Here is a 41,330-nt window from a genome sequence, read left to right as displayed (position 1 = left end):
GGCCGGCACCCCGAGGGGTGCCGGCCACCGGCCCGTCCGTCGTCCGCCGTCGTCCGCCGCGGGTCAGCCCTCGGCCGGGCGCGGGGCCGCCGGCTCGGGCCAGGTCTCGTCCTCCTCCACCGACGAGACGGTCAGCCAGTCGTCACCACCGGTGGGCGCGTAGGCCGCGTAGGTGGCCTCCTCGCCGAGCCGGCGGGCGGTACCGAGCGTGAACCGGTCCGGGGCGCCGTCGAGCACGCCGCCCGAGGGGTCGTCGCTGCCGTCCCAGCGGACGGGGTCGCGGTCCGGCAGCAGGATGTCGCGGATGATCACACCGCACAGGTAGAGCGTGCCGAGCAGGTGCAGCACGACCGCGAAGTGGTACCAGGAGTCGCCCAGGCCGTGCTGCTTGGGACTGGTGACGAACCCGAGGTGGGACCAGATGCCCAGGGTGTACAGCACCTCGCAGGCCTGCCAGATCAGGAAGTCCCGCCAGCGCGGCCGGGCCAGCACCGCGAGCGGGATCAGCCAGAGCACGTACTGCGGCGAGTACACCTTGTTCGTCAGGATGAACGCGGCCACGATCAGGAACGCCAGCTGGGCGAAGCGCGGGCGGCGCGGCGCGGAGAGCGCCAGCCAGCCGATGCCCAGGCAGCACAGGACGAGCAGCCCGGCGATGTAGGTGTCGAGGTTCTCCAGGCCGCTGCCGCGGTTCTGCATCAGGATCACCCAAAAGGAGCCGAAGTCCTCCTTGCGGTGCTTGCTGAAGGTGTAGAAGGTCGCCCAGCCGTCCCAGTTCGCCACCATCACGGGGACGTTCACCAGGAGCCAGGCCCCCACCGCGCCGCCGAGGGCCTGTCCGAAGGCCCGCCAGCGCCCGGCCCGCCAGCAGAGGAAGAAGACCGGGCCGAGCAGCAGCACCGGGTACAGCTTGGCGGCGGTGGCGAGGCCGATGAAGACGCCCGCCCAGACCGTCCGCGAGCTGGACCACAGGGCCATCGCCACGGCGGCCAGGGCGACCGCCAGCAAGTCCCAGTTGACGGTGGAGTTGAGGGCGAGCGTGGGCGCGAGGGCGAACAGCAGGGCGTCCCAGGGGCGGCGGCGGTGGGTCCGCGAGACGGCCACCACGGCGACCACGGCGCAGGCCATCAGCAGGCCGGCGTTGATCGCCCAGAACCACTGCTCCTGCTGCTGGCCGCTGCCGCCGCCGGGGGTGAGCCAGGCGGCGACCTGCATGAACAGGCCGGTCAGGACGGGGTATTCGAGGTACTGCATGTCCGGGGAGCCCTGCGGGATCTTGTCCAGGTACGGGTGCAGTCCGTCGGCGAACCCGCGGCCGGTGAACAGGTGCGGGATGTCGCTGTAGCAGGCGTGGATGTACTGCGGGGAGCCCGCCTGGAACCAGCCGCTGTCGTAACAGGACGCCTTCTGCATCATGCCCAGCACGGAGGTCAGGATGACCGCGAGGGCGAGGAAGCGGGCCGGGATCCACCAGGAGACGCCGAGCAGGGCGCGCCGTCCGGGCGGGCCGCCGAACACCTCGCTGCCGGCCGCGGCGACCGGGTCCTCGTCGGCCGGGACGACGACGGTGTCCGGCTGCGGGCCGGAGCCGGCGGAGGGGGCCGTGGCCACCGCCACCGGGCCGTGGCCGGCCGTACCGGCGGCCTCTTCGGGCCGGTCCGGCCCGGCGGATTCGTCACGCGCGCTCGACGTCATGCCGGACATCCTGCCGCACCTCGCCCGGGTGGACGAGGAGGCCCCCACCGCCGGCTCCCCCGGGTCGGGCGCGAGCCGCCGCCCGGGGGCGGACGCGACGGTGGCGGCCCTCCGTGGAGGACCGCCACCGTGGTGCTGCGGCTACCGCTCGCCGGGCCGGCCGGTCAGGGCGACGGACTGCCCGAACCACTCGGCGTGGCAGTGGGTTTGGTCGTCGCCGTGCTGCTCGCCGAGGCACTCGGAGAGGGGCAGAGCGCGGGGATCAGGCAGGCCGACGCCGAGGGGCTCGGCTTGCCCTTGGTCGGGCTGGCCGTCGGTGCCGGCGCGCTGGGCGTGGTGTCCGGGCAGTCCACGCCGGGCGTGCAGCCGGCCGGCGGCGCCACCTCGGTGGGCTGGACCGGCACGACCGGCACGTCGGGAGCCGGAACCGCGGGCGCGGTGTCGGTGGGCGACAGGGTGGGCGAGGGGGACGCCGAGACCGGGGCCCCGGAGGAGTCCACCTGGCTGCCGACCGGCTGCGGAACGGGGAAGTTCAGCTTCTTCTCGTTCGCCAGGGCGACCTTCATGTAGCGGGTGAAGATGTCCGTCGGGGTGTCACCACCGTGGGTGGACTCCTTGCCGCCGGTGCCCTTCATCGGGATCAGACCCGGGTGCGCCGGGTCCTCGCGCCACAGGCCGACGGAGGTGACCAGCTGCGGCGTGTAGCCGACCCACCAGGCCGACATGTTGTCGTCGGTGGTACCGGTCTTGCCGGCCACCGGGCGGCCGAGCGCGTTGCTCTTGCTACCCGTACCGTTCTTCGCCACGTTGACCAGGACGTCGGTGATGTTGTCGGCGACGGCCGCCTCCATCACCTGCTTGGCGGCGGCGGGCTTGGCGAACGTCGGCCACTCCTTGCCGCTGCGCTCGACCTTGGTCACCGAGTACGGCTCGGCCTCCTTGCCGCTGGCGGCCAGGGTGCCGTAGCCGGTGGCCATCCGGATCGGGCTCTGGGTGGAGGTGCCGAGCGCGAAGGTCGTGGTCTTCGGGTCCGTGAAGGTCTCCCGCCGCAGGCCCATCTTCTCCGCCATGTCGGCCGCGTTGGGGCCGCCGACGTCCTGGTTGAGCTGGACGAACGGGACGTTGTACGACCACTGCATGGCCTGGCGCAGTGAGACGTAGCCGCGCTTGCCGGGATCCTCGTTCGCCTGCCGGTACGGCTTGCCGTCGTCGCCGATCACCAGGGAGCCGTCCGGCTTGCGGATCTCGCTCATGTCGTCGGCGAGGTAGCGGCTGTCCGCGTTGATCCGCGCGGGCTTGCCCTGGTCGTCGGTCGAGGTGAGGACGCCGTTCTGCATGGCGGTCGCCAGCACGAAGGGCTTGAAGGTCGAGCCGACCTGGATGCCCTGGGCGTCGGCGTTGTTGCCGTGGTGGCCGTTCTCCACGCCGGGGCCGCCGTAGATCGCCACGATCGCGCCGTCACCGGGCCTGATGGAGGCGGCGCCGACCTGGACGAAGGTGTCCTTGTCCGGGCGCTTGACCGGGTTCAGCGTCTCCGCCTGGACGTCGTCGACGGCCTTCTTCAGGGCCTCGACCTTGTCCTTCTCGAAGGTCGTGTAGATCTTGAAGCCGCCCTTGTCCAGGGACTGCTGGTCGAGCGTCTTGTCCCGGTTCAGGACGTTCTTGTCGGCCAGTTCGACGAGGTAGCTGATCTGGCCGTTCATGTTGGCCGCCGGCTTGCGCTCGATCGGCTCGGGGAAGACCGTGCACTTGGCCCGCTCCTCGGCCGTGACCAGCTTGTCCTTGACCATCAGGTCCAGGATGGCCTTCCAGTTGGACTCCGCGCGGGCGTGGTTGGCGGCGCTGAGCGAAGGGTCCTGGACGGCCGCGCCCTTGAGCAGGTTCGCGAGCATCGCGCTCTGGCAGATGTCGACGTCCTTGGCGTTGACCCCGTAGTAGGCCTGGGCTGCGGCCTGGATGCCGTTGGAACTGCGCCCGAACCAGCTGGTGTTGAGGTAGCCCTCCAGGATCTCGTTCTTCGAGACCTTCTGATTGACCTTCAAGGTGATGAAGAACTCCTTCACCTTGCGGTCGAGGGTCTGCTCCTGGGTCAGGTAGCCGTTCTTGACGTACTGCTGGGTGATGGTGGAGGCGCCCTGGGTCTGGCCACCGCGCGCCATGTTGTAGACCGCGCGGAGCATGCCCTTGGGGTCGATGCCGCTGTCGGTCCGGAAGGTCTCGTTCTCCGCCGCGATGACCGCGTTCTGGATGTTGACGCTGATCTCGCCGATGGGCACGATCTGCCGGTTGGTGTCGCCCTTGCGGGTCATCTCCGAACCGTCGGCCCAGTAGTAGATGTTGTTCTGGTTGTCGACCATGTCGTGGAGCTTCGGAATCGACGTGTTCGCGTAGGCGATGCCGACGGCGGCGACACCGCCGGCGAACACCACCAGGACGCCCGACAGCCACAGCCGCCAGGACGGCACCCAGCGGCGCACGCCCGACTTGCCGAAGCGCGGGTAGTCGATGAAACGCTTCTTGCCCGGCTTGCCGGGGGGCCCCTGCTTGCCGCCGCGACCGGACGCCGCTGCCGGGCCGGCGCCCTGGCCGCCCTTCTGGCCGGCCTTGCGCATTTCGGCGCGGGTCATCCGGGGCTGCTGCGCGGTGTCCCGGCCTGCGCCGGGGCGGCGCCGTCCGGGGCCGTCGGAGCCGACCGAGTCGCTCCCGGCTCTCCCGTCGCCGGCCCGTCCGGCCGCCCTCTCGTCGTAGGAGGGTGCGCCTTCGGGCGGCCTGCCGTAGGCGTAGGGGCGGTCGCCGCCGGGGCCCTGCTCACCGCCGCCCGGGTTGGCCGACCTTCGCCGTCGTTCGCTCATCTTCCAGCAGCTCCTCGTCAGGCCGTCGGGCCTGAAGGCAGGGTTCACGATCCGATGCCCGCAACCGCCTAACCCCGGAGGTGGTCCTCGTGCACACGCGACAGCGTACGCACCTACGAATGCCTGCTAATCGGGCATCAGGCACCAACCGCCCCATAACGGCGGCAGATCATTACATGCCCGTTGCCTTGCGGCCCCCGCCAGCCATCTTGTGATCACAACCACGCGTGGCCCCCTTGCCCGTTCGGGAACCCCGGTTTACTGTTCTCGATATATCGGGCCGATACATCGACCCGGCATACGACAGTCCATGGGGAAGGAGACGGCCGGCATGAGCAGGCGGTCGGGAGTGCTGGAGTTCGCCGTCCTCGGCCTTCTCCACGACGCCCCGATGCACGGCTACGAGCTGCGCAAGCGGCTCAACGTCCTGCTCGGTTCGTTCCGTGCCTTCTCCTACGGCACGCTCTACCCCTGCCTGAAGAGCCTGGTGGCCCAGGGTTTCCTCGTCGAGGACAACCCGGACGTCGAGTACGTCCCGGCCACCGCACTCAACGGCAAGCGGTCGAAGATCGTCTACCGGCTCTCCCCCGAGGGCAAGGAACGCTTCGAGGAGCTGCTCGCCGACTCCGGCCCCGACGCCTGGGAGGACGAGCACTTCGGCGTCCACTTCGCGTTCTTCGGCCAGACCGACCGGGCCGTGCGCATGCGGGTCCTGGAAGGGCGCCGCAGCCGGCTGGAGGAGCGGCTGGAGCGGATGCGCAGCTCCATCGCCCGCACCCGCGAACGGTTCGACGACTACACGCTCGAACTGCAGCGGCACGGGCTGGAATCGGTGGAACGCGAGGTCCGCTGGCTCAACGAGCTGATCGAGACCGAGCGGGCCAACCGCACCGGCCGGGGCGGGCCCTCACCCGCCCCGGAGAATTCCGACAAGACTTCGGACGGCCGTGGTCAGGAGGACGGGTCCCCGGACCCGCCCGGGCCACCGTACGACCGCCCGGGGCGCTCCGCGTAGGAGCGCTGGCACCGCGTTGCCCTGGGCCACGCGGTAGGAGTGGGCGCATCGCGCCCGTCAGACAGTCATTTCAGCAGTTCAGTCATTGAAGAAGCAGCAGGACGAGACCCAGCCGGCTTCGGCGGGCCTCATGAGATCAGAGGGAGCAACCGGAATGGGTTCGGTTCGCGTAGCCATCGTGGGCGTCGGCAACTGCGCCGCGTCGCTGGTGCAGGGTGTCGAGTACTACAAGGACGCCGACCCGGCCGGCAAGGTCCCCGGGCTGATGCACGTCAAGTTCGGCGAGTACCACGTCAGTGACGTGGAGTTCGTCGCCGCGTTCGACGTCGACGCCAAGAAGGTCGGCCAGGACCTCGCGCACGCCATCGGCGCCAGCGAGAACAACACCATCAAGATCTGCGACGTGCCGCCGACCGGCGTCACCGTGCAGCGGGGTCACACCCTCGACGGCCTGGGCAAGTACTACCTGGAGACCATCGAGCAGTCCGACGAGGAGCCGGTCGACGTCGTCAAGGTCCTCAAGGACCAGCAGGTCGACGTCCTGGTCTGCTACCTGCCGGTGGGCTCCGAGGCCGCCGCCAAGTTCTACGCCCAGTGCGCCATCGACGCCAAGGTCGCCTTCGTGAACGCCCTCCCGGTGTTCATCGCGGGCACCAAGGAGTGGGCGGACAAGTTCACCGAGGCGGGCGTGCCGATCGTCGGCGACGACATCAAGTCGCAGGTCGGCGCCACCATCACGCACCGCGTGATGGCGAAGCTCTTCGAGGACCGCGGTGTCCTGCTGGAGCGCACCATGCAGCTGAACGTCGGCGGCAACATGGACTTCAAGAACATGTTGGAGCGCGACCGCCTGGAGTCCAAGAAGATCTCCAAGACGCAGGCCGTCACCTCCCAGGTGCGCGACCGCGAGCTGGGCGCGAAGAACGTCCACATCGGCCCGTCCGACTACGTTGCGTGGCTCGACGACCGCAAGTGGGCGTACGTCCGCCTCGAGGGCCGCGCCTTCGGCGACGTTCCGCTGAACCTCGAGTACAAGCTCGAGGTCTGGGACTCCCCGAACTCGGCCGGTGTCATCATCGACGCCGTGCGCGCCGCGAAGATCGCCCTGGACCGCGGCATCGGCGGCCCGATCCTGTCGGCGTCCTCGTACTTCATGAAGTCGCCGCCGGTGCAGTACTTCGACGACGAGGCCCGCGACAACGTCGAGAAGTTCATCGCCGGCGAGGTCGAGCGCTGAGCGCAGCGAAGTTCGCGACTGTTCAACCTGAGCGCTGAGCGCAGCGAAGTTCGCGACTGTTCGACCTGAGCGCTGAGCGCTGAGCGCTGACCGCTGGGCGCTGAATCCCGGCCGTCGAACTGACGGCTCATGGGTTCCTGGTGGGGTTCCGGCATCGCCGGGGCCCCACCTGCTGTTTTTCCGGCGTTGTTTCACGTGAAACAACGCCGGTCACCGTGGCACTCTTGGCGGGTGGCCATCACAGTGAACGGCAGCACCAGGGCCCCCCACCGCACCTCCCTCACCGGGCTGCTGCGCCGACGGGACTTCCGCCGGCTGCTGACCGCACGGGTGCTGTCCCAGCTGTCCGACGGGGTCTTCCAGGTCTCGCTCGCGGCCTACGCGGTGTTCTCGCCGGAGAAGCAGTCCTCGCCGGCCGACATCGCCTCGGTGCTGGCCGTGATGCTGCTCCCCTTCTCCGTGATCGGTCCGTTCGCCGGCGTGCTGCTGGACCGCTGGCGCCGCCGGCAGGTGCTCTACCTGGGCAACCTGGCCCGGTTCGGCCTCGGGCTGGTCACCGCCGGGCTGCTGCTGGCCCGCGCGCCGGAGTCGCTGTTCTTCGCCGCCGCCCTGCTGGTCACCGCGTTCAACCGGTTCATCCTGGCGGGCCTGTCCGCCGCCCTCCCCCGGGTCGTCGGCCAGGACCAGCTGGTCACCGCCAACGCGATCTCGCCCACGCTCGGCACCGTCGCGGCGGCCTGCGGCGGCGGCCTCGGCTTCCTGCTGCACCAGGTCATGGCGCCCGGGCCACGGGCCGACGCCGCTCTGGTCACGGTCGCCGCGCTGCTCTACCTGTCGGCCGCGCTGGCCGCCCGGCGGATGGCCCCGGACCTGCTCGGCCCGGACCAGCAACCGGACCGCCCGGCCCTGCGGCAGGCGCTCGGCGAGACCGCCCGGGAGCTCAGCGCGGGCATCCGGCACCTGGTCCGCGACTGCCGTCCGGCCGTCCACGCGCTGGCCGCCGTCACCGCGGCCCGGTTCTGCTACGGCGTGCTGATCGTCATCGTGGTGATGCTCTCCCGGTACACCTTCAACGACCCGGCGGACAGCGCGGCCGGGCTGGCCACCCTCGGCCAGGCGGTCGCGCTCTCCGCCGTCGGGTTCTTCCTGGCGGCCGTGGTGAGCCCGTGGTGCACCCGCCGCCTCGGCCTCGCCGGGTGGATGACGGCCTGCCTGGCCGCCCCCGTGGTCTTCGTACCGGCCCTCGGGCTGACCTTCTCGCTCGTCCCCGGCCTGATCGCGGCACTGCTGCTCGGCGTGGTCACCCAGGGCACCAAGATCTGCGCCGACACCGTGGTCCAGGAGTCCGTCGAGGACGAGTTCCGAGGGCGGGTGTTCGCCATCTACGACGTGCTGTTCAACGTCGCCTTCGTCGTGGCGGCGGTGGTCACGGCACTGGTGCTGCCGCTCTCCGGCCGTTCCGCCGGGGTGGTCCTCGGCGTCGCGCTGGTGTACGCCGCCGCGGCCGGCCTCTACGCGCGGGCCGCCTGCCGCCGTCCGCACTGCGGACGGCCGCCGCTCCCCCGATGACCTCGGATCACCTGACGAGATGACAAGTCGCTAAGGTACGTCAGCAATGCCGCGCCTGCAGCACTCTGTCACGGGGGACTCATATGAGCACACCGCCCAATCCGTACGGCCAGCCCCAGTACGGCTACCCGCCACCGGCCCAGCCGTACGGCCAGCCGCCCGCCACTCCCGGCTACGGCCAACCCCCCGCACCGGGCTACGGCTACCCCGCCGCTCCCGTACCGCCCCAGCCGGGGCCGCCGGCGTACGGCCAGCAGCCGCAGGGCTTCGGCGCACCCGGTTACCCCCCGCCGGGCGGCCCGCCCCCCGGTGTCCCGCAGCCCGGCTGGGGGCAGCAGCCCCCGCCGCCGTCGACGGCCCGCCGGGTCGGCAAGCGGGTCGTGCTGAAGATCGTCGGCCTGGGGGTCGGCGTCATCGTGCTGATCATCGGCTACCTGGTGGCGGGCCCGAGCGTCTCCAGCGCCTCGGTCGGCGACTGCGTGCACACCAGTGGCGTGTCGAAGGTCGACATCGTCAAGTGCACCGACACCAAGGCGCAGTACAAGGTGGTCGCCAAGTACTCCGGCACCACGGACACCTCGCGCTGCGACACGCACCCGGAGTCCACCGCCTCGGTGTGGGGCAAGAGCGGCCGCCGCAGCAGCCAGACCAAGTACGTGCTGTGCCTCGGCCCGCTGGACGGCGCCGCACCCGCTCCCGCCGGCAGCGCCTCGGCCTCGCCCGCCGCCGGCGGCGCCAAGCCGTCGACCGCCGCCTCCCCCAAGGCCTCGCCCAAGGCGAGCCAGTACGTGCCCAGCGACGTCGACCGCGCCAAGGCCGGCGACTGCCTGCGCAACGACCACGAGACGAGCACCAACGCCACGCACGACTCGAACCCGGACATCACCATGCTGCCGTGCAGCGACTCCCGGGCCGTGTACAAGGTGGTCGCGAAGGTCTCCGGCACCACGGACGGCGACACCGCCTGCGCCAAGTACCCGGACGCGAACAGCTCGTACTACCAGGACAACGGCGTGAGCAGCTTCGTGCTCTGCCTCGCGGACGTCGTCCACTAGGACGCCCCGAAGCAGCCGTCCGACCGTGACACGGCGGAGGGGAGCCCGGCCACCGGGCTCCCCTCCGCCGTTCTCGTCCCGCCGTTCTCGTCCCGCCGTTCTCGTCACGCCGTTCTCGTCCCGCCCGCGCGGCGGCGCTCCGGCAGGTCAGCCCTGCCCGGCCCACCAGGCACGCAGGGCGGCCACCGCCTCCTCGTGCTCCATCGGCCCGTGCTCAAGGCGCAGCTCCAGCATGTGCTTGTACGCCTTGCCCACCTGCGGGCCGGGCTTCAGCTCCAGCAGCTCCATGATCTGGTTGCCGTCCAGCGCCGGGCGCACCGCGTCCAGCTCCTCCCGGGCCCGCAGCTCGGTGATCCGCTCCTCCAGGCCGTCGTAGGTGCGGGAGAGCGCGGCGGCCTTCTTGCGGTTGCGGGTGGTGCAGTCCGAACGGGTCAGCTTGTGCAGGCGCTCCAGCAGCGGACCGGCGTCGGCGACGTAGCGGCGCACCGCGGAGTCGGTCCACTCGCCACCGCCGTAGCCGTGGAAGCGCAGGTGCAGCTCGACCAGGCGCGAGACGTCCTCGGTCAGCTCCTTGGAGTACTTCAGGTCCCGCATCCGCTTGCGGGTCATCTTGGCGCCCACCATCTCGTGGTGGTGGAAGGACACCCGCCCGTCGGACTCGAACCGCCGGGTGCGGGGCTTGCCGATGTCGTGCAGCAGCGCGGCGAGCCGCAGGACCAGGTCGGGGCCCTCCTGCTCCAGGGCGATGGCCTGCTCCAGCACGGTGAGCGAGTGCTCGTAGACGTCCTTGTGGCGGTGGTGCTCGTCGCTCTCCAGCCGCAGGGCGGGCAGCTCCGGCAGCACGTGGTCGGCGAGGCCGGTGTCGACGAGCAGCCGCAGGCCCTCGACGGGGTGGTCGGAGAGCAGCAGCTTGTTCAACTCGGCCTGCACCCGCTCGGCGGAGACGATGGTGATCCGCTCGGCCATCGCGGTCATCGCCGCGACCACCTCGGGCGCGGGCGTGAAGTCGAGCTGGGCGGCGAACCGGGCCGCCCGCATCATCCGCAGCGGGTCGTCGGAGAAGGACTCCTCCGGGGTGGCGGGCGTGCGCAGCACCCTCGCCTCCAGGTCCTCCAGGCCGTGGTGCGGGTCGACGAAGCCGCGGCCGGGCAGGTCGACGGCCATCGCGTTGACGGTGAAGTCCCGGCGCACCAGGTCCTCGTCGATGGTGTCGCCGTAGGTCACCTCGGGCTTGCGCGAGGTGCGGTCGTACGCCTCGGAGCGGTAGGTGGTGATCTCGATCAGGAAGGACCCGTCCGGGGTGTCCTTGCGCGCACCGACCGTGCCGAAGGCGATCCCGACGTCCCAGACCGCGTCCGCCCAGCCCCGGACGAGCTTGAGGACCTGCTGCGGGCGGGCGTCGGTGGTGAAGTCCAGGTCGTTCCCGAGCCGGCCCAGCAGGGCGTCGCGCACCGATCCGCCGACCAGCGCCAGCCGGTGTCCGGCGTCCTGGAAGCGGCGGGCGACCTCGTCGGCGACGGGTGAGACCCTCAGCAACTCCTGGAGTCCCAGGGTCTGCGCCTCGCTCAGGCCTGGGGCGGCGGCGGTGGCGGAGCTGGAATGATGGGCGCTGGGGTCATTGACAGTGGACACGGCTCACAAGGGTACGGGGCGCGGGCGCCCCCGCGCCCGCGCGTTTGTGGCGGCTCACCCGGTGACCCCCAACACTGCGGGCCCGGCAGCGTCGTTACCATGCCGGTGGGAGCGACTCCCGGCCACGGCAGCTGCTTGCCGCGCCCGCGGTGCCACCAAGGCTCTACCGGACGGCGGACGGCCGCTCCGCACGGCCATTCATCTGGCCATCCGATGATCAGCGATCGAGAACGGCGAGGGCGAAGCGCGTGGGCGAGCCGGCACGGCACTCGGGCCTGGGGGCGTACGGAGACCACGGACGCGACGGGCGGGCAAGGGACGGCCGCACCGCCCGCGTGGTCAGGCGGCTCGCGGCGGCAGCGGCCGGCCTCGCCCTGCTCGTCGCCACCGGCCCGCAGGCGGGCGCCCTCGCCGCGGCCCGCCCCGCCCTGGCCGCCGCGGTGTCGGCCGAGTACCCGGTGATCGTGACGATCGAGACGGTCGCCCCCGGCATCGCCACCCCGAACGGCACCGTGACCATCACCGGCCAGGTGACCAACGGCGGCCGCTCCACCCTGAAGTCCCCCCACGCGGCCGTGCGCGCCCCGTTCGACCACCGGCCGCTCACCCTCCGCAGCGAGCTCTCGGCGGTCGCCTCCCGCAACGACCCGGCCGGCGTGGACGGCGTGGACCTGCCGAGCCCGCAGGCCGCGCTCAACGAACTGGGCCCCGGGCAGACTCAGCAGTTCACCCTGCAGATCGCGGTGGCCGACCTGGAGATGGACCGCCCGGGCGCCTACGAGCTGGCCGTCGACGTCCGCGGCTGGACGGGGGACAACCAGCGCGAGCGCCCCCTCGGCATCGCCCGCACCTTCCTCCCGTACAACCCCGCGACGACCACCGCCCAGCCGACGCAGGTCGCGACCCTGTGGCCGATCACCCACACCCCGGAGCTGGTCGCGCAGACCCTCGCCGAGAACGACCAGAGCGTGCCCGTCCTGCGGGACGACAGCCTGGCCGCCGAGTTCTCCCCGGGCGGGCGGCTGTACGAGCTGGTCGAGATCGGCGCCGGCCTGCCGGCGCTGACCTGGGTGGTCGACCCCGACCTGCTGGACACCGCGCAGGCGATGGCCGGCAAGTCCTACCGGGTGCAGAAGCCCAACACCGCCGGCCAGGCCGCGAAGGAGGAGAACACCGTCGCGGGCACCGGCAAGGACGCCGCGACGGCGTGGCTGGAGAAGCTCCGGGGCGCGGTCGCCAAGCCGGACAGCGAGGTGGTCGCGCTGCCCTACGCCGACCCGGACATCGCCTCGATCGCGCACAACGGCGCGGACCTCCCCGGCATCGACGCCGCCCTGCGCAAGGCCGGCACGGCCGGTCAGGTGACGGCCGAGGGGCGGCTCTCGGTGGACGTCCGCAGCGACGTCGCCTGGCCCTACCAGGGCTACCTGGACCAGCAGATCGCCGCCACCGCCCAGCACGGCGGGGACAACCTGCTGCTGGTGAACGGGGCGAGCCTGCCGGATCCGGACTCGCTGAAGTACACGCCCGGCGCGGTGCGCCCGATCGGCAACGGCCAGACCGCCGTGGTCGCCGACAGCGCGGTCTCCGAGCTCTTCCAGAGCGACCTGAACACCCCGCAGGTCCGCAGCGCGGCCGTGCAGCGGTTCCTGGCCGAGACCTTCGTGATCACCCATCAGGAGCCGAACAACCAGCGCGGGCTGCTGGTGATGCCGCCGCGCACGCTCACCGTGAACAGCGCGAAGGCCCTCGCCGAGGCACTGAACACCGCCTCCCGGACGGGCCAGTGGATCACCACGGTGAAGCTGGACGCCGTCGCGCAGGCCGCCGCCGACCCGAAGGCGAACGGCGCCGTGCCCCCCTCGACCGACTACCCCGCCGAGGCACGCGCCTCGGAGCTCTCGGCCGACGCGCTCACCCAGACCATGGACGTCCAGCGCGACCTGGACCTGCTGATGCGCGTCCTCACCCTGCCGCAGCGCGTCCGCGGGCCGTTCAGCGCGGCGATGGCCCGCTCGGTGTCCACGGAGTGGCGCCCCCAGGGGCCGGCCGGCGACAGCTACCGGACGGGCGTGACGAAGTACCTGGCCGAGCTGTCCCGGCAGGTCCGGCTGGTGGAGAAGAGCGTCACCACCTTCGCCGGCGACACCGGCGTGCTCCAGGTCAGCCTGCGCAACGACCTCACCCAGACGGTCACCAACCTCAAACTCGTCCTCACCTCCAGCCAGCCCAACCGGCTGAAGGTCGGTGACGCGGCGGACATCGTCCTGGGTGCCTCCCGCAGCGTCACCCTCCAGTTCCCCGCCGAGGCGCACAACAACGGCCAGGCCACCATGACCGCCCAGCTGTGGACCACCGGACCGGACCCGCAGAAGTACGGCAAGGCCGTGACGTTCAACGTCATGGTGACCTCGGTGACGGACGGCGTGCTGTACGTCATCGGCGGCGGCCTGGTGCTGATCGTGCTCGCCGCGCTGCGCATCTACCTGAAGCGCAAGAAGGGCACCTTCGAGCCGTACGACCCGGACGCACCGCTCGACGAAGGCCAGGACGACCCGCAGGACGACCCGCTGGACGACCGGCAGGGCGAGCGGCGGGAGGAACGGCGCGGCGAGGAGCCGGACGGGAGCGACGGCCGGGTGCAGACACTGCGCGGCACCGCCGCAGATGGCCGGAATCGGACCACCGGTGATGAGAAGGTTGGTCCTTGATACCGCCCGACCCCAGGGCGCCCTCCCCCGAACAGCGAAGAGGTGGCATGAGCGGGCCGCGCGAGGAGCGAGCACAGAGCCAGGCCGGCGGCCAACAACCGTCAGAGACGCCGTCCGGAGACTGGTACGTGGCCGACACCTACGCACAGGACCCGTACGCGGCCGACGCCTACGCCGGATACCCGTCGGAGCAGGACCCGTACGGCGTCCAGGCCGCGCGCGAGGACGTGCCGCCGGCCGCGTACGACGTGCCGCCCCAGCTTCCGCCGCAGGGCAACGGCTACCCGACCCCGGTGCCGCCGGTTCCGCCGGTGCAGCCGGGCTGGGACACCCCGGCCCGGCCCGCCTGGGAGGAGCCCGCGGCGAACGCCCCGGCCGCCCAGGCGCCGTTCCCGGCCAACAGCGGCGTGCCCGACGCCGGCGCCCCCGGGGCCGGCCCCGGCGCGCAGTGGGGCATGCCGCAGTGGCAGGAACCCGCTCCGGCGCCCTCGCCGTGGAACTCCGAGACGACCGAGTACGTCGGCGTGGACGGCCTCTTCGGCGGCGCCGCCCAGCAGAGTGCCCCGCAGCAGCAGAGCCCGTACCCGCCCCAGCAGCTCCAGCAGCCCGCCCCGCCCTACGCGGCCGGGCCGCCGCCGTTCGACCAGGGCCCCGGCCAGGGCCCGCACGGCCAGGGGCAGGGCCGTCCGTTCGTCCCGCCGATCGAGTTCGACCCGCCGCTCTCCGAGGAGGAGGCCACCATGCAGGTGGCCGCCGTCCAGATCCCGCCCGCGGTGGAGCCGCGCGCGGAGATCCTCGCCGAGGAGGAAGAGGCCGCCCGGACGACGGGTGCGCCCGGCACCGGCCGGAGCAGCGGTGGCGGCGGCGGCAAGGTCGCCAGCCTGCTCAACTCCAGCGCCATCATGGCCGCCGGCACCCTGGTCTCGCGGGGCTCCGGCTTCGTCCGCACCATGGTGATCGTCGCCGCGATCGGCGCGGGTCAGATGGGCGACTCGTACAACGCCGCGAACACGCTGCCGACCCTGCTCTACATCCTGATCGGCGGCGGCGCCCTGAACGCCGTCTTCGTGCCGCAGCTGGTCCGCAGCATGAAGCACGACTCCGACGGCGGCACCGCGTACGCCAACCGGCTGCTCACCCTGGTGATCGTCGGCCTGGCCGGGGTCTCCTTCCTGGCCGTGCTCGGGGCCCCCGTGCTCGTCCAGCTGATCGCGCACGCGCTGACCCGCGACCCGGCGAGCGCCGACACCACGGTGGCGCTGGCGCGGTACTGCCTGCCGACGATCTTCTTCATGGGCATCCACGTGGTGATGGGCCAGGTGCTCAACGCCCGCGGCCGGTTCGGCGCGATGATGTGGACGCCCGTCCTGAACAACGTCGTGGTGATCTTCACCTTCACCGCCTACCTCTGGGTCTACGGCGGTTTCAGCTCCACCCACGTCACCCCGGCGACCGTCTCCCCCGAGGGCGTCCGGCTGCTGGGGCTCGGCACCCTGCTCGGCCTCGTCGTGCAGGCCCTGGCGATGATCCCGTACCTGCGGGCCGCCGGGTTCAGCTACCGCCCGCGCTTCGACTGGCGCGGCCACGGCCTCGGCAAGGCCGCCCGGCTCGCCAAGTGGACGTTCTTCTTCGTCCTCGCCAACCAGGCCGGCTACCTGGTGATCACCCAGCTGGCCGTCGCCGCCGGCATCGACTCCGGGGACAACGGCGCCGGCCTCGCCGCGTTCTCCAACGCCCTGCTGATCTGGCAGCTCCCGCACGCGGTGATCGCCGTCTCGATCATGAGCGCGGTCCTCCCCCGGCTCTCCCGCTCGGCCGCCGACGAGGACGCCGGCGCCGTCCGCGACGACATCTCGTACGGCCTGCGCACCACCGCCGTGGCGATCATCCCCGGGGCCTTCCTGTTCCTCTCGCTCGGCCCGGCCATCACCCGCTCGATCTACGCGGTGGGCGGACAGCAGCCCGCTCTCGACGCGGCCACCAACATGGGCTTCATGCTCTCGGCGTTCGCTCTCGGCCTGATCCCGTACTCGATGCAGTACGTCATGCTGCGCGGCTTCTACGCCTACGAGGACACCCGGACGCCGTTCTACAACACCCTGTGGGTGGCCGGCTGCCAGGCCGCCTTCTCGGGCCTGTGCTACCTCGTACTGCCCTCGCAGTGGGTGGTGACCGGCATGGCCTTCGGGTACGGCCTCGCGTACGCCGTGGGTGTCGCGGTGGCCATCCCGAAGCTCAAGCGCAAGATCGGCGGGCTGGACACCAAGCGGATCGGCCGCACCTACAGCAGGCTGGCGGCCGCCTGCGTGCCCGCCGCCGCCGTCGGCCTCGGCGTCAGCCTGCTGACCGGCGCGCTGATCGGCGGATGGATCGGCAGCGTGCTGACGGTGATCGTGGCCGGTGCGCTCCAGCTCGCCGTCTTCGCGGTGATCGCCAAGCGCCTGAAGATCGAGGAGCTCAACGCGATGACCGGAATGGTACGCAGCCGGCTCGGCCGCTGACCTCGCGTCAACCGCACACACGGGCAGACCGGCGCCGCCTCGGGCGGCGACCGCTGGGCCGGAGTCGGCGTTCGGGTGACCCCCGGGCATGCCGGACCGGCCCAGCGGGCCGTCTGCACCAGATCTCTCCACCCTGCGCAACCGGTTGGCCCCCTCAGCGGTCGTACCGGAGGGACAACAGTGGGCACAATTGACCTGGCACGCTCCCGGCCCTCGGCCAGGAGTGGTCCAGCGACTTTCCCGGGACCGGGGCGACACAAGGGGAGGCATGACCACGGTGGCTGATGGCACCAAGGCGGTCGTCGACACGGCGGAGGCGGACGAAGCGGCGGACGAGGCCGCACTGGCCCTGGCGATCGACGAACTCGTGGACGGCTCCGCGGACGAGCCCGCATCCGAGGCCGACACCGCAGTAGGCACCGCAGTCGGCTCCGAGCCGGACGGCCCGGCCGCGACCGGCCCGCTGGAGCCGCTCGCCGAGGAGCCCGCGGCGCAGGAGTCGGTGGCGCAGGAGTCGGTGGCGCAGGAGTCGGTGGCGCAGGAGTCGGTGGCGGAGGAGACCGCCGAGACCACCGCCCCGCTGTCGGCCGACGAGATCGCGGTCGAACTGGCCGCCGGCGCGGCCATCGCCGCCGCCACCGCCGCCGGCAAGGCCAGGGCGGCCGCGAAGGCACTCTCCAAAGCACCCTCCAAGGCCGCGAAGGCCCCCGCCAGGACCGCCCCGGAGGCAACCGGTCCCCACGACACCGGCACCCTCCCGCGCACCCTCCCCGCTCCCCTGCGGCACAGCGGCGACACCATCGGCGGCCGGTACCGGCTGGAGGAGTGCATCTCCCAGACCGAGACGTTCAGCAGTTGGCGCGCGGTGGACGAGAAGCTGCGCCGGGCCGTCGGCGTCCACCTGCTGGCGGCCGGCCACCAGCGCGCCCGCGCCGTACTGGCCGCCGCCAAGTCCGCCGCGCTGCTCGGCGACCCGCGCTTCGTGCAGGTCCTGGACGCGGTCGAGGAGGACGGCCTGGTCTACGTCGTACGGGAGTGGCTGCCCGACGCGTCCGACCTCGCCAAGCTGCTCGCCACCGGCCCCATGGAGCCGTACGACGCCTACCAGATGGTCCGCCAGGTGACCGACGCCATCGCCACCGCCCACCGGCGCGGCCAGGCCCATCTGCGGCTCACCCCGCGCTGCGTGCTGCGCACCGAGGGCGGGCAGTACCGGATCAACGGCATCGCCGTGGACGCCGCCCTGCGCGGCCTGCCGACCGAGGAGGCCACCCGGGACGACGAGAGCGGCGAGCTCGCGGACACCCGCGCCATCGGCGTCCTGCTCTACGCCGCGCTGACCCACCGCTGGCCCTTCCCGGAGGACCGCTACGACCTCCAGGGCCTGCCCAGGAGCCTCGGCTGCGTGCCCCCCGACCGGGTCCGGGCGAACGTCCACAAGGGCCTGTCGGAACTCGCCGCGCGCGTCCTGTGCGAGCAGCCGCCGCACCACGCCACCCCGATCACCACGCCCGAGGAACTGGCCAAGGCGATCGCGCTGATGCCCCGCATCCGCCAGCCCGAGCCGGAGCTGCCCGCCTTCACCCCGCCCCGCCGCACTCCTCCCGTGCAGGGCCCGGTCCCGGCGACCGCCCCGACGTTCCGCACCCCCGTACCGCAGCTCCCCTACCCGCCCAGGCCCCGCAGGCGCCGCCTCCGGCGGGCGCTCAAGGCGACCGCCTGGACGGTCGCGCTGGCCGCCGTCGGGTTCTCCTCCTGGCAGCTGGTCGGACAGCTGCGCGGCACGGCCACCGCCAACCCGACCGCCAGCATCCAGCCCGACGCCGTGCACTCGCCGAGCAGCGAACCGGTGGCCGTCGCCAACGGCAAGCCGGTGGCGATCGCCGACGTGAAGTCCTTCAACCCGCAGGGCTCCGCCCTGGAGCACGTCGAGGCGCTGCCGAACACCCACGACGGCAACCCCGGCACCAGCTGGGCGACCCAGGGCTACTTCGAGCAGTTCCCCAAGCTCAAGGAGGGCACCGGGCTGCTGGTCGACCTCGGCTCGCCCCAGCAGGTGAGCGCGGTCGACGTCCAGTTCGTCGGCACCACCAAGGTGGAGCTGCGGGTGCCCACGACGCAGGCCGCCACCGCACCCGGCCAGCCCGGCGACTACACCACGATCGCCCAGGGCAACGGGAAGGACCTGCAGCCCACCGCCCCGGTGACCACGCGCTACCTCTTGCTCTGGCTGACCGCTCTCCCCAAGGATGGGGACGGCCTCTTCCGGGGACAGGTCTCCGAGATCAAGGTCACCGGCTGACCGACGGCAGGCCGGGCGACACCGACGAAGGGGTGGGAGGGGTGGGGACGGCGCAAGCCGAGGACAGCGACGCCACTCTGCTGGCCCAGCACGTCGCCGGCGACCGGGATGCCTTCGGGCTGCTGGTGCAGCGCCACCGCGACCGGCTCTGGGCCGTGGCCCTGCGCACCCTGGGCGACCGCGAGGAGGCCGCCGACGCCCTCCAGGACGCGCTGGTCTCCGCCTTCCGCTCCGCCCACACCTTCCAGGGGCGCAGCGCCGTCACCACCTGGCTGCACCGGATCGTGGTGAACGCCTGCCTCGACCGCGCCCGCCGCACCGCGACCCGCCGCACCGGCCCGCTCGACGACGACCCGCAGCGCCTCGACACCCTGCTCGGCAGCTCCGAGGCGGCCGATCACCCGGTCGTCCGTGCCGAGGTCCGACGCGAGGTGACGGCCGCTCTCGACGCCCTGCCCGCCGAGCAGCGCGCCGCGCTCGTCCTCGTCGACATGCAGGGCTACTCCGTGGCGGAGAGCGCGGAGATGCTCGGCGTCCCGGTCGGTACCGTGAAGAGCCGCTGTGCCCGCGGCCGGGCCCGGCTGCTGCCGCTCGTACGCCACCTGCGGGAGGGCGGCGCAGGCACCACCGGCGGCGCTGTTTCACGTGAAACAGCGCCGGACGGGAACCCGTCCGCACCGCGGCCCGTCACAGCAACGGACACCGGCAGCGACCCGGTACTGGAAGGAGATGCGACCGCGCGATGACGCCCCACACCTCCCCCCAGCCTCCGGCCGGACCGCACCCCGGAATCGACGACCTCGCGGACCTCGCCGAGGGCCTGACCGAGAGCCCCGCCGCCGCCGGAGCACTCCGCGCCCACCTCGACGGCTGCCCGGAGTGCCGCGACACGCTCGCCGCCCTCACCGAGGTCCAGGAGCTGCTCGGCGCGGTGGAGACCCCGCCGATGCCCGCGGACGTCGCGCTGCGCCTGGACGCCGCCCTCGCGGCCGAAGCCGCCGCTCCCCGCACCGCGGCGGGCCCCGGGCACCCGGCCCCGCTCCGCCCAGGCCCGGCCCGCACCGCCCCCACGGCCCCGCCCGGCGGCCCCGGCGGCGGCCCCGGCCGCCCCCGCCCCGCCGGGCGCCTGCGCCGTCGCACCGCCCTGCTGGGCGGCGCCGTCGCCCTCGCGGCCGCAGTGCTCGGCGCCGTGCTGCTCAGCCCCGTGGGGCCGGGGCAGCACAGTGACAGCGCGGCCGGGTCCGCCTCCGTCGCCACCACGCGCGAGCCCGCCGCCACGGCGCCCGGCGCCGCGATCGGCCCCGGCACCGCAGGCACACCGGCCCTCCCGGGCACGGCCGGCGGTGCCGAAGCCCCGGGGGCCCAGCACCCCGCCGCGGCAGCCGGTACGGCCTACCGCGCGGACACCCTCCCGGCGCAGATCCGGCAGCTGCTGGGCGCGGGCGAGGACACCGCCCCGCCCGCCGGCGACAAGGGCGCCACGACCCCGGCGGCGGCCGGCCCGTGCGCCCCCGCCGTCCCCTCCCCCCTGCTGGCCACGGACCACGGCACGTTCGAGGGCAGGCCGGTGGACGTCCTGGTGTACGCCACCCCCGGTGACCCGGACCTGCTCGACGTGTACCTGGTCGACCCCGGCTGCCCGGCCGGCCCGGATCCCGTCCGGCTGCACCGCGCCGTCCCGCTCCGCTGACCGCCGCCGGCCGGGCCGCAGCCGCCCACCCACCGACACCGGACGGCCCACACTGCGGGCACCTGGTACGGATCCGGCGGGGAATGCGGGAGACTGGTCAGTCGTTGTCCCGGGCGGCGGAGCAGGACCGCCCTCCCCGCTAGCGCGGGTCGCGATGCGAACCAGGAGATGCAGTGAGCGACGTCCGTAACGTGATCATCATCGGTTCCGGCCCGGCCGGCTACACGGCCGCGCTGTACACCGCCCGAGCCTCGCTCAAGCCGCTCGTCTTCGAGGGGGCCGTCACCGCCGGCGGCGCCCTGATGAACACCACCGAGGTGGAGAACTTCCCCGGCTTCCGGGACGGCGTCATGGGCCCCGAGCTGATGGACAACATGCGGGCGCAGGCCGAGCGTTTCGGTGCCGAGCTGGTCCCGGACGACATCGTCTCGGTCGACCTCACCGGCGACGTCAAGACCGTCACCGACTCGGAGGGCAACGTCCACCGGGCCCGCGCCGTGATCGTCACCACCGGCTCGCAGCACCGCAAGCTCGGCCTGCCGCGCGAGGACGCGCTCTCGGGCCGGGGGGTTTCCTGGTGCGCCACGTGCGACGGCTTCTTCTTCCGCGACCAGGACATCGCGGTGGTCGGCGGCGGTGACACCGCGCTGGAGGAGGCGACCTTCCTCTCCCGCTTCGCCCGCAGCGTCACCGTGATCCACCGCCGCGACAGCCTGCGCGCCTCCAAGGCGATGCAGGAGCGGGCCTTCGCCGACCCGAAGATCAACTTCGCCTGGGACAGCGCGGTCGAGGAGATCCACGGCGACCCGAAGCTGAGCGGCGTCACCCTGCGGGACACCACCACCGGCGAGACCCGTGAGCTGGCCGTCACCGGCCTCTTCATCGCGATCGGCCACGACCCCCGCACCGAGCTGTTCACCGGTCAGCTCGACCTGGACGCCGAGGGCTACCTCAAGGTCGAGGCCCCCTCGACCCGGACGAACATCCCCGGTGTCTTCGGCGCCGGTGACGTCGTCGACCACACCTACCGCCAGGCGATCACGGCCTCCGGCACCGGCTGCTCCGCAGCGCTGGACGCCGAGCGCTACCTCGCCTCGCTGGCCGACCTGGAGGCCCAGGCCGCCACCGTCGCGGTCTGACCCGGCTCTCCACCCGATCCACCCGCCGGGCGGGTGCGTGTTCCACGTGCGGCTCCGCCCCACGCGCACGCACCCCCGGCGGCCGGGGCAGAAACATAACCGCCCCGGTCGTTGTTGTCCTGGCAGCAACCTTCGTCCGTGACCCTTAGGAGCTCCCGTGGCCGGCGCCACCAACATCGTGACCGACGCGTCCTTCGAGGCCGACGTCCTCAAGAGCGACAAGCCCGTCCTGGTGGACTTCTGGGCCACCTGGTGCGGCCCGTGCCGTCAGATCGCCCCGATCCTCGAGGAGATCGCGGGCGAGCACGGCGACAAGCTCACCATCGCGAAGCTCGACGTCGACGCCAACCAGCAGACCGCTGCGACGTACAACGTCATCTCGATCCCGACGATGATCGTCTACAAGAACGGCGAGCCGGTGAAGTCCATCACCGGTGCCCGTCCGAAGGCCGCGCTGCTGCGCGAGCTGGCCGAGTTCCTCTAGGCCCGCCCGGCCGTCCGACGGACGACCTGGACATGACGGTGGCCGGGATCCCCTGTGCGAGGGGAGCCCGGCCACCGTCATGTCCGGCAGGCCCGGGACGGCTCAGAACGGTCGCAGGGCCGGCTCCTTGCGGGCGCCGCCGAGCAGCCGCTCCAGCGCCACCTCCATGTCGCCCTTCCAGGAGACCGTCGCCCGGGCCTCCAGCCGCAGCCGCGGGTAGCGGTAGTGCGGCCGGACGGTCTTGAAGCCCACCGCGAGCAGGTGCTCGGCCGGCAGCACACAGCTCGGCCGCTCCGGTCCGAGAGCCCCGAAGGCCTCGATCGCCCGCACTCCCCGTCCGATCAGGTCCTTGACGACCGTCTGGACGAGCACCCGGCCCAGCCCCTGCCGCTGGTATCCGGGGAGCACCCGGCTGACCATGAGCAGCACCGCGTCGGGTGACACCGGGCTGGTCGGGAACGCCAGCGAGCGGGGGACGTACGCGGGCGGGGCGTACAGCAGGAAGCCGGCCGGGACACCGTCCACGTAGGCGATCCGGCCGCAGGAGCCCCACTCCAGCAGCACGGCGGAGATCCAGCCCTCCTTCTCCAGCTCCGGCTTCCCACTCTCGACGGCCTCCTTGGCGCTGACCGGATCCAGCTCCCAGAAGACGCAGGAGCGGCAGGTCGCCGGCAGGTCCGCGAGGTTGTCCAGCGTCAGCGGGGCGATCCGGCGTCCCATGCCCCGCACCTCCTCGTCCGCACTGTCCTCATGTCGAGCATCCCCCCTCGGACCGCCCGGTCCACATGCCGATGGGTGCATGTTTCACGTGAAACACGGCCGGCGAGGCCGTGTCCCCTGTGAAGCATGCACCCATCCGGCCCGGCTGCGGGCACACCCGCCCGGGCCTCGGCCGCTCAGCTCTGCGACAGCCGCAGCCCGTCGTCGCCGGGCGCCAGGCTGTCCAGGATGCGGTTCAGGTCCTCCACCGAGGCGAACTCCAGCACCACCTTGCCCTTGCCGAGCTTGCCGCCGCGCTGCGAGACCTCGACCTTGACCCTGGTCTCGAACCGGTCGGAGAGCCGCCCCGCCAGATCGTTGAAGGCCGGCGAGAGCAGCTTGCCGGCCTTCGGGCCGTTCGGCCGCTGCGGCTTCTCCTCACGGTCCATCAGCTTGACGATCTCCTCGGTGGTGCGCACCGAGAGACCCTCCGCGATGATCCGCTTCGCCAGCTGATCCTGCCTCTCGCCGTCCGGCACACCCAGCAGCGCACGGGCGTGCCCCGCCGTGAGGACACCGGAGGCGATCCGGCGCTGCACCGCGGGCGAGAGCCGCAACAGCCGGAGCGTGTTGGAGACATGGGAGCGCGAGCGGCCGATCCGGTCGGCCAGTTCGTCGTGCGTGCAGGAGAAGTCGCGCAGCAGCTGGTCGTAGGCGGCGCCCTCCTCCAGCGGGTTCAGCTCGGCCCGGTGGAGGTTCTCCAGCAGCGCGTCCAGCAGCAGCTTGTCGTCCTCGGTGGCCCGGATGATCGCCGGGATCTGCTCCAGACCCGCCTCGCGGGAGGCGCGCCAGCGCCGCTCCCCCATGATGAGCTCGTAGCGCTCGGCGCCGACCTGGCGCACCACCACCGGCTGGAGCAGGCCCACCTCCTTGATGGAGGCGACCAGCTCGGCCAGCTTGCCCTCGTCGAAGACGTCGCGGGGCTGCCGGGGGTTCGGGGTGATCGAGTCCAGTGACAGCTCCGCGAACCGGGCGCCGTCGACCGGCAGCAGGGTGCCGCCGTCGGCCGGCTCCGGCTCCGGCTGCTGCGTCGCCTGCGCCTCCAGCTCACGGACGCTCTCCGCCGCGGCCTTGGCCGCCACCGTGCCCCGGCCGGACGGCAGCAGGGGCACGACCGCCGGCCCGTGCTCGGCCGGGGGTGCCGGAATCCCGGCGGCGTCGCCGGGCGCCGGCTCCGCCGTCCGGGGCGGTGCCACCGCGCCGGACGCGGCGGCCGCCGGGATCAGCGCCCCGAGTCCTCGTCCCAGACCTCTGCGACCACTCACCGATTGCCCTCCGTCGTGCTGTGCTGAACCATCTGGGCCGGCGCCGCGACACCGCTGCGTTGCTGCCCGACCGCGCCGGTCGCGGCGGGCTGGGCCCGGAAGGCCAGCTCGCGAGCCGCCTCCAGGTACGACAGCGCGCCGGTGGAACCCGGATCGTACGTCAGCACGGTCTGCCCGTAGCTCGGCGCCTCCGAGATCCGGACCGACCGCGGGATGGCGGTCTGCAGCACCTCCTGCGCGAAGTGCGTCCTGACCTCCTCCGCGACCTGCGCGGCGAGCCGGGTGCGGGCGTCGTACATGGTGAGCAGGATCGTGGACACGTGCAGCGTCGGGTTGAGGTGCGCCCGGACGAGTTCCACGTTGCGCAGCAGCTGGCCGAGGCCCTCCAGCGCGTAGTACTCGCACTGGATCGGGATCAGCACCTCCTGCCCGGCCACCAGGGCGTTGACCGTCAGCAGGCCGAGCGAGGGCGGGCAGTCGATCAGGATGTAGTCCAGCGGCTGCTCGTACGCGGCGATCGCGCGCTGCAGCCTGCCCTCCCGGGCCACCAGCGAGACCAGCTCGATCTCGGCGCCGGCCAGGTCGATGGTCGCGGGGACGCAGAAGAGCCCCTCGACGTCCACCACCGGCTGCACCACGTCGGCCAGCGGCTTGCCCTCGACCAGGACGTCGTAGATCGACGGCACCTCGGCATGGTGGTCGATCCCGAGCGCGGTCGAGGCGTTGCCCTGCGGGTCGAGGTCCACCACGAGGACGCGCAGTCCGTGCATGGCGAGTGAGGCCGCCAGGTTGACGGTGGTGGTGGTCTTCCCCACCCCGCCCTTCTGGTTGGCCACCACGATCACGCGGGTGGCGGCCGGCCTGGGAAGCCCCTCGCCGGCCCGTCCGATGGCCTGCACCGCGGCCTGGGCGGCACGCGCGATGGGCGTGTCATCGATCTGGTCGATGGTCTCCGAGTCCTGCATGGGGGTCAGTGTTTCACGTGAAACCGGAGCGGCAACAGTCGCCGCCCGGCTGCGACCTAGGATTCCGGAAAGCAGGGAGCGACGTTTCACGTGAAACACCATGCCCGCTATGTCGGAAATCTGACGCTGCGACACTCCGGTCGTCCGATGTCACCCTGATGGCCACCCGTGGGTCTCCGGACGGTGGGCCGGCCGCAGAACCGGGCGGGCGCGGGCAAGGGAACGGGCGGGTGGCCCCGGGGCCACCCGCCCGTCCGGACGATCACACTGTGGAGCGGTACCGGTCAGCGCCGCCGACGGCCCGCGCCACCACGGCCGCGCTCGGGCGCCTTGCCGGTGGTCGAGCGGCCCGCCCGGGCCGCCCTGGCCCGCCGGGTCGCGGCCTTCACGCCGCCGGGGCTCTCCCCCGCCTGGACCTGGATCACCCGGGTCGAGGTCTCCAGCGTCCCCTCCCCCACCGAGATGACCGACCAGGAGACCGCACCCAGCTTGGTGAGTCCCGCCCGGGTGTCGGCGAGCTCCTGCTCGGCACTGTCACCCTTGAGGGCCAGCATCTGCCCGTGCGGGCGCAGCAGCGGCATGCCCCAGCCGGCCAGCCGGTCCAGCGGCGCCACCGCGCGGGCGGTGACGATGTCCACCGCGAGCTTGCCGACCATCTCCTCGGCCCGGCCGCGCAGCACCGTGACGTTCTCCAGGCCGAGCTCCCGGACCACCTCCTCCAGGAAGGTGGTCCGGCGCAGCAGCGGCTCCAGCAGGGTGACCGAGACGTCGGGCCGGGCCAGCGCGACCGGAATGCCGGGCAGCCCGGCGCCGGAGCCGACGTCGCAGAGCGAGGCCCCGACGGGCAGCAGCTCGGCCAGCACGGCGCAGTTCAGTACGTGGCGGTCCCAGAGCCGCGGCACCTCGCGCGGGCCGATCAGCCCCCGCTGGACCCCCGCCGTGGCGAGCAGCTCGGTGTAGCGCACCGCGGACTCGAAACGGTCCCCGAAGATCGCCCGCGCCGCCGCCGGCGCCTCGCCGGGCCCCACCGCGCCCTCGGCGGCTGCCTCGCCGCCCTCGGGAGCCCCACTCTCCGTGTCCATCTCAGCCTCTCCGCTCACCGATTCCACCGACCCGCACTACAGCACCGTTTCACGTGAAACATCTCTCGCCAAACGGTGCACTCCGCAAAGGAGACGACGACCCCGCCCGCACACGGCGGACGGGGTCGGACCTCATCGTGGCCCCCGGCCAGCGATGCCACCGGTGTCAGCCCGGCAGGACAACCACGAAACGCTCGGGCTCCTCGCCCTCGGACTCGCTGCGCAGTCCGGCCGCGGCGACCGCGTCATGGACGACCTTGCGCTCGAAGGGCGTCATCGGCCGCAGCTTGACCTGCTCGCCGGTGCTCTTCACCTGCTCGGCCGCCTCGGCGCCCAGGGCCGCCAGCTCGGAGCGCTTGCGGGCCCGGAAGCCGGCGATGTCGAGCATCAGGCGGCTGCGCTCGCCGGTCTCCCGGTGGACGGCCAGCCGGGTCAGCTCCTGCAGGGCCTCCAGCACCTCGCCGTCCTGGCCGACGAGGCGCTGCAGCGAGCGGTCGTTGCCCTCACCGACGATGGAGACCAGGGCGCGGTCGCCCTCGACGTCCATGTCGATGTCACCGTCGAGGTCCGCGATGTCGAGCAGACCCTCCAGGTAGTCGGCCGCGATCTCGCCCTCCTGCTCCAGCCGCGAGATGAGGCTGTCGTCGGCGCCGGCCTCGGCCTCGACCTCGGCAGCGGAGGTGGTGGTGCCTTCCGTCACTGATGGACTCCTTCGGAAGTGGGGCCCAGGTTGGTGGGCCGGGGAACGAAGATCGGGGAGACGTCCGGTCAGGACTTCTTCTTCGGCCGCTGGCCGCCCTGGCCGCCGCGCTTCGGCTGCTGGCGGGTGCCCTGCCGGACGGCTGCCTGCTTGGGCGCCGGCTTGGCCGGGTCCTGCTTGGCGGTCGTCCCGGAGTCGGCCGGCGCGGCGTCCTCGGGCTCGGCCGGCTGCGCCTCGTCGTCCTTGGTCAGGCTGGCAGGCGCGCCGACGGTGCCCTGGGCCCGCTGGGCCTTGGTGAGCTTGCGCGGCTGCTGGCGGCGGACCTGGACCGACTCCTCGACGACGGACTCGGCGGAGGCGGTCTTGTTGGTGGGGGCCGGCAGCAGGCCGAACAGCTTGCCCTTGATCACGGTGCCGTCCGGGTTGAGCCGGCCGGCCTTCTTCAGGCGGGCCTGGCGCTCGTCCCAGGCCTGGCTGCCGGGCGTCGGGTTGTTGCGGATGACGATCAGCTGCTGGCCCATGGACCAGATGTTGGTGGTCAGCCAGTACACGAGGACACCGACGGGGAAGTTGATGCCCATCACGGCGAACATGATCGGGAAGACGTACATCAGCATCTTCTGCTGCTGCATGAACGGCGTCTTGACCGTGAGGTCCATGTTCTTGGTCATCAGCTGGCGCTGGGTGATGAACTGCGAGGCGGACATCAGGATGATCATCACGGCGGTGACGATCTTGACGCTGACCTCGTTGCTGCTCAGGAAGGTGGCGGACAGCGGCGCGCCGAAGATGTGCGCCTTGCCGGCGCTGACCAGCAGGGCGCCGTCGATGACACCGATCGGCTTGTTCTTGGCGACCGAGGCGAGCACGCCGTAGAGGGCGGTGAAGAACGGCGCCTGAACGATGATCGGAAGGCAGCTGGAGAACGGGTTGGTGCCCGCCTCCTTGTACAGCTTCATCATCTCTTCGGACTGGCGCTGCTTGTCGTTCTTGTAGCGCTCCTGGATGGCCTTCATCTTCGGCTGGATCGCCTGCATGGCCCGGGTCGCCTTGATCTGCTTCACGAAGAGCGGGATCAGGCAGATCCGGATGACGATCACCATCGACGCGATGGCGAGACCCCAGGCCCAGCCGCCGTCCGGGTCGAAGACGTGGCTGTACAGCGAGTGGAACTGGACGATGATCCAGGACACCGCTGTGTACAAGGGGTTCAGGAAGGAGAAGGTCACCGGTCAGGCTCCTTGGACATTGGGATTGGCCGCCGGGCCAATGGTCGCCGGGCCCTCGGGCTCCGGGCCGGCGGAAGGCTCGTGCACCGGCGGTCCGGCGACGGCCCTGCCACGGGAGTTCAACAGGTCACGCAGCCGGCGGTGCCACACCGGGTGCTTGCGCGCCGGTACGTGGTCCACCCCGCCGGGTGTCCACGGGTTGCAGCGCAGGATGCGCCACGCGGTCAGGCCGCTGCCCTTGACGGCACCGTGCACCCGTACGGCCTCGTAGCCGTAGTGGGAGCACGACGGGTAGTAGCGGCAGACCGGACCGAGCAGCGGGCTGATGGTCCACTGGTAGACCCGGATCAGACCCATCAGCAGGTACTTCATCGCCCTGCTCCTGTCGCCGCGGTGGCGGTCGGCTCCACCCGGAGCAGCCTTTTCAGTGCCGCGTCCAGGTCATGCTCAAGATCGTGGTACGAGGCGGACCCCGCGGGGGGGAGTGCGCGCACCACTATCAGGCTACCGGCGGGCAGCCTGGACAGACGATCACGGACCAGGTGCCGCAGACGGCGCTTCACCAGGTTGCGCACGACCGCGGAACCCACGGCCTTGCTCACGACGAAACCCGCACGCGCCGAAGGAGTCCCCTCGGCGACGTGCGGGTGGAAGTCGCTCGTCCGGTCGGCCTGCCCCCTGGGGTCACCATCTCTGCTGAGATGGACGACCAGCAGGGGCCGGCCGGCCCGGCGACCGCGTTTCACCGCGGTCGCGAAGTCCTGGCGCCGCCGCAGCCGGTTCTCGGAGGGCAGCACAACAGACTCTGGCGCGGATCAGGCGGAGATGTTGGTACGGCCCTTGGCGCGGCGGGTCGCCAGGATGGCGCGGCCGGCGCGGGTACGCATCCGCAGCCGGAAGCCGTGGGTCTTCGCGCGACGACGGTTGTTCGGCTGGAAGGTGCGCTTGCTCACTCGGGGGCTCCTGGGGTGAATCGTAGGATGACGGGGGGTCGCTTGGCCGTCACCGTGCGTCCGCGTGATCTCCCTTTTGGATCAGGGATTCCGGTCCGTCTTCCCAGGTCTGCTGGGTTTCTGGACAATCCACGGCGCCCGTGCTGCGCGCCCTATGTGAAGCGGGTGGACCCGCGGACATGCGGCAGCGGCCATCGACAACTCGACCTGGTTACGGTACGCGGCGGCGGGTCCGGGGGTCAAACCGGGTGTCGGCACGCCCCGGGGCTGCGGGTTCGCGTTCGCCCACAGCCTGTGGACAACGACTTGAATCAGCTCTGCCCGCTGACTACCGTTGCAGGACTTGTCTGGTTTGTTCTTCGATCCTTCTCCGATCAACAGTTCTGGATCCATCACCCCCTGCTGGAGCCGCGGGGAACCGAGAAAGCGTGCACCAGTGGCTGAAGTCAACAGCGATCTCGTCCCGGTCTGGGCGAGGGTCGTCGAGCGGCTGGTCAACGACCCGGATGTCGGTGACAAGGACAAGCAGTGGGTGCGGCGCACCCAGCCGATGTGGATGATGCACGACACCGCCCTGCTCGCGGCACCGAACGAGTTCGCCAAGCAGGTGCTGGAGGGCCGGCTGCTGCCGCTGCTCAGCGACGCCCTGAGCCGCGAGTTCGGCCGCCCGGTCCGGATCGCGGTGATGGTCGACGCCAACGCCGTCCCGCCGGCCAGCGCGCCGGTCGTCCCGCAGCCGGAGCCCGGCCAGCCCGCCCAGGGCGCCGACGACGACCGCCAGGGCTCCGGCCAGGACCACCCGGCCGACTGGTCCGAGCAGCAGTCCGCCCAGCCCCCCTACCGCGACGAGCAGGGCTACCGCTCCGGCCGGCCGGAGGCGTACCCCCCGGCCGGCGGCGAGTACGGCCGCCCCTACGACCGCTCCTACGACCAGGGCTACGAGCGCGGCCGGTACGACACCGCCGGCTACGAGCAGCGGCCGGCCCCGTACGGCGGCGCCGCGCAGTCCTGGCCGCGCTCCGAGGGCGGTGAGCCGGGCTGGGACAGCCAGGGCGGCTACCCGGGCCAGGACCAGCCGCCGCGCCCCGGCTACCGCGAGCAGGGCGAGCACCCGGGCAACCCGGCGAACGCCCAGGGCGACCTCTTCGGCGGCGCGTACGGGCCCCCGGCCGGAGAGCAGGGCCGCCCCGGCGGCCGCCGCTCCCCCGGTGCCCCCGGCCGGCCCGACCACGAGGCGCCGGACGCCGGCCCGCTGCTGCCCGACAACCGCCGCCGCGCGGCCCCGGGCGGGCGGCCCCAGGTCCAGCCACCCGAGCGCTCCGCCCGCCCCGGACTGCCGGAGCGCAGCCCGAGCCCGGGTGTGCCCGCCCCGCCCGGCGCTCCCCCGGCCGGCGGCTCCCGCAAGGACGAGCCGGCCGCCCGGCTGAACCCCAAGTACCTCTTCGACACCTTCGTCATCGGCGCGAGCAACCGCTTCGCGCACGCGGCGGCGGTGGCGGTCGCCGAGGCCCCGGCCAAGGCGTACAACCCGCTCTTCATCTACGGCGAGTCCGGCCTCGGCAAGACCCACCTGCTGCACGCCATCGGGCACTACTCGCGCAGCCTCTTCCCGGGAACCCGGGTGCGGTACGTGAGTTCGGAGGAGTTCACCAACGAGTTCATCAACTCGATCCGGGACGGCAAGGCGGACGCGTTCCGCAAGCGGTACCGGGACATGGACATCCTGCTCGTGGACGACGTGCAGTTCCTGGCGAGCAAGGAGTCCACGCAGGAGGAGTTCTTCCACACCTTCAACACCCTGCACAACGCCAACAAGCAGATCGTGCTCTCCTCGGACCGGCCGCCCAAGCAGCTGATCACGCTGGAGGACCGGCTCCGCAACCGGTTCGAGTGGGGGCTGATCACCGACGTCACCCCGCCGGAGCTGGAGACCCGGATCGCGATCCTGCGCAAGAAGGCGATCCAGGAGCAACTGAACGCCCCCGCCGACGTGCTGGAGTTCATCGCCTCCCGGATCACCCGCAACATCCGGGAGCTGGAGGGCGCGCTGATCCGCGTCACGGCGTTCGCCAACCTGAACCGCGCGCCGGTCGACCTGGAACTCGCCGGGATCGTCCTGAAGGACCTCATCCCCGGCGGCGACGAGGACGCCGGGCCGGAGATCACCGCGCAGGTCATCATGCAGCAGACCGCCGCGTACTTCGGCCTGGGCGTCGACGACCTGTGCGGATCCTCGCGCAGCCGAGTACTGGTGACGGCCCGTCAGATCGCGATGTACCTCTGTCGCGAACTCACCGACCTCTCACTGCCGAAGATCGGCGCGCAGTTCGGCGGCCGCGACCACACCACGGTGATGCACGCCGACCGCAAGATCCGCTCGCTGATGGCCGAGCGCCGCTCGATCTACAACCAGGTCACGGAGCTGACCAACCGCATCAAGAGCTAGCCGCACAGCGGCGGTTGAGGCATCCACAGGGGTGTCGGGGCAGGGTCCCCGGCGCCCCTTCCGCATGTCCCGCGGGGCGCCCGCGCCGGCCGCCCCGCGAGCGGTCCCCGGGCACCGGGCCGGCCGGGCACAACGGCTGCCGTACGGGGTGTAGAGCGGCGCCGGGCGGGCAGGATCACCTCGGCGGACGATCCGCCAGGCCGGCTGCCGCGCCGAACATCTGACCAAGGATTCGAACAGGTCGGGCGGGCAGGGCCGTCATCCACAGGTACGGGTGTTTTTCCCCGTCCACAGCCTGGGGAGCCGGAAGTTATCCCGAATTCCTCCACAGGTGCGGCGCCGCTACGCTCTTCAGCGCAGGTCAGCTGCCTGTGTACTTGTGCACAACCGTTGTCCACAGGCTGTGGACAACGAATGGGCCGTCAGGGGGCCGTTCGGGTTGTCCACCGCTCGTCCCCAGGGCCGGACGGGTTATCCCCAACTTCTCCACAGCCGTGTCCACAGTTCGACAACATTGGGGCTCCGTTCATTCGCCGGTGTGAAAGCCGTCACGTAACGTTGACCGGGCCCCGTGGATAACCCGGCCGCGATCTGGGGACGGGCCTGGGGATAACCTGTGGATACACAGCGTGTGCTGTGGGTAACGCTCCGCCGTCCACAGCGGGCCCTGGTTATCCACCGGTGCCGTCCACACCCACTGTGGACAAAAAACGTGGTCTGACCTGCGAAAACAAGGTTATCCACGGTATCCACAGGCCCTACTACTACCACTACACCTATAGACCCCTGAAGATGCTTAACAGTGGGGTGGGCCGAAATCTGTGGACAAGCCGGTCCCGACATCTGTTCGGCCTGCTTCCGCCCGTCTGCCCCGTCTGTCGGTGGAGTACGTCAGACTGTCCTTCGGCAACCGGATGCGGAGTGGCAGCGCTCGGCGGGCAGGTGCCACTCAGACGATCAAGACGAATCAGAGACCTGCGAGCGACAGCTCGCGTCCAGGAGGCGGTTACCGGTGAAGTTCCGGGTGGAGCGTGACGTCCTCGCGGAGGCGGTGGCCTGGGCTGCTCGCAGCCTCCCGGCGCGGCCGCCGGTGCCGGTGCTGGCCGGCCTGCTGCTGACGGCCCAGGAGGGCCGCCTGGCCCTCTCCGGGTTCGACTACGAGGTCTCGGCTCGGGTCGAGCTGGAGGCGGACGTCGAGGAGTCCGGCACCGTCCTGGTCTCCGGGCGGCTGCTGAACGACATCTCGCGCAACCTTCCCAACAGGCCTGTGGAGATCTCCACCGACGGCCAGCGGGTCAGCGTGGTCTGCGGCAGTTCCCGGTTCACCCTCCCCACCCTCCCGGTGGACGAGTACCCGGCGCTGCCCCAGATGCCCACCGCCACCGGCACCGTCCCGGGCGACGTCTTCGCCTCGGCGGTCGCCCAGGCCGCGGTCGCCGCCGGCCGTGACGACACGCTGCCGGTGCTCACCGGCGTCCGGGTCGAGATCGAGGGCGACCGGATCACCCTGGCCGCCACCGACCGCTACCGCTTCGCCGTCCGCGACCTGATGTGGAAGCCCGAGCAGGCCGACATCTCGGCGGTCGCGCTGGTGCCCGCCAAGACCCTCCAGGACATCGCGAAGTCCCTGGGCAGTGGCGACACCGTCTCGATCGCGCTGGCCTCGGGCGGCGCGGGCGAGGGCCTGATCGGCTTCGAGGGCGCCGGCCGCCGGACGACCACCCGCCTGCTGGAGGGTGAGTTCCCGAAGTTCCGCAGCCTCTTCCCGACCGAGTTCAACGCGGTCGCGGCGATCCAGACCCAGCCCTTCCTGGACGCGCTGAAGCGCGTCTCGCTGGTGGCCGAGCGCAACACCCCCGTCCGGCTCAACTTCGAGCAGGGCGTCCTGACGCTGGAGGCCGGCTCGGGCGACGACGCCCAGGCGACCGAGCGGATCGACGCGGACCTGGAGGGCGACGACATCTCGATCGCCTTCAACCCGGGTTACCTGGAGGAAGGCCTCAAGGCCATCGACTCCGCGTACGCGCAGCTCAGCTTCACCACCTCGACCAAGCCCGCCCTGCTCAGCGGCAAGCCCGCGGTGGACGCCGAGGCGGACGAGGCCTACCAGTACCTGATCATGCCGGTCCGCCTCTCCGGCTGACCGGTCGAAGCCGCCGGCCCCGGCCGGTCACCCTCGCTGTACCCACAGGCTGTGCACAACCTGTGGACGGCCTCCGCCGGTCAGCCGACCGGCGGAGGCCGCGCCGGTTGTGTCGGCGCCCCGCCCGCCCGGGGCGGACCCGCTCCCGGCGTAGGCTCAATCTGTGCGGCAACGGCGCCGCCGTAAAGGCACGTCACCACAGGTAAGGATTGGTCATGGAGCTCGGCCTCATCGGTCTCGGCAAGATGGGCGGCAACATGCGCGAGCGGATCCGCCGCGCCGGCCACACCGTCATCGGCTACGACCGCAACCCCGACGTCTCCGACGTCGCCAGCCTGCAGGAGCTCGTCAACAAGCTCCAGGGCCCGCGCGTGGTGTGGGTGATGGTCCCGGCAGGCGCCGCGACCCAGGCCACCGTCGACGAGCTCGCCGAGCTGCTCTCCCCCGGTGACGTCGTCGTCGACGGCGGCAACTCGCGCTGGACGGACGACATCAAGCACGCCGAGTCGCTGGCCGCCAAGGGCATCGGCTTCGTCGACTGCGGTGTCTCCGGCGGCGTCTGGGGCCTGGAGAACGGCTACGCGCTGATGTACGGCGGCGACGCCGAGCACGTCGCCAAGGCCCTCCCGGTCTTCGAGGCGCTCAAGCCCGAGGGCGAGTTCGGCTCGGTCCACGCGGGCGCGGTCGGCGCGGGCCACTTCGCGAAGATGGTCCACAACGGCATCGAGTACGCCATGATGCAGGCCTTCGCCGAGGGCTGGGAGCTGCTGGAGGCGGCCCCCGAGGTCACCGACGTGCGCGAGGTCTTCCGCAGCTGGCAGGAGGGCACGGTCATCCGCTCCTGGCTGCTCGACCTCGCCGTCCGCGCGCTGGACGACGACGAGCACCTCGCCCAGCTCAAGGGCTGGGCCGCGGACTCCGGCGAGGGCCGCTGGACGGTCGAGGCCGCCATCGACCACGCGGTGCCGCTGCCCGCGATCACGGCCTCGCTGTTCGCCCGCTTCGCGTCCCGCCAGGACGACTCCCCGCAGATGAAGATGATCGCCGCGCTGCGCAACCAGTTCGGCGGGCACGCGGTCGAGAACAAGTAAGCCGGCGGCAGGCCCAGAAGGCGAGCGCAGTCCACACCCATGCATGTAGCGCATCTGTCGCTCGCCGACTTCCGCTCGTACGCCCGGGCCGAGGTTCCCCTCGACCCGGGCGTGACGGCGTTCGTGGGCCCCAACGGCCAGGGCAAGACCAACCTGGTGGAGGCGATCGGCTACGTCGCCACCCTGGGCAGCCACCGGGTGGCCACCGAAGCCCCGCTGATCCGGCTCGGCGCCGAGCGGGCCGTCGTCCGCACCTCGATCACCGCGGGCACCCGCAGCACCCTGGTGGAGCTGGAGATCACCCCGGGCAAGGCCAACCGGGCCCGGATCAACCGCTCCGACAACGTCCGCCCGCGCGACGTGCTGGGCCTGCTGCGCACCGTCCTGTTCGCCCCGGAGGACCTCTCGCTGGTCAAGGGCGATCCGGGTGAACGGCGCCGGTTCCTGGACGAGTTGCTCACCGCCAGGGCCCCGCGGCTGGCCGGGGTGCGGTCGGACTACGAGCGGGTGCTGAAGCAGCGCAACGCCCTGTTGAAGACGGCCGCGATGGCCCGCCGGGGCGGTGGCGGCAAGGGCGGCGACCTCTCCACCCTGGAGATCTGGGACGGCCACCTGGCCCGCGCCGGAGCCGAGTTGACGGCCTTCCGGATCCAACTGGTGGCCGCTCTGCAGCCGTTGGTGCACCAGGCGTACGAACAACTGGCCCCCGGTGCCGGTGAGACGGTGCTGGAGTACCGCAGCTCCTTCGAGGGCGAGCTGCCGGCCAGCCGCGAGCAGGCCGAGGAGCAGCTGCTCGGGGCGCTGCTGGCGGCCCGCAAGCAGGAGATCGACCGCGGCCTGACCCTGGTCGGCCCGCACCGCGACGAACTGGTGCTGCGACTGGGGCCGCTGCCCGCGAAGGGCTACGCGAGCCACGGTGAGTCCTGGTCGTACGCGCTGGCCCTGCGGCTGGCCTCGTACGAGCTGCTGCGGGCGGACGGCGGGGAGCCGGTGCTGATCCTGGACGACGTGTTCGCGGAGCTGGACGCCCGGCGCCGGGACCGGCTGGCGGAGCTGGTGGCGGGCGGCGAGCAGGTCCTGGTGACGGCGGCGGTCGCCGAGGACGTCCCGAAGGCGCTGTCGGGTGTGCGGTTCGCGGTCGCGGACGGTGAGGTCCGCCGGATCGACCGGTGACCCCGGTAGCGGGTTCGTGGATCTCCTGTGTGCCGTGCCCCGCGAGCCCGCGGGACTCGTAAGCTGGACGGCCTGTCCACAGCCTGGGGAAAAGGAGATCGTCGTGAGCGATCCGGTGCAGCAGTCCCCCGAGCCCTCGGGCGTGGACCTGGCGCGGGTCGCGCTGCGGGCCGCCAAGGAGCAGGCGCGCAAGCGCGGCGAGCAGGTCCGGGAGAAGCGTGAGGCCAAGCGGCACGGCCTGCGCAGCGGCGCCCGCGCGGACGGGCGGGACCCGGTGCCGCTGGGAGCCGCGCTGAACCGGCTGATCACCGAGCGCGGCTGGGAGGCGCCGGCCGCGGTGGGCGGGGTGATGGGGCGGTGGCCGCAGATCGTCGGGCCGAACATCTCGGCGCACTGTGAGCCGAAGCACTACGAGGAGGCGACGGCCGTGCTCACCGTCCAGTGCGACTCGACCGCCTGGGCCACCCAGCTGCGCCTGCTGGCCCGCCAGCTGGTGGCGCGGCTGAACCACGAACTGGGGCACGGCACGGTGAAGACGATCAAGGTGCTGGGCCCGGCGGCGCCGGTCAGAGGGTACGGGCGGCTGCGCGCGCCCGGGAGCAAGGGGCCCGGCGACACCTGGGGGTGAGCCCGGCTCCGCCGGTGCCGTCCGCAGCGGGCGGACGGTCGTCCTCTGGAACCGCTGACGGCCCTTTTGAGCGGTCTGGGCCCCCCGGGCGAGTATCGGGACATGTCCAGAGGGTGTTTCGGGCTGCATATCTGCCCTCAGGGGCTGCCAAACGCCCATCTCTGTCAGTCGTACCGGTAGACTGAAAGCCAAACACTGTTGCTTGTAGCAACCGAGTCGAACCGCCGTGGTCGCACGCTCTCCCGTCCAGTGGGAGAACATGCGGCCCGTGCTGTGCCAGAGAGGGCGCTTCGTGGCCGATTCCGGCAACTCCAGCCAGAACCCAGAACCCGTCGACCCGGCGACCGGGAAGTCCTACGACGCCAACGCCATCCAGGTGTTGGAGGGCCTCGACGCCGTCCGCAAGCGCCCCGGCATGTACATCGGCTCGACGGGCGAGCGCGGGCTCCACCACCTCGTGCAGGAAGTGGTGGACAACTCCGTCGACGAGGCCATGGCCGGCCACGCCGACACCATCGACGTGACGATCCTGGCCGACGGCGGGGTCCGGGTGGTCGACAACGGCCGCGGTATCCCGGTCGGCAACGTCCCCGGGCAGGACAAGCCGGCCGTCGAGGTCGTGCTGACGGTGCTGCACGCGGGCGGCAAGTTCGGCGGCGGCGGCTACGCCGTCTCCGGCGGTCTGCACGGAGTCGGCGTCTCGGTGGTCAACGCGCTCTCCACCCGCCTGGCGGTGGAGATCCACACCGAGGGCCACCGCTGGACGCAGGAGTACAAGCAGGGCGCCCCGACCGCACCGCTGGTGAAGCACGAGGCGGTCGACCGGACGGGCACCAGTGTCACCTTCTGGGCCGACCCGGACATCTTCGAGACGACCGTCTACTCCTTCGAGACGCTCTCGCGCCGCTTCCAGGAGATGGCCTTCCTGAACAAGGGCCTGACCATCGCCCTGACGGACGAGCGCCCGGAGCACCTGGACGAGGACGGCAAGCCGCTCTCCGTCACGTACAAGTACGACGGCGGCATCGCCGACTTCGTGACGCACCTCAACTCCCGCAAGGGCGAGGTGATCCACCCCTCCGTGATCGACTTCGAGTCGGAGGACAAGGAGAAGACGATCTCGGTGGAGATCGCCATGCAGTGGAACTCCTCGTACACCGAGGGTGTCTACAGCTTCGCGAACACCATCCACACGCACGGCGGCGGCACCCACGAGGAGGGTTTCCGCGCGGCGCTGACCGGGCTGGTCAACCGCTACGCGCGGGACAAGAAGCTGCTCCGCGAGAAGGACGACAACCTCTCCGGCGAGGACATCCGCGAGGGTCTGACCGCGATCATCTCGGTCAAGCTCGGCGAGCCGCAGTTCGAGGGCCAGACCAAGGACAAGCTGGGCAACACCGAGGCGAAGACCTTCGTCCAGAAGGTGGTGCACGAGCAGCTGAACGACTGGCTGGACCGCCACCCGACCGAGGCCTCGGACATCATCCGGAAGTCGATCCAGGCGGCCACCGCCCGGGTCGCGGCCCGCAAGGCGCGTGACCTCACCCGCCGCAAGGGCCTGCTGGAGAGCGCCTCGCTGCCGGGCAAGCTCAGCGACTGCCAGTCCAAGGACCCGGCCGAGTGCGAGATCTTCATCGTCGAGGGCGACTCCGCCGGCGGCTCCGCCAAGCAGGGCCGTGACCCGCGCACCCAGGCGATCCTCCCGATCCGCGGCAAGATCCTGAACGTCGAGAAGGCCCGGATCGACAAGGTGCTGCAGAACACCGAGGTCCAGGCACTGATCTCGGCCTTCGGCTGCGGCATCCAGGAGGACTACGACGAGTCCAAGCTCCGCTATCACAAGATCGTCCTGATGGCGGACGCCGACGTCGACGGGCAGCACATCCGCACGCTGCTGCTGACCCTGCTGTTCCGCTTCATGCGCCCGCTGGTCGAGTCCGGCTACGTCTACCTGGCGATGCCGCCGCTCTACAAGATCAAGTGGGGCCGGGACGACTTCGACTACGTCTACTCGGACCGCGAGAAGGACTCCGTGATCGCCGCCGGTCTCGCGGCCGGCCGCCGGCTGCCCAAGGACGACGCCATCCAGCGCTTCAAGGGTCTCGGCGAGATGAACGCCGAGGAGCTGCGGATCACCACCATGGACCAGGCGCACCGGCTGCTGCAGCAGATCACCCTGGAGGACGCGGCCCGCGCCGACGACCTCTTCTCCGTCCTGATGGGCGAGGACGTCGAGGCCCGCCGGTCCTTCATCCAGCGCAACGCCAAGGACGTCCGCTTCCTGGACGTGTGACGGGGCCCGCCCCCGCCGCCACGTACCAGTCACGCGTGAAAGGAAACTGACCACCAGTGGTCGACGAGAACCGTCCTGACGGCGAGCAGCCGGACAGTACCGCCACCGATGTCTTCGTCTCCCGGGTCGAGCCGATCGAGCTCGAGACCGAGATGCAGCGCTCCTACCTCGACTACGCGATGAGCGTGATCGTCAGCCGCGCGCTGCCCGAGGTCCGCGACGGCCTCAAGCCGGTGCACCGGCGCGTCCTGTACGCGATGTACGACGGCGGGTACCGCCCCGAGAAGGGCTACTACAAGTGCGCCCGCGTCGTCGGCGACGTGATGGGCAACTACCACCCGCACGGTGACACCTCGATCTACGACACCGTGGTCCGCCTGGCCCAGCCGTGGTCGCTGCGGATGCCGCTGGTGGACGGCAACGGCAACTTCGGCTCCCCGGGCAACGACCCGGCGGCGGCCATGCGCTACACCGAGTGCAAGATGATGCCGCTCGCCATGGAGATGATGCGCGACATCGACGAGGAGACCGTCGACTTCGCCGCCAACTACGACGGCCGCTCGCAGGAGCCGACCGTCCTGCCGGCCCGCATCCCCAACCTGCTGATCAACGGTGCCACCGGCATCGCGGTCGGCATGGCGACCAACATCCCGCCGCACAACCTGCGCGAGGTCGCCTCCGGCGCGCTCTGGGCGCTGGAGCACCCCGAGGCCTCCAACGAGGAGCTGCTGGAAGCCCTGATCGAGCGGATCAAGGCCCCGGACTTCCCGACCGGTGCGCTGATCGTCGGCCGCCGCGGGATCGAGGACGCGTACCGCACCGGCCGCGGCTCGATCACCATGCGCGCGGTGGTGGAGGTCGAGGAGATCCAGGGCCGCCAGTGCCTGGTGATCACCGAACTGCCGTACCAGGTCAACCCGGACAACCTGGCGCTGAAGATCGCCGACCTGGTGAAGGACGGCAAGGTCGCCGGCATCGCCGACGTCCGCGACGAGTCCTCCTCGCGCACCGGCCAGCGCCTGGTCGTCGTGCTCAAGCGCGACGCCGTCGCCAAGGTGGTGCTGAACAACCTCTACAAGCACACCGACCTGCAGACCAACTTCGGCGCCAACATGCTGGCCCTGGTCGACGGTGTGCCGCGCACGCTCTCGCTCGACGCCTTCATCCGGCACTGGGTCAACCACCAGGTCGAGGTCATCGTCCGCCGCACCACCTTCCGGCTGCGCAAGGCCGAGGAGCGGGCGCACATCCTGCGCGCGCTGCTCAAGGCGCTCGACCTGATCGACGAGGTCATCGCGCTGATCCGGGCCTCGGACAGCGCGGACGCGGCCCGCAGCGGCCTGATGGGCCTGCTGTCGATCGACGAGCTGCAGGCCAACGCGATCCTGGAGATGCAGCTCCGCCGGCTGGCCGCCCTGGAGCGCCGCCGGATCATGGACGAGCACGACGAGCTGCAGCGCAAGATCGACGAGTACAACGCGATCCTCGCCTCCCCGCCGCGCCAGCGCGAGATCATCTCGGAGGAACTGACCGCGATCGTCGAGAAGTACGGCGACGAGCGGCGCTCCACCCTGATCCCGTTCGACGGTGACATGTCCGTCGAGGACCTCATCGCCGAGGAGGACATCGTCGTCACGATCACCCGTGGCGGCTACGTCAAGCGCACCCGCAGCGACCTCTACCGCTCGCAGAAGCGCGGCGGCAAGGGCGTCCGCGGCGCGCAGCTGAAGCAGGACGACCTGGTCGACCACTTCTTCGTGACGACCACGCACAACTGGATCCTCTTCTTCACCAACAAGGGCCGGGTCTACCGCGCCAAGGGCTACGAGCTGCCGGACGCCGGGCGCGACGCCCGCGGCCAGCACGTGGCCAACCTGCTGGCCTTCCAGCCGGACGAGCACATCACCCAGGTGATGGCCGTGCGCACGTACCTGGACAAGCCGTACCTGGTCCTCGCGACCCGGGCCGGCCTGGTCAAGAAGACCCCGCTCAAGGACTACGACTCCCCGCGCTCCGGCGGTCTGATCGCGATCAACCTGCGGACGGACGAGCACGGCAACGACGACGAGCTGATCGGCGCCGAGCTGGTCTCCGCCGACGACGACCTGCTGCTGGTGTCGCGCAAGGCGCAGTCCATCCGCTTCACCGCGACCGACGAGTCGCTGCGCCCGATGAGCCGGGCCACCTCCGGGGTGAAGGGCATGTCGTTCCGCGAGGACGACGAGCTGCTGTCGATGAACGTCGTCCGCGAGGGCACCTTCGTGTTCACCGCGACGGACGGTGGCTATGCCAAGCGCACCGGGGTGGACGAGTACCGTGTCCAGGGGCGAGGCGGCTACGGCACCAAGGCGGCGAAGATCGTCGAGGGCCGCGGCTCGCTGGTCGGCGCCCTGGTGGTCGACTCCACGGACGAGATCATGGCGATCACCCTCTCGGGTGGTGTAATCCGCACCAGAGTTTCGGGCGTTCGTGAAACCGGACGTGACACGATGGGCGTCCAACTGATCAACCTCGGAAAGCGCGACGCGGTGGTGGGCATGGCCCGCAACGCGGAGGCGGAGGACGAGGAGACGGCGGAGGACGAGGCCATCGCGGCCGGGTCCGGCGACGTCATCGAGACTGTAGAGACTGCAGAAGGCACGGCGACGGCGGACGGCGAGGACGTCCAGGCCTGATCCCGGGCCCCCGGCAGCCGGCACCGCCACGCTCCCCGCGTGGCGG

30 protein-coding genes are annotated in these 41,330 nt (G+C 71.6%); 18 read left to right on the top strand and 12 right to left on the bottom strand.

The window, feature by feature from the left end; genetic code table 11:
* Nucleotides 1–63 precede the first annotated feature (63 nt).
* Both ACFUK0_RS25035 and ACFUK0_RS25030 read right to left on the bottom strand, forming a co-directional pair.
* Nucleotides 64–1,695 carry a glycosyltransferase family 87 protein gene (locus ACFUK0_RS25035; protein WP_380253874.1) on the bottom strand — a complete coding sequence of 544 codons (1,632 nt, stop codon included), beginning with the start codon at nt 1,693–1,695 and terminating at the stop codon, nt 64–66.
* A gap of 164 nt (nt 1,696–1,859) precedes the next feature.
* Nucleotides 1,860–4,547, bottom strand: coding sequence for a transglycosylase domain-containing protein (locus ACFUK0_RS25030; protein ID WP_380253872.1), 2,688 nt, complete (start codon nt 4,545–4,547; stop codon nt 1,860–1,862).
* 331 nt (nt 4,548–4,878) lie between these two features.
* Between ACFUK0_RS25030 and ACFUK0_RS25025 the strand changes: the two genes are divergently transcribed.
* The 4 genes from ACFUK0_RS25025 (at nt 4,879) to ACFUK0_RS25010 (ending at nt 9,423) form a co-directional block, all read left to right on the top strand.
* Nucleotides 4,879–5,562, top strand: coding sequence for a PadR family transcriptional regulator (locus tag ACFUK0_RS25025; RefSeq protein ID WP_380253870.1), 684 nt, complete (start codon nt 4,879–4,881; stop codon nt 5,560–5,562).
* Between the two features lie 154 nt (nt 5,563–5,716).
* Complete coding sequence (locus tag ACFUK0_RS25020; RefSeq protein ID WP_380253868.1) at nt 5,717–6,799, top strand: inositol-3-phosphate synthase; 1,083 nt, start codon at nt 5,717–5,719, stop codon at nt 6,797–6,799.
* 231 nt (nt 6,800–7,030) lie between these two features.
* The gene (locus tag ACFUK0_RS25015; protein ID WP_380253866.1) at nt 7,031–8,368 is read left to right on the top strand and encodes an MFS transporter; all 1,338 of its coding nucleotides are present in this window, start codon (nt 7,031–7,033) and stop codon (nt 8,366–8,368) included.
* A gap of 83 nt (nt 8,369–8,451) precedes the next feature.
* On the top strand, nt 8,452–9,423 hold the full coding sequence (locus tag ACFUK0_RS25010) for a hypothetical protein (RefSeq protein ID WP_380253864.1): 972 nt from the start codon (nt 8,452–8,454) through the stop codon (nt 9,421–9,423).
* Between the two features lie 147 nt (nt 9,424–9,570).
* On the opposite strand, the gene ACFUK0_RS25005 is transcribed toward ACFUK0_RS25010, so the two are convergent.
* A complete protein-coding gene (locus ACFUK0_RS25005) occupies nt 9,571–10,992 on the bottom strand; it encodes a CCA tRNA nucleotidyltransferase (RefSeq protein WP_380253876.1) in 1,422 nt (473 codons plus the stop codon).
* Nucleotides 10,993–11,303: 311 nt separating this feature from the next.
* Here ACFUK0_RS25005 and ACFUK0_RS25000 point away from each other — a divergent pair, with 311 nt between their 5' ends.
* From ACFUK0_RS25000 to trxA, 7 genes are all read left to right on the top strand, one after another.
* Entirely contained in the window at nt 11,304–13,766 is a 2,463-nt protein-coding gene (locus ACFUK0_RS25000) for a DUF6049 family protein (RefSeq protein ID WP_380253862.1), read from the top strand.
* A gap of 47 nt (nt 13,767–13,813) precedes the next feature.
* Entirely contained in the window at nt 13,814–16,267 is a 2,454-nt protein-coding gene (murJ, locus tag ACFUK0_RS24995) for a murein biosynthesis integral membrane protein MurJ (RefSeq protein ID WP_380253860.1), read from the top strand.
* A gap of 268 nt (nt 16,268–16,535) precedes the next feature.
* Entirely contained in the window at nt 16,536–18,569 is a 2,034-nt protein-coding gene (locus tag ACFUK0_RS24990; RefSeq protein WP_380253858.1) for a protein kinase family protein, read from the top strand.
* A 41-nt stretch (nt 18,570–18,610) separates the two neighbouring features.
* Complete coding sequence (sigM, locus tag ACFUK0_RS24985; RefSeq protein WP_380253856.1) at nt 18,611–19,315, top strand: RNA polymerase sigma factor SigM; 705 nt, start codon at nt 18,611–18,613, stop codon at nt 19,313–19,315.
* Nucleotides 19,312–20,259: a hypothetical protein gene (locus ACFUK0_RS24980; RefSeq protein ID WP_380253854.1), complete on the top strand. Its 948-nt coding sequence runs from the start codon at nt 19,312–19,314 to the stop codon at nt 20,257–20,259. The genes sigM and ACFUK0_RS24980 overlap by 4 nt, the downstream gene beginning before the upstream one ends.
* Before the next feature lie 173 nt (nt 20,260–20,432).
* Nucleotides 20,433–21,398, top strand: a complete 966-nt coding sequence (gene trxB / locus ACFUK0_RS24975) for a thioredoxin-disulfide reductase (RefSeq protein WP_380253852.1) — start codon at nt 20,433–20,435, stop codon at nt 21,396–21,398.
* A gap of 157 nt (nt 21,399–21,555) precedes the next feature.
* Nucleotides 21,556–21,882: a thioredoxin gene (trxA, locus tag ACFUK0_RS24970; RefSeq protein WP_380253850.1), complete on the top strand. Its 327-nt coding sequence runs from the start codon at nt 21,556–21,558 to the stop codon at nt 21,880–21,882.
* A 102-nt stretch (nt 21,883–21,984) separates the two neighbouring features.
* On the opposite strand, the gene ACFUK0_RS24965 is transcribed toward trxA, so the two are convergent.
* From ACFUK0_RS24965 to rpmH, 9 genes are all read right to left on the bottom strand, one after another.
* Nucleotides 21,985–22,602 carry a GNAT family N-acetyltransferase gene (locus ACFUK0_RS24965; protein ID WP_380253848.1) on the bottom strand — a complete coding sequence of 206 codons (618 nt, stop codon included), beginning with the start codon at nt 22,600–22,602 and terminating at the stop codon, nt 21,985–21,987.
* 176 nt (nt 22,603–22,778) lie between these two features.
* Nucleotides 22,779–23,906 (bottom strand): ParB/RepB/Spo0J family partition protein, encoded by a 1,128-nt coding sequence (locus ACFUK0_RS24960; protein ID WP_380253846.1) that lies wholly within the window; start codon nt 23,904–23,906, stop codon nt 22,779–22,781.
* A complete protein-coding gene (locus ACFUK0_RS24955; protein WP_380253844.1) occupies nt 23,903–24,871 on the bottom strand; it encodes a ParA family protein in 969 nt (322 codons plus the stop codon). Before ACFUK0_RS24955 ends, ACFUK0_RS24960 begins: the two co-directional genes overlap by 4 nt.
* Nucleotides 24,872–25,155: 284 nt before the next feature.
* The gene (gene rsmG, locus ACFUK0_RS24950) at nt 25,156–25,953 is read right to left on the bottom strand and encodes a 16S rRNA (guanine(527)-N(7))-methyltransferase RsmG (RefSeq protein WP_380253841.1); all 798 of its coding nucleotides are present in this window, start codon (nt 25,951–25,953) and stop codon (nt 25,156–25,158) included.
* Nucleotides 25,954–26,119: 166 nt separating this feature from the next.
* A complete protein-coding gene (locus ACFUK0_RS24945; RefSeq protein WP_380253839.1) occupies nt 26,120–26,653 on the bottom strand; it encodes a protein jag in 534 nt (177 codons plus the stop codon).
* Nucleotides 26,654–26,721: 68 nt separating this feature from the next.
* Entirely contained in the window at nt 26,722–27,882 is a 1,161-nt protein-coding gene (gene yidC, locus ACFUK0_RS24940) for a membrane protein insertase YidC (RefSeq protein ID WP_380253837.1), read from the bottom strand.
* Between the two features lie 3 nt (nt 27,883–27,885).
* Nucleotides 27,886–28,254 (bottom strand): membrane protein insertion efficiency factor YidD, encoded by a 369-nt coding sequence (yidD, locus tag ACFUK0_RS24935; RefSeq protein WP_380253835.1) that lies wholly within the window; start codon nt 28,252–28,254, stop codon nt 27,886–27,888.
* On the bottom strand, nt 28,251–28,679 hold the full coding sequence (rnpA, locus tag ACFUK0_RS24930; RefSeq protein ID WP_380253833.1) for a ribonuclease P protein component: 429 nt from the start codon (nt 28,677–28,679) through the stop codon (nt 28,251–28,253). The genes yidD and rnpA overlap by 4 nt, the downstream gene beginning before the upstream one ends.
* Nucleotides 28,680–28,697: 18 nt before the next feature.
* Nucleotides 28,698–28,835, bottom strand: coding sequence for a 50S ribosomal protein L34 (rpmH, locus tag ACFUK0_RS24925; RefSeq protein ID WP_035799375.1), 138 nt, complete (start codon nt 28,833–28,835; stop codon nt 28,698–28,700).
* 436 nt (nt 28,836–29,271) lie between these two features.
* On the opposite strand from rpmH, the gene dnaA reads away from it, so the two are divergent.
* The 7 genes from dnaA to gyrA all read left to right on the top strand — a co-directional run bounded on the left by dnaA (nt 29,272) and on the right by gyrA (nt 41,284).
* Nucleotides 29,272–31,281: a chromosomal replication initiator protein DnaA gene (dnaA, locus tag ACFUK0_RS24920; RefSeq protein ID WP_380253831.1), complete on the top strand. Its 2,010-nt coding sequence runs from the start codon at nt 29,272–29,274 to the stop codon at nt 31,279–31,281.
* A 1,012-nt stretch (nt 31,282–32,293) separates the two neighbouring features.
* Nucleotides 32,294–33,424, top strand: a complete 1,131-nt coding sequence (dnaN, locus tag ACFUK0_RS24915; protein ID WP_380253829.1) for a DNA polymerase III subunit beta — start codon at nt 32,294–32,296, stop codon at nt 33,422–33,424.
* 215 nt (nt 33,425–33,639) lie between these two features.
* The gene (gene gnd, locus ACFUK0_RS24910) at nt 33,640–34,515 is read left to right on the top strand and encodes a phosphogluconate dehydrogenase (NAD(+)-dependent, decarboxylating) (RefSeq protein ID WP_380253827.1); all 876 of its coding nucleotides are present in this window, start codon (nt 33,640–33,642) and stop codon (nt 34,513–34,515) included.
* Between the two features lie 39 nt (nt 34,516–34,554).
* Nucleotides 34,555–35,688, top strand: a complete 1,134-nt coding sequence (recF, locus tag ACFUK0_RS24905; protein ID WP_380253825.1) for a DNA replication/repair protein RecF — start codon at nt 34,555–34,557, stop codon at nt 35,686–35,688.
* Nucleotides 35,689–35,791: 103 nt separating this feature from the next.
* Nucleotides 35,792–36,316: a DUF721 domain-containing protein gene (locus tag ACFUK0_RS24900; protein ID WP_380253823.1), complete on the top strand. Its 525-nt coding sequence runs from the start codon at nt 35,792–35,794 to the stop codon at nt 36,314–36,316.
* Nucleotides 36,317–36,584: 268 nt separating this feature from the next.
* Nucleotides 36,585–38,609, top strand: a complete 2,025-nt coding sequence (gene gyrB / locus ACFUK0_RS24895) for a DNA topoisomerase (ATP-hydrolyzing) subunit B (RefSeq protein WP_380253821.1) — start codon at nt 36,585–36,587, stop codon at nt 38,607–38,609.
* Between the two features lie 56 nt (nt 38,610–38,665).
* Nucleotides 38,666–41,284, top strand: coding sequence for a DNA gyrase subunit A (gene gyrA, locus ACFUK0_RS24890; RefSeq protein WP_380253819.1), 2,619 nt, complete (start codon nt 38,666–38,668; stop codon nt 41,282–41,284).
* The last annotated feature ends 46 nt before the right edge of the window (nt 41,285–41,330 follow it).

The organism is Kitasatospora sp. NPDC057223 (assembly GCF_042669755.1).
Classification (GTDB): domain Bacteria; phylum Actinomycetota; class Actinomycetes; order Streptomycetales; family Streptomycetaceae; genus Kitasatospora.
The sequence above is the reverse complement of the archived record's forward strand: the minus strand, read 5'-3'. Positions and strand labels throughout refer to the sequence as shown.

Coding starts and splice junctions, on each gene's coding strand:
- ACFUK0_RS25035 (WP_380253874.1), bottom strand. CDS start 1,695: ATGACGTCGAGCGCGCGTGACGAATCCGCCGGGCCGGACCGGCCCGAA.
- ACFUK0_RS25030 (WP_380253872.1), bottom strand. CDS start 4,547: ATGAGCGAACGACGGCGAAGGTCGGCCAACCCGGGCGGCGGTGAGCAG.
- ACFUK0_RS25025 (WP_380253870.1), top strand. CDS start 4,879: ATGAGCAGGCGGTCGGGAGTGCTGGAGTTCGCCGTCCTCGGCCTTCTC.
- ACFUK0_RS25020 (WP_380253868.1), top strand. CDS start 5,717: ATGGGTTCGGTTCGCGTAGCCATCGTGGGCGTCGGCAACTGCGCCGCG.
- ACFUK0_RS25010 (WP_380253864.1), top strand. CDS start 8,452: ATGAGCACACCGCCCAATCCGTACGGCCAGCCCCAGTACGGCTACCCG.
- murJ (WP_380253860.1), top strand. CDS start 13,814: ATGAGCGGGCCGCGCGAGGAGCGAGCACAGAGCCAGGCCGGCGGCCAA.
- ACFUK0_RS24990 (WP_380253858.1), top strand. CDS start 16,536: ATGACCACGGTGGCTGATGGCACCAAGGCGGTCGTCGACACGGCGGAG.
- ACFUK0_RS24980 (WP_380253854.1), top strand. CDS start 19,312: ATGACGCCCCACACCTCCCCCCAGCCTCCGGCCGGACCGCACCCCGGA.
- ACFUK0_RS24965 (WP_380253848.1), bottom strand. CDS start 22,602: ATGGGACGCCGGATCGCCCCGCTGACGCTGGACAACCTCGCGGACCTG.
- ACFUK0_RS24955 (WP_380253844.1), bottom strand. CDS start 24,871: ATGCAGGACTCGGAGACCATCGACCAGATCGATGACACGCCCATCGCG.
- rsmG (WP_380253841.1), bottom strand. CDS start 25,953: ATGGACACGGAGAGTGGGGCTCCCGAGGGCGGCGAGGCAGCCGCCGAG.
- yidD (WP_380253835.1), bottom strand. CDS start 28,254: ATGAAGTACCTGCTGATGGGTCTGATCCGGGTCTACCAGTGGACCATC.
- gnd (WP_380253827.1), top strand. CDS start 33,640: ATGGAGCTCGGCCTCATCGGTCTCGGCAAGATGGGCGGCAACATGCGC.
- recF (WP_380253825.1), top strand. CDS start 34,555: ATGCATGTAGCGCATCTGTCGCTCGCCGACTTCCGCTCGTACGCCCGG.